The sequence below is a fragment of the Kitasatospora sp. NPDC088861 genome (assembly GCF_044750105.1).
Lineage (GTDB): Bacteria > Actinomycetota > Actinomycetes > Streptomycetales > Streptomycetaceae > Kitasatospora.
Genome location: NZ_JBIVJF010000004.1, coordinates 453665 through 509473 on the forward strand (window position 1 = coordinate 453665; position 55809 = coordinate 509473).

Here is a 55809-nt window from a genome sequence, read left to right on the forward strand (position 1 = left end):
CTCGGCCTGCTGCGGCGCGAGGCCGACCCGGACGACCAGCGCGGCCAGATCCTGCGCGCCACCGAGGCCGGGCTCGCCCTGCTGCAGGACGCCAACGAGCAGCGCCGGCTGGCCTTCACCGCCCGCTTCACCGACTGGTCCGACGAGGACGTCGCCCGCTTCGCCGCCTACCTGGCCCGCTACGGCGAAGAGGGCTGAGACCCCCTGTACGGGGTGCGCCCGGGGGCCTCCGGGGTGTACCCGAGGAGCGCCCGGGGTGCGCCCCACCGCCCCGACGGTGTACAGAGGAAAGGTGCCACTCCGGCAGCGTCCCCGTGACCCGCAGCCCCGCGACCGCCGCCGCCCCCGGCGGCCCGACCGCCGCGCGCTGACGGCGCTGTCGCTCGCGCTGATCGTCGTGATCACCGTCGTCGACATCCTCTCCCCCGCGCAGATCCACCTCGGCCCGCTGCTGATCGTCGCCCCCGCGCTCACCGCCTCCTACGCCGGCGCCCGGGCCACCGCCGGCGTCGCCCTGCTGGCCCTCGCCGCGCTCACCGTCATCGGCATCACCCGGGACGGCCTCACCAGCGCCAACATCGAGACCCAGCTGGGCGCGCAGCTCGTCGTCTCCGCCCTGATCATCGGACTGCGGGCGCTGCGCGAACGGTACGAGCGCGAGCTGGCCCAGGTCCGCTCGGTGTCCGAGGCCGCCCAGCGGGTCCTGCTGCGCCCGCTGCCGGACCGGATCGGGCCGCTGCACCTGGCCTCCGTCTACCTCGCCGCCGAGGCCGAGGCACAGGTCGGCGGCGACCTGTACGCGGCCGCCCGCACCGCCACCGGCACCCGGCTGCTGGTCGGCGACGTCCGCGGCAAGGGCCTGTCCTCGCTCGGCGACGCGGCCCTGCTGCTCGGCGCCTTCCGCGCCGCCGCCCACCTGCACGCCGACCTGCCCGGGCTCGCCGCCTACCTGGACGGCAGCGTCTGCTGGGACCTCGCCCAGCTCGGCGAACAGGCCCGCCGGCGCCGCCTGAGCGGCGAGGACCCGGACGAGGCGGCCCCGCCGGAGGACAGCGGCGAGTCCTTCATCACCGCCGTCCTGCTCGACATCCCCGACGACGGCACGGCGGTCCGGCTGATCGACTGCGGTCACCCGCCCCCGCTGCTGCTGCGCCCCGACGGCATCACCACGCTGGCCGCCCGCCACCCGGCGCCGCCGCTGGGCCTGGGCGAGCTCGCCCCGGTCCGGTACGAGGTGGAGACCTTCCCGTTCCACCCCGGCGACCGGCTGCTGATCTACACCGACGGCGTGATCGAGGCCCGAGACGCCGACCGGCGCTTCTACCCGCTCACCGACCGCGTCACCGCCTGGCAGGACGAACGCCCGACCGCCCTGCTCCACCACCTGCGCCGCGACCTGCTCGCCCACGTCGGCGGCCGGCTGGACGACGACGCGGCGATGGTCATCGTCGAGCGGCTCCCCCGGCTCCCCCGGCTCCCCTAGCTCCCCCGGCTCGCCCGGCTCCCCTGTCGGGAACACCGGGGGCTGACGACTACTGCGCGAGGTAGCCGCCGTCGACGGGCAGCACCGCGCCGGTGATGAAGGAGGCGTCGTCGGAGGCGAGGAACAGGACGGCCGCCGCGACCTCCGCCGGGGCCCCGAGGCGGCCCATGGGGTGGCGCTTCTCGATCGCGGCGAGGTACTCCGTCCCGCCGGGTTCGTCGTACAGGCGGGCGACGCGGTCGGTGGCGATGGTGCCGGGGGCGACGGCGTTGATCCGGATGCCGCGGTCGGCCCATTCGACGGCGAGGTGCCGGGTGAGGCCGGAGGCGACGAACTTGGCGGGCCCGTAGACCGCCTGGCCGCGCTGGCCGGCCTCGCCGGAGATGGAGGAGACGCAGACGATCGCCCCACCCGGCCGTTCCTGGGCGGCCATCGCCTGGATGCCGTACTTGCAGGTGAGGAACATGCCGCGGCCGTCGACGGCCATGACCTGGTCCCACTCCTCGGCGGTGGCCTCGGTGACCTCCATGAGCGGGATCACCCCGGCGTTGGCCACCAGGACGTCGAGGCGGCCGTGCCGTTCGACGGCGGCGTCGACCATCCGGCGGGCGTCCTCGTCGCTGGCCACGTCGCCGACCACCGTGCTGACGGCGTGCGGGAACCGGTCGGCCAGCCGGCGCAGGCCCTCGACGTCGATGTCGGTGCCGACCACCGACGCGCCCTCGCGCACGAAGCGTTCGGCGACGGCCCGGCCGATGCCGTTGGCCGCGCCCGTCACCACGCAGGACCGCCCGGCCAGGCGGCCCGCCGACACCCCTGATGCGTTCTCAGTCACCATGCCACCGGACTCTACCGATTCCACGTCAGGAAGCCCGGTGCATCGACCAGTTGACCAGTGCACCGGGCCGACTGCCGGTCGTCGACGACCCCGGCACCCATGGCTCAGACCGTGAGCACGATCTTGCCGCGCAGGTGCCCGTGCTCGCTGAGCCGGTGCGCCTCGGCCGCCTCCGCCAGCGGCAGCACCTGGTGCAGCGGCAGCCGCAGGGTGCCCGCCTCGTGCAGCGCCAGCACGGCGGCGTAGGCGCTCTGGTGGTAGGACTCGACGCCCTCCGCCCCGCCGCTGAAGCGGACGCCGTACTCGGCGGAGCCGGCGAAGTCGACGATCGTCACCACCCGGTCCGCGGAGCCGGTCAGCTCGATGGAGAGCGGCAGCACCCCGCCCTTGCCCGCCGCGTCCAGCGCCCGGTCCACCCCGCCCGGGGCGGCGGCCCGCACCCGGTCCGCCAGGCCGTCGCCGTAGGCCACCGGGATCGCGCCCAGCTCGCGCAGGTAGCCGTGGTTGGCCTCGCCGGCGGTGCCGACCACGGTGATCCCGCGTGCCCGGGCCAGTTGCAGCAGCAGGGTGCCGACCCCGCCGGCCGCGCCGTGCACCAGCAGCGTCTCGCCGGCCCGCACGCCCAGGACGCCGAGCACCCGCTCGGCGGTCTCGGCCGCCACCGGGATCGCCGCAGCCTCCTCCCAGCTCAGCGAGGCGGGCTTGCGGGCCAGCAGGTCGGCGTCCACGAGCGCCTGTTCGGCGTACGCGCCGCCCATGACGGCGCCGAACACCTCGTCGCCGGGCGCCCACGCGGTCACGTCCGGGCCGACGGCCTCCACCGCACCGGCCAGCTCGTAGCCGCCGACGTGCGGGAAGGAGACCGGGAAGGCCGCCACCATCGAGCCGCTGCGCACCTTGTGGTCCAGCGGGTTGACGCCCACCGTGCGGACCGCGACCCGCACCTGGCCGGGGCCCGGGGCGGGCAGCTCGACGTCGGTCGGGCGCAGCACGTCCACGCCGCCGTACTCGGAGAAGGCGATCGCCTTGGTCATGGAATGTCCTTGCGGGTTCGGTGAGTTGTTTCTTCCGACGGCTCCATCCTGGATCGTCCGGGGTGGTCGCCAGGCCCGCCTTTCGGATGGTTCCACCTGTCCGAACGGCCAGGCCCCCGCCCCGGCCCCCGGGCTAGGCTGGCCGGCATGGGCGACGGCATCGGCGTTGACAAGGACGTGCGCAACGAGACGGGCGAGGACGTGGACGGCAGGGACCTGGACCACGGGAACGGGGATGGGGACGGCGCGGACGAGCGGTGGCGGCAGCACTGGGGCCGCCCCGAGGAGGCGCTGGCGCGGGCCGTCGAGGTGCTGCGCACCCCCCGGCCGCACCTGATGGACCGGCTCTCCGAGGTGGTCGCCACCCTCGTCCCGCACGTGGCGATCGCCCAGCTCAGCGGCATCTGCACCTATTCCCCCACGCTCGCCTTCGGCCCACCCGAGCTGACCGCCGCCGTCAGCGGCCTGGAGCTCGCCAAGCTGGCCGAGACGACCACCTCGGCGACGGCCGACGGCCGGGCCTGGCAGGGCGAGGCGCAGCTGGCCGGGCGGGCAAGGTCCGTCGTGGTGGTCACGGCGTCGGCGTCGGACGCCACCACCGCGGTGCTGGTGCTGGTCCGGGACGGCGGCGCCGACCCGGTGGCGGCCGGGGCGCTCGCCGTCCTCCAGCAGCTGTGGGACTTGGTCACCACCCACTCGCACCACCGCGCCACCGACGCCGGCCCCACCCACGCGGTGGCCTCCCGGGCCTCCGCCAACGCCCGGGCCCGGGCGATCGCCGAGTTCACCGGCTCCCACGGCGCGGCGCTCACCGCGATCCTCGCGCCGCTGCGCTCCGCCGCGCTGGACGACGCCACCGCGCGCCGCGCCGCCACCGAACTGGCCGTGACGGCGCTGCTCGACCTTCGCCGGGGCGCCGACCTGGACCGGGCGCTCAGCGAGGAGCCCGCCGACGCCGCGTTCGCCCGGCTCGACCAGCAGTTGCGCCCGCTGCTGCGGCACACCCGGGTGCGGCTGGACGTCGCGCCGCCGGCGGAGGCAGGCCGGTCCGTGCCGGCGGACACCGCGCACGCCGCCCGGGACGCCGTCCGGGCGGCCGTCCTCGTGATGCTGGAGCAGGACGCCGTGACCAGGCTGCACGTGAGCTGGCGGTTCACCGGTGACACGCTGCGGGCGGTGGTCCGGGACGACGGCCCCGGCCTGCTGGCCACCGACGCGCTGGCCGTCCACCGCACCGCCGACCGGATCGCCGCCCTCGGCGGGCGCTGCGCCATCGAGGCCGTCCCCGGCTGGGGCACCACGGTGAGCGTCGACCTGCCGCTCGGCCTGCCCGAACAACCGCGCGCCACCGACCCGTTGGACGGCCTCCAGCCGCGCGAGCTGGAAGTGCTCGACCAACTGGCCCAGGGCCGGCGAAACCGGGACATCGCCGCGGCGCTGCACATCAGCGAGTCGACGGTGAAGTTCCACGTCGCCAACATCCTGGCCAAGCTCGGCGTCTCCTCGCGCGGCGAGGCGGCGGCCCTGGCCCACCGGGCCGGGATGCCGGGCACCCCGGCCCTGCACGTGGCGTCCTGAGGAGAACCGCGAGATGACCGAGACCACCGAGACCACCGGGCCGACCGGGCCGACCGCGCCCTGGGACCCGGCCGCCCCCGGCGTGCTGCGCCTGCCCTCCGGGCGGCTGCTGCGCGGGCGCGGCCTCAGCCGCCCGCTGCCGCCCGGCCCGCACCCCTCCTTCGGGCTCTACCTGCTGGGCCGCCCGCCCAAGCCGTTCCCGTGGGAGGGCCGTTGGGTGCACTGGCCCGACTTCCGGCTCCCCGCCGACCGGGCGGACGCGGCCGACGCCTTCCGCGAGGTCTGGCGGCGGTCGGCGACCGAACGCGTCGAACTCGCCTGCGCCGGCGGCCACGGCCGCACCGGCACCGCCCTCGCCTGCGTCGCGATCCTGGACGGCGTCCCGGCCGCCGAGGCCGTCGCGTACGTCCGGGAGCACTACGACCGGCACGCGGTGGAGACGCCCTGGCAGCGCCGCTTCGTGGAGCGGTGGGCCTGAACGGCCGTCCCGGCGGCCAGGAGCAGGAATCCCGACCCCGGCGACCCGACCGCGCCCGTGTGCGACGGGTTCGAACTGGCGTGTCCGGCGCGTCGGGGGGTGATCGCGCCACGGCAGTGACCCGTTCGGGCTCCGCGCGCCCTACCGGGGGTCACGGGCCGAAGGAATGATGAGCGGACCGCACGTGATCCAGACGACTCCGCGCACCTGCCCCCGGCCGGTGGACCCGCGGTGGAAGGAGCCCACGTTGTTGCTGCTCATCTCCCCGGACGGCGTCGAGGAGGCCCTCGACTGCGCGAAGGCGGCGGAGCACCTCGACATCGTCGACGTCAAGAAGCCGGACGAGGGCTCGCTCGGCGCGAACTTCCCGTGGGTGATCAGGGAGATCCGTGACGCCGTCCCGGCGGACAAGCCGTTGTCCGCCACCGTGGGGGACGTCCCGTACAAGCCCGGCACGGTGGCCCAGGCCGCGCTCGGTGCGGCCGTCTCCGGCGCCACATACATCAAGGTCGGCCTCTACGGGTGCACGACGCCCGAACAGGCCGTCGACGTCATGCGAGGGGTCGTCCGGGCCGTGAAGGACTACCGGCCGGACGCGTTCGTCGTCGCCTCGGGCTACGCCGACGCCCACCGGATCGGCTGCGTCAACCCGCTCGCGTTGCCCGACATCGCCCGTCGCTCCGGCTCCGACGCGGCCATGCTCGACACCGCGATCAAGGACGGGACCAGGCTGTTCGACCACGTTCCGCCTGAGGTCTGCGCGGAGTTCGTCCGGCTGGCCCACGAAGCCGATCTGCTCGCCGCGCTCGCGGGCAGCGTCAAGGCGGCGGACCTCGGCATGCTGACCCGTATCGGCACGGACATCGTGGGAGTGCGCGGGGCCGTCTGCGAGGGCGGCGACCGCACCGCCGGAAGGATCCGGCCGCAGTTGGTGGCCGACTTCCGGGCGGAGATGGACCGGCACGCCCGGGACCACGCGGCCGTCGTCACCGCCGCGAGTTGACCCCCGGCAGGCCGGCGAGCCGGCCCGGCCGCCCGCCCGGGCCCGACGGCGGTCGCTTCGCCGTCGTCGACCCGGCGACGGGCGAGGCCTTCGCCGAGGCCCCCGACCAGCAGCCGGACGCGCTGGACGCCGTCGTCGGCCGGGCCCACGAGGCCTGGCGCAGCTGGCGGGCCGACCCCGCCGCCCGCGCCGCCGCGTTGCGCGCGGCAGCCGACGCCGTGGAGGCGGCCGGAGCCGACCTCGCCCCGCTGCTCACCCGGGAACAGGGCAAACCCCTGGCCGAGTCGGCCGCCGAGGTCGCCCGGACGGCGGCCCGCCTGCGCTACTTCGCCGACCTGGCCCCCGGGCCCCAGCCGATCGCGGACGGCCGTCCGGTGCGCAGCGAGATCCGCTGGCGGCCGCTGGGGCCGGTCGCCGCGATCGTCCCGTGGAACTTCCCGCTCCAGCTCGCGGCGGCGAAGTTCGCGCCCGCGCTCGCCGCGGGCAACACGATGGTGCTCAAGCCCTCCCCGTTCACCCCCCTCGCCACCCGGCTGCTGGGGTCCGTCCTCGCCACCGCCCTCCCCGAGGGCGTCCTGACGATCGTCACCGGCCGCGAACCCCTCGGCGCCCTGCTCGCCTCCCACCCGGGGATCCGCCACGTGACCTTCACCGGCTCGGTCCCCACCGGACGGGCCGTCGCGGCGGGCGCGGCCGTCTCGCTCGCCCGGGTCACCCTGGAGCTGGGCGGCAACGACGCCGCCGTCCTGCTGGACGACGTGGACGTGGACCGGATCGCGGACCGGCTGTTCTGGGCGGCGTTCCGCAACTGCGGGCAGGTCTGCATGGCGGTCAAGCGCGTCTACGCCCCTGCCCGGCTCCACTCCCACGTGGTCGAGGCCCTCGCGGAACGGGCGAAGAGCGTCGTCGTCGGCGCCGGACTCGACCCGGGCACCCAGCTGGGGCCGGTCAACAACGCCCCCCAGCTGGCCAGGGTCGAGCGCTACACGGCCCGGGCCCTGGCGGACGGCGCCCGGGCCGCGGCCGGTGGCCACCGGCTGGACCGGCCGGGCTACTTCTTCGCCCCGACGGTGCTGGCCGACGTCCCCTCCGACAGTCCGGTGGTGACGGAGGAGCAGTTCGGCCCGGTCCTGCCGGTGCTGCCGTACCGGAGCGTCGACGAGGCCGTCGAGGCGGCCAACGACACCGGATTCGGGCTGGGCGGCTCGGTGTGGGGGACGGACCTCGACCGGGCCGAGGCGGTGGCCGACCGGCTGGAGTGCGGGACGGCGTGGATCAACCACCACGCCGAGCTGTCCCTCGCCCAGCCCTTCGCGGGCATCAAGGACAGCGGTGTCGGCGTCGCGGGCGGGCCGTGGGGGCTCTACGGGAACCTCAGGCCGTTCGTCGTGCACCGGCCTGAGGAGGCTTGACGATCCGGAGGAGGCGTGACGATGAGGTTCGACGCGGCGGTACTGCGCTCGTACGAGGGCGGGTTCGTCGTCGAGGAGGTGGTCCTGAACGGGGGGCCGGCCGACGGCGAGGTGCTGGTGCGGATCGCGGGTTGCGGGATGTGCCGCACCGATCTCGCGGTCCGGCGTTCGGCGGGCCGCTCGCCGTTGCCTGCGGTGCTCGGGCACGAGGGGGCCGGGGTCGTGGTGGAGACCGGCGGCCCGGGCACCGGGCTGAGCGTCGGCGACCACGTCGTGCTGAGCTTCGACTCGTGCGGACACTGCCGGAACTGCCTAGGTGCGGCCCCCGCCTACTGCGACTCCTTCGCCGCGCTCAACCTCTTCGGCGGGCGCGAGGAGGAGGCGGCGCGGTTCACCGACGCGGCCGGGGGCGAGCTGGCCCCCCGGTGGTTCGGCCAGTCCTCGTTCGGCGAGTACGCGATGGTTCCGGCGCGCAACGCCGTCCGGGTCGACCGCTCGCTGCCCGTCGACCTGCTCGGGCCCCTCGGCTGCGGCTTCCTGACCGGTGCCGGGGCGGTGTTCAACTCCTTCGGCGCCGGCCCCGGCGACACCGTCCTGGTCCTCGGCGCGGGGGCGGTTGGCCTCGCCGCGGTGATGGCGGCCACGGCCGCCGGGGCGGTGGCCGTGGCCGTCGACCGCTACACCGAACGGCTGAACCTCGCCGAGCGGTTCGGCGCGATCCCGCTGCGCGCCGGACCGGCCGACCACGCCTCCGGGCCCGACCTGGCCTCCCGGCCCGGCCTTGTCCCCCGGCCCGGCCTGGCCGAGCGGATCCAGCGGCTGACCGACGGTGGCGCCCAGTACGCGCTGGACACCACGGCCTCCGGCCCGCTGATCAACGAGGCGCTCCGGGCCCTGCGCCCGACCGGCCACCTCGGGCTGGTGGCCCGGCTCCGCACCGCGCTGTCGCTCGATCCGGGGACACTGGACCGGGGCCGGCGGATCTCGCACATCTGCGAGGGGGACGCGGTGCCGGCGCTGCTGATCCCCCGGCTGACCCGGCTGTGGCAGGCCGGGCGGTTCCCCTTCGACCAGCTGATCCGCCGGTACCCGCTCGCCGCCATCAACGAGGCCGAACGCGACTGCGACGCGGGCCGGGTGGTCAAACCCGTCCTGGTCCCGGAGCGGAGCGCCCGCTGAGCGAGGCGCTCCGCCCTCCTGCACCTACACCCGGGGCTTGTGCGCGAACACCCAGCGGTTGCCCTCCAGCGCGTCGTTCGGCTCGGGCAGGGGACCGCGACCGTGCTGGTGGGTGAAGTCGAAGGGGGTGTGGACCGAGGTGATCCAGCCCTTGCCGGCCAGGGCGCCCGCGGAGTCGGGCCGCGGCTCTCCGTCGAACAGATCGAGCAGGTCGATGCCGATCTGGTGTTTCGTCGAGGTGTAGAGCGGGCTCTCGCGGTACTCCAACAGGCTCTTCTCCAGCTTGACCTCGTACGCCATGGCACTGCCGCCCGCACTCAACCGGTCGACCGTGTCGATGAGTTGCGCCTCGACACCGTTGGGCAGGTAGAAGAGCAACCCCTCCGCCAGCCAGACGCTCGGTACGGCCGCGTCGAAGCCGGCCTCGGTCAGCGCTCCGGCCCAGTCGGCGCACAGGTCGGCGACGACCGGTACGCGCGCCGCCTTCGGGGAGGCCGACAGCCCTCCGAGCACCCCGTGCTTGAAGGCCAGTACGCCCTCCCGGTCGACCTCGAAGACCGTGCAGCCGGGAGGCCAGTCGAGCCGGAACGCCCGCGTGTCCAACCCGGCGCCGAGCAGGACCACTTGGCGGGCGCCCGCGTGCACCGACCGGAGCAGGAAGTCGTCGAGGACCCTCGTCCGCAGGCCGAAGTAGCGCGCGAACCGCCCCCACAGCGGGTTCGCGTCCCCGTCCGGCACCTGGTGCATCCGGACCGGCCAGCCCGCGGACGCCGGCGCGGCGAGCACGAAGTGCTCCGCGTAGACGTCCTGCGCCAGGGTGTCGTGCCGGTGGGTCTCGATCGCGCGCGCCGCGGCGACCAGGAGAGCCGTCAGACCGACACCGCCCTCCACCCCCTCCACACCGGTGCTCCGGTGCGCCGTACCGACCATGTGTCCTCCCCTTGAAGCGAGTTGAGAACGCGAACAGCGAGGAATGCGACTGCCTCCTCACTATCCAGCCGGCCCTCGCCCGTCCGGGAGCGGTCCCACCGGATCCACCCGACCGGGTGAATCCCGCCGCCGCGGCGCCCGGACGCCCCCCGGGTGTGCTGCTCACCGACCGCGCCGGGCCTGTTCGCGCACGTGCTCGGGGTACCAACGGGTGATCCGGAACGCCAGCACCAGCAGGATCACCGGGATGACCCAGGTCAGCCAGTCCTTCGCCGAGCCGACGTGCAGGGCCGCCAGCCCCAGGAGCGCGGTGATCAGGAAGACCGCGCCCCAGAGCGCGGTCAGCAACCGGTTGGTGCGCTGGAACCGCGGCGTACCCCAGACCTCCGGCGGCGTGGACTCCCGGGCGTACTGCTCGGTGAACGGTGTGAACGCCAGCGACCCCAGGGCCACCACCGCGAGCACGCCGCTGGACAGCACCTGCGCGTAGGTCTCCAGCCAGATCAGGCTGTGCCGGTCGAGCGCCAGGCCCAGCACGCAGAGCACGGCGAAGAAGGCCACGCCGACGATGCTGAGCACCTTGAGCGCATGGTGGCGCGCGTCCGGTACGGCGAGGACGAGCGCGGCGACCAGCGCCGTCAGGGCCGCCAGTTTCCAGGTGCTCGGCCCGGCGATGACGTCGAACACGATCCACGGCACGAACGAGAGGAAGACCGAGCCGGATCGCAGACCGCCCCGGCTCTGGCGTCCCGGCCCCGGACCGGGGGCGGGGACGGGGGCGGGATCGACTGCCGCGCCGGATGCCGGGCCGCCGGATGCGGGGTCGGGTGGGGAAGGTCCGAACGTGGGTCGGTGCATGAGAGCCTCCGGTTCCATGCTGCGACCAGGCCGGTCCGGCTGCATCCGGGGCCGCCCTCGCCCCCTCGCCCCCTCGCCCCCTCGCGCCCCCTCCCCGAGGCGCCGGGACGCTTCGGGGAGGTGCGGGGAGGTACGGGGAGGTGCGGAGCGGGGTCAGGTCTTGCGCAGGGCCGGAGCCGGGGCGCCGATGAGGAGCCGGCGGACGGCGTCCCAGGCGGTGCGCTGGGCGGCGGCGCAGGCGCGGGTGTCGGAGCCGAGCAGGCGGAGCCAGGCGCCGCTGTCGTGCGGGAGGACGCTGACGCCGTGGAGCAGGCCGCTGCCGGCCAGGGCCTCGTGCAGGGTGTCGGCGACCTGCGCGGCGGGGGCGAGCGGCGTGACGACGTAGAGGCTGGCCATGACGTCGTGGCCGGCCAGGACCGCCGGGCCGGTCACGCCAGCCTCCGGGGGCTCCAGCCGGACGGTGTCGAGGGCGATCAACTGGCCGTCGGGGCGCCGCACTTCGAGGTCGGAGGCGAACACCTGGTAGGCGTTGCGCTCGCCCCGGGCGAGGCGGCCGGCGAGGACGGTCTCGCCGGCCAGCACGGTGGCGGTGGGGTCGACGGTGAGGACGGTGCGCTGGTAGAGCCGGGAATCGACGAAGGGGATGACGGGCTCGGGCAGGTACTCGACGTAGGCGCGGGGGCCGGCGTCCAGGTTGACCAGCTGCGTCGCGTAGTCGAACTCCATCCGGTAGACCTTGGTGGCCGCCTGGGTGGTGAGGTGGGTCGCGGTGTCGGCGCCGCAGCGCAGGTCGGTGCGGAGCCGGTCGGCCTGGAGGATGCCGCCGCCGGTGGACATCAGGAAGGTGACGGCGAGGTCCGGGCGGGCCGGGTCGAAGTAGAGCGGGCGCATGATCTGCAGCGGCGACTTCTGGTAGTGGCCGGTGAGTTCGGTGCGTTCGCCGATCCGTTCGAAGGCCAGCTCCAGCAGGCCGACCTTGCCGGGGCGCCCGACACCCAGGGTGTCGGGCGTCCCGGCGTACCGGCGGACGGCGTACGGGACGCGGGCCGGCTCGTAGTGCCGCGGATCGAGCCGGGGCACGGCGGCCTCCCCCGCAGCCGCTTCCCCCGCGGCCACCGTGACGGTCATGCCGGGACCTTGCGGAAGGTCTCCAGGAAGGTGGCGATCTCGTCCAGCCCGTGCCCGGTGAGGCAGTTGGTGAGCACGACCGGCCCGCCCTCGCGGACGCGGTGGGCGTCGGACTCCATGATGCCGAGGTCCGCACGGACGTACTGGGCGATGTCGATCTTGTTGATGACCAGCAGGTCGGACTCGGTGATGCCCGGGCCGCGCTTGCGGGGCATCTTCTCGCCCTCGGCGGTGTCCAGGACGAAGAGGAAGAGGTCGACCAGGACGGGGCTGAAGGTCAGCGTGAGGTTGTCGCCACCGGACTCGAACAGCAGGGTGTCGACGTCGGGGAAGCGCTCCAGCATCTCGGCGCCGGCCGCGAGGTTCATCGTCGGGTCGTCCCGGACGGCGGTGTGCGGGCAGGCGCCGGTCTCGACGCCGACGACCCGCTCGGGGTCGAGGACGCCGGCCAGGGTGCGACGCACGTGCTGCGCGTCCTCCTGGGTGTAGATGTCGTTGGTGATGACCGCCGGGCGGTGGCCGTTGGCGATCAGCACCGGGACGAGGGCCTCGATGAGCGCCGTCTTGCCGGAGCCGACCGGCCCGCCGATGCCCACGCGGAGCACGTTCTCGGTCATTGCTGTCTCCTTCTGATGCGGTGTGACGTTGGTTCTGCGTCCGGGAGGAACGGGAGCTGCGACACTCCGGCGCCCGCCCGCACCTCCCGGACGCGGTTCAGCTGGCGAACAGCCGGGCCTCGGCCCGTTCGTGCCGCCCGGACATCGCGTCCGCGACCGGCACGCACCCGCCCAGGTCTTCCAACTCCCGGGCGAGGGCGGCCCGTACGGTCTCCTCGATCACCGGCGCCGCGGCCCGCAGCACCACCTGCGCCTTGCGGTGGTCGGTCAGCCGCAACCGCAGGGCGGCGCCGACGAAGCTGGTGCAGAAGGCGAACAGGTCGCTGGCGACGGCCTGGTCGACGGGCACGGCGGCAGAGGCGTAGGCGACTCCGGCGGCCACCGGCTGGGAGCCGGGGGCCTGCTTGGCGGCGACCAGTTCGGCGTACCGGTCCAGCGGTTCGCCGCCGATCGACTCCCGGGCGATGTCGAGGAGTTGGCGCCCGGTCCGGGTGGATGCCAGGCGCAGCTCGCGGTTGAGTTTGGTGGCGTGCAGTCGCTGGTCCACGTCGACCAGCAGGCCCCAGTCGCCGGCCCGGGCGGCGCCGTGGGCGAGGGCGAGCGCGGTGGCGTCGCCGGGGCCGACCGAGTGGCGCAGCAGGTCGGTGAGCAGGTCGGGCATGGTGTCCGGGGTGACGGCCTTGGCCTGCGCGTAGCCCTCCAGGCCGTGCGAGAGGGTGTAGAAGCCGCTGGGGAAGGCGGAGTCGGTCAGCTGGAGGCTGACCAGCAGGGTGTCCAGGCCTCCCCCGAGCCCGGGAGAGCCAGGCCCCGAAGAACCGGGCCCCGAAGTACCGGGCCCCGAAGTACCGAGCCCTGGAGAGCCGCTCACGCGAGGTAGAACAGGTGGTTGAGCGGGAGTTCGCGGGCGGGCTCGATGGTGGCCGGCTCGCCGTCCAGGGTGACCTTGTAGGTCTCCGGGTCGACGGCGATCTTCGGCAGCGCGTCGTTGCGGACCATGTGCTGCTTGCCGACCGAGCGGCAGCGCCGCACGGGCAGGACCCGGCTGTCCAGCCCGAGTCGGGCCGGGACGCCGAGGTCGATGGCGGCCTGCGACATGAAGGAGACCCGGGTGGCCTGCTTGGCCCGGCCGAGCGCGCCGTACATCGGGCGGTAGTAGACCGGCTGCGGGGTGGGCAGCGAGGCGTTCGGGTCGCCCATCAGCGCCCAGTTGATGACGCCGCCCTTGATGACCATCTTGGGCTTGGCGCCGAAGGAGTTGATCGGCCAGAGCACGATGTCGGCGAGCTTGCCGCTCTCCAGCGAGCCGATGTGGTCGGCGGTGCCGGAGGCGATGGCCGGGTTGATGGTGAGCTTGGCGAGGTAGCGCAGGACGCGGAAGTTGTCGTTGCGCTCGGTGTCGCCGTCGAGCTTGCCGCGCTGGTCCTTGCAGTGGTGGGCGGTCTGGAAGGCGCGGGTGAAGGACTCCCCGATCCGGCCCATCGCCTGCGAGTCCGAGGAGAAGATCGAGATGACGCCCTCGTCGTGCAGGACGGTCTCGGCGGCGATCGTCTCGGCGCGGACCCGGGAGTCGGCGAAGGAGACGTCCTCGGGGATGTCGTGGCTGAGGTGGTGGCAGACCATCACCATGTCCAGCAGCTCGTCGACCGAGTTGACGGTGTAGGGCAGCGTGGGGTTGGTGGAGGACGGCAGGACGTTGGGCTCGCCGGCGATCCGCATGATGTCGGGGGCGTGGCCGCCGCCCGCGCCCTCGGTGTGGAAGGTGTGGATGGTGCGGCCGTCGATGGCGGAGAGGGTGTCCTCGAAGAAGCCGCCCTCGTTGAGGGTGTCCGTGTGGATGGCCACCTGGACGTCGTACTCGTCGGCGACGCCGAGCGCGCTGTCGATGGCGGCGGGGGTGCTGCCCCAGTCCTCGTGCACCTTGAGGCCGCAGACGCCGGCCTCGACCTGCTCGCGCAGGGCGCCGGGCAGCGAGCCGTTGCCCTTGCCGAGGAGTCCGACGTTGACCGGGAGGTCCTCGACCGCCTGGTACATCCGGTGGATGTTCCACGGGCCGGGGGTGCAGGTGGTGCCGTTGGTGCCGTCGGAGGGGCCGGTGCCGCCGCCGATGAGGGTGGTGATGCCGTTGCTCAGCGCCTCCTGAACCTGCTGCGGGGCGATGAAGTGGATGTGGGTGTCGATGCCGCCGGCGGTGGCGATCAGGTGCTCGCCGGAGATCACCTCGGTGCCGGGGCCGATGACCAGCTGGGGGTGCACGCCGCTCTGGGTGTGCGGGTTGCCGGCCTTGCCGACGGCGGTGATGAAGCCGTCCTTGACGCCGATGTCGCCCTTGACCACGCCGAGGACGGCGTCCATCACGACGACGTTGGTGATCACCAGGTCCAGCGCGCCCTGGGCGGAGGTGGCGGCCGGGTCCTGGGCCATGCCGTCGCGGATGCCCTTGCCGCCGCCGTAGACGGCCTCGTCGCCGTAGTGGCCCTGGTTGAAGTCCTTCTCGATCTCGACGACGAGGTTGGTGTCGGCGAGGTGGAAGCGGTCACCGACCGTGGGCCCGAAGAGATCGGTGTACTGCTTGCGGGACAGCGTGGCCATCAGCGGTCGCCTTCCTTGTGGTCGAGGTTGGTGCCCTTGAACCCGAGGGCGATCGCCCGGTCGATCGCCCGGGCGCGGGTGTCGGCCGACCTGATGCCGCCGTCGACGAGGTTGCTGAAGCCGATCAGGCGGCCGTGGCCGCCGAACTCGGCGAGCGTGACGTCCTTGGTGTCGCCCGGCTCGAAGCGGACGGCGGTGCCGGCCGGGATGTCCAGGTGCTTGCCGTAGGCGGCGTTGCGGTCGAAGTCGAGGGCGCGGTTGACCTCGAAGAAGTGGTAGTGCGAGCCGACCTGGATCGCCCGGTCGCCGGTGTTGCTGACCGTGATGGTGACCTGGGCGCGACCGGCGTTGATCTCCACCGGGTCGTCGCCGTACAGGTACGTGGCGCCACCAGACATGGCGGGCCCTTCCTCTCTGTCGGTTCAGTGATGTGTGTGGCCGTGGGTGTGTCCGTCGGCGGCACCGGGGCCGTGGCCGTGGCCGTGCGAGTGGTCCCCGCCGGGGCCGTGGCTGTGGGCGTAGCCGTGCCCGTGCTCGGCGTCGAGGCCGGCCAGGATGCCGTCCTCGCCGTGGCCGAGCAGGTGCAGGGCCGCCGCGGTGCGGGCCGCGACGACGCCGGCGATCGCGGACGACCGCAGCAGCGGCCCGCCGTCCCGCACCCCGGGCAGTTCGGTGCGCAGCGCCGGTCCGAACGAGGCCGGTACGGCCGTCACTTCGCGGGCGCCGAGCAGCCGGCAGCGTTCGGCGCCCTCGGCGAGGTCGGGGTCGCCGCCCGCGAAGGCCACCTCGACCCAGCGGTGGTGGCCGTACTGGCGGACCAGCCGGGCGATCCGGAACAGGTCCGCGTCCTCGAACGGGCCGGCCGCCGGGGCGGTGACCAGCACGGCGCCGTCGGGCCCGGGGGCGGCGGAGGCCGCGGCCCGCAGCCAGCCGACGAGGTGGTCCTTGCCGCCGAACGCCCCGGTCAGGGCGAGTCGTCCGCGCCCCTCCCCTGCTGCCAGCCAGCGCAGCGCCCGGGCGGTGTCGGCCACCAGCTTCGGGTCGCGGCCCAGCGTCATCGGGACGACGCACACCGGGCCGTCGGTGGCGGCCAGCGCCGAGCGGACGGCCTCGCCGAGCGCCCGGCCGGCGGCGGCCGCGGCGTGGACGGCGGGCTCGCGCTCCACCAGGGCGGCCAGGTCCCGGCCGCCGTCGCTCTCGTGCCCGCCGGCCAGCACCACCGTGGCGGCGGGCGGCGGGGCCGAGGTCGGCGCCGGCGTCGGACCGGTCGCCGCTTCCGCCTGACGTACGGTCATGGCTCAGGCACCCACCGGGTCGTGGCAGGAGACCAGCTTGGTGCCGTCCAGGAACGCGGCCTCGACCTGGAGCAGCGGCAGCATCTCGCGGACGCCGGGCATGACGTCCTCGCCGCTGACGACCTGCTTGCCGATCTCCATGCACTCGGCGACGGTGCGCCCGTCCCGGGCGCCCTCCATGATCGCCTCGCTGATCAGCGCGCAGGCCTCGCTGTAGTTCAGTTTCACACCGCGGTCGCGGCGTTTGCGGGCCAGATCGGCCACAACGTAGATGTACAGCTTGTCCATCTCACGCGGGGCGAGATTCACGGGAATCACTCTTCCTTTCCGAGGGAACTCCGCAGGAACTCCGAATGAACACGCCTGTCACGAGCGGGAATTCGGACTACCGAAACCCGGTCAGACCCTGCGCAGCCGGGGAATGGCCGGCACCGCCGCCAGGAACAGCATGGTGGTCAGGACGAACGGCCAGGTGAAGGCGTGGCCGCCGAACGGCACGGTGGCGGCGGCCAGCGCCGGGGTCAGGACGGTGGCGGCGGCCGCGCCGAGGACGGCGTAGGCCGCGCTCCACCCGCCGGGGGCGACGAACACGCCGCACAGCGCCATCGCGACGAGCACCCCGCTGTACCCGAGCAGCCCCTGGCCGACGGCGTCGGCGGGCGCGCCGAGCGTCCAGGCGGTGAGCAGCCCGGTCGCACTGCCCGCGCAGGCCAGCAGGCCGGCCGGGCGGCTGGCCGCGAAGATGCCTGCCAGGAACAGCAGGCCGACGTACCACTGGGGCATGAAGAAGATCTGGCCGATGTTGGCGAAGAACCCGTGCCACATCTGGTCCCAGGTCAGCCCGGTCGGGCCGGCGGCCGGCCCGGCCAGGGCGGTCGGGGCGCCGGTGCCGTGCCACAGGTGGCGGAAGCCGGGCGCCGCGGCCGTCGTCGCGGTGGCGACCAGGCAGAACGGCGCGGTGAGCGCGGGCAGTTTCCAGGTGTCGAGCACCGCGCCGAGGCCCGCGGTGACCACCACGGCGACGACGGCGCCGAGGACGGCCGCCGCGACAGTGGCGGGGTGGTCGGGGCCGAGGAACACCGCGCACCCCAGCGCCACCAGGCAGCCGTTGTAACCGTGCAGCCCGGCCTCGACGGCGTCGCGCGCCAACCGCAGGCCGTACGCGACGGCGGTGCCGACGGCGCTGCCGAGCAGGCCGTAGACGCCGTAGCGCCAGCCGGCCGCGAAGAGTGCGGCCACGAAGAACAGGCCGCAGACGGCGGACGGCATGAAGTCCACCTGCGCGACGCCGCGCAGGACTTCGACGGCTAACTTGAGGGATATCGGGCGGGCGGCCTCCGAGGCCCCCGGCTCACCCTTTTTCTGACCCATACTTCGCACCAATTCCCGGTACGTCTTTCCACGGCATGGCGAATAGTCCCGCAAGGCTGCTCGACTTTACTCGCGAGCACGCCCGGCGATTCCTCCGGAACCGTACTCCTGCGGAATGCCGGTCGGCGCGGACACGACCGGTTACACCCGTATGGCGAAGGGTGATCATCAGGCCTCTGAGCTGCAACAATATGTTGATTGCGCAGGTCAGCGACCCCCCTGCGGAGAGCCATTCTTTGCGAAGTTTTACTTGCGGCAGACGAAAATGAGAAGGTGGTCATGTCAAGGAATTCGACACGAAGCCGCCCCGGTCAGGCAATTCGGACATCCGGCGCCACGAAAAGGCGGCGCAGCACTGCGGGAATGTGGCGGAAATGTGTATGCGCCGCGTCGGAAAGCAGGGGCCGCCGGACGTGAGCCTGTGCGTACGAGCCGGCCTCCGGGCCCCGGCCGCGCGGGAGCGGGCCGCCGGCCACCGGCCACCGGCCACCGACGGTCGGTGGCCGACGGTCGATGGCCGGTGGCGGCCCCGGGATGCCTGCGGGCTATCGGCAGCAGGATGGTCGGACTATCGTTAGTTAGCGAAAGCTATCGAAGTACTCTCCGACTGGCGGCCCCCCGGCCTGCCACTCACCTGGGGGCAGCGGTGGCGACGAAGATCCCGAACAACGGCAGAGGCAGGCGCGTCCGCACGGTCCGCGGGGCTGTGGCGGCGGACCATCCGCGCTACAAGTGGGTCGCACTCTCCAACACCACGCTCGGCACCCTGATCGCCACCATCAACGCCTCGATCGTCCTGATCTCCCTCCCCGCGATCTTCAACGGCATCGGCCTGGACCCGCTCCAACCCGGCAACGTCAGCTACCTGTTGTGGATGCTGATGGGCTACATGCTGGTCACCGCCGTCCTGGTGGTCACCCTCGGCAGGCTGGGCGACATCCACGGCCGGGTGCGGATCTACAACGCCGGCTTCCTGATCTTCACCCTCACCTCGGTGGCCCTCTCCCTCGACCCGCTGCACGGCGGGCCGGGCGCGCTGTGGCTGATCGGCTGGCGGGTGGTGCAGGCGATCGGCGGCTCGATGCTGATGGCCAACTCGGCCGCGATCATCACCGACGCGTTCCCCGCCCACCGGCGCGGCATGGCGCTAGGGGTGAACATCGTCGCGGGCATCGCCGGCTCCTTCATCGGCCTGGTGCTGGGCGGGCTGCTGGCCGAGTGGAACTGGCGGTCGATCTTCTGGGTCAACGTGCCGATCGGCATCCTCGGCACGGTCTGGGCCTACCGGTCGCTGCGCGAGACCGGCGTACGGCGGCCCGCCCGGATCGACTGGTGGGGCAACATCACCTTCGCCGTCGGCCTGACCGCCCTGCTCGCCGCGATCACCTACGGCATCCAGCCCTACGGCGGCCACACCATGGGCTGGACCAGCCCCTGGGTGCTGGGCGGGCTGTTCGGCGGTGTGGCGCTGCTGATCGCCTTCTGCCTGGTCGAGTCCAGGGTCGCCGAGCCGATGTTCCCGCTGGCGCTGTTCCGCGACCCGGTCTTCGCCGGCGGCAACGCGGCCACCCTGCTGGGCTCGATCGCCCGCGGCGGCCTCCAGTTCATGCTGATCATCTGGCTCCAGGGCATCTGGCTGCCGCTGCACGGCTACGACTACGCCGACACCCCGCTGTGGGCGGGCATCTACCTCGTCCCGCTGACCGTCGGCTTCCTGGCCGCCGGGCCGGTCTCGGGCTACCTCTCCGACCGGGCCGGGGCCCGGCTGTTCGCCTCCGGCGGGCTGGTGGTGATGGCCCTGTCCTTCGCCGGACTGCTGCTCCTGCCCACCGACTTCGGCTACCCGTGGTTCGCCGTCCTGGTGTTCCTCAACGGCCTGGGCGGCGGCCTGTTCGCGGCCCCCAACACCTCGCTGATCATGTCGAGCGTGCCGGCCGAGGCCCGCGGCGCCGCCTCCGGCATGAGGGCCACCTTCCAGAACGCCGGCATGGTGCTCTCGATCGGCGTCTTCTTCTCCCTGATGGTGGCCGGCCTGGCCGGCTCGCTGCCGCACACCCTCACCGCCGGGCTGACCGCGCAGGGCGTGCCCGCCGCCGACGCGCACACCATCGCCTCGCTGCCACCGGTCGGCACGCTCTTCGCCGCGTTCCTCGGCTACAACCCGATCCAGCAGCTGCTGGGCCCGCACGTGCTCGGCATGCTCCCGGCGGCCAACGCCCGGACGCTGACCGGCCGGGAGTTCTTCCCGCAACTGATCTCGGGCCCCTTCCACGACGGCCTGGTCGTGGTGTTCTGGCTGGCGATCGCCATGTCGCTGGTCGCCGCGGCGGCCTCGCTGGTGCGCGAGCGGACCGGGCCGCGGCGCCCCCGCCGCCCCCGGCCGGGCGCGGGCGAGGCCGCCGGACGGCCCGGCGCGAACCGGCCCGCACCGCACGGAAAGGCCCGCAGGCCATGACCGGGCGCGATGCCGCGACCGACGCCGACACCGACGCCGTGACTGACGCCGTGACTGACGCCGACACCGTGACCGACCCCGATGCCGATGCCGGGGCCGACACCGGGACCGGGAGCCACAGCGGAGCCGGGGCCGGTCTCTCCGCCGAGGCCCTCGTCCGGCTGCGGCTGGCGATCGGCCGGCTCAACCGGCAGATGGCCCGCGCCTCCGGCGGCCAGGACCTCACCGTCGCCCAACTCTCCGCCCTGGCCCGGGTGGAGGTGCACGGCCCGCTGCGGCTCGGCGAACTCGCCGCGCGGGAGGGAGTGGCCGTGCCGTCCGTGCTCCGTACGATCGCCCCGCTGACCGCCGACGGCCTGATCGCCAAGACCCCCGACCCGCTGGACGGCCGCTCCCAGTTGCTCGAACTCACCCCGGCCGGCCTGGCGGCGATCACCCGGATCCGCCGGGAGCGCTCCGCTCTGCTGGCCCGCCGCAGCACGCGGCTCACCCCGCAGCAGTGCCGCCGACTGGAGGCGGCCGTACCGCTGTTGGAGCTGCTGCTGGACGATCCCGACGCAGCCTGCCCCAGCCAAGCCTGTCCCGATCCGTCCTCCCCCGACCCGGCCTGCCCAGACCCGCCCCGCCCCGGCCGGCGCGGCTCCGCCGGCTGAGGCAGCGCTGCTCGGGGCGCCTACGCCGTCTCGCGGAGGAATCCGGTGAGCAGCTCGAAGGTCTCCTCGGGCCGCTCCAGACCGGGGAAGTGGCCGGCCCAGGGCAGTTCGAGCCGGCGGGCACCGGGGATCCGGGTCGCCAAGGAGTCGGCGATCTGCCGGAAGTCGTCCAGGTCGTGGCCGCCGGTCACGACCAGGCAGGGCGCCGTGATCCGGGAGAGGTCCGCTTCGTCGTCGGTGGGGCCGACCTCGGCGTCCGCCTGCACCTCGAAGGCGCGCCGCTGCATCCGGCGGACGAGTTCGCGGGCCTCGTCGCCCGCCTCCGGGCCCAGCCAGCTCTCGACGTTGAGCTCGACGGCGCCCTCCACGTCCCCGGTCGCGAGGAGTTCCCGCTCCCGCGCGGCGAAGGCCATCAGGGCGTCACCGGCGACGTGCCCGGACGCCCCGGAGCAGAGCAGGGCCAGCGCGGTGACGGCCCCGGGGCGCAGCGCCGCCACGTCCATGGCGACCTTCCCCCCGTACGAGGCGCCGATCAGCGCGGTGCTCTCGACGCCCAGGTGGTCGAGGAGCGCCAGCACGTCCTGCGCGTCGCTGTACGGGGCGTCGGCCGGCGGCGTGTCGCCGAAGGCCCGGAAGTCGCCCCGGATCACCCGGTAGCCCGCGTCGACCAGCCCCTGCCACTGCGGGTCCCACATCCTCCGGTCGCACACGGACGAGTGCAGCAGCACCACGGTGGGGCGGTTGCCCGGCAGGTCATGAGATACGTCATGGGAGAGGATCATCCGCGGATCGTATCGACGCCCCGGGGGACGCCAACCGGTTTGGTGATCGGCGGGAGTAAGCGCTTTGGGCCGCTTCCGGGCTCTAGGTGGGTGAGGAGGTGCTCATGGGAGGCACGAAGACCGACCGGGACGAGGAGTTCCAGGCGTTCATCGTCGGGGCCTGGCCACGGCTGCTGCGGACGGCGTACCTGTTGGCCGGGGAGCAGTACGCGGCCGAGGACCTGGTGCAGTCCGCGGCGGAGAAGGCCTGCGCGGCCTGGGCAAAGGTGCGACGGGCCGGCGATCCGCACAGCTACGTGCGGCGGATCCTGGTGAACGAACACGCCCGCCGCTGGCGCCGCCGCGCGCCGGAGCTGCTGGTGTACGCGGTGCCGGACGAGGCCGGAGCGGAGGACTGCTACGCCCGCTCCGACCAGCGCGGCGCGCTGATGACGGCGCTGGCCGCCCTGCCGGCCCGCCAGCGCGAGGCCGTGGTGCTGCGGTACTGGGAGGACCTGAGCGACAGTCAGGCCGCCGAGGCGATGGGCTGCTCGGCCGGAGCCGTGCGCAGCCACGCGGCCAAGGGGATCGCGAGACTGCGGGGGGCCGCAGCGCTGAAGGAAATCAAGGGCATGACGAGCATCGGAGGTGCGGTATGAGCGCGGGTGGCAACGGCGGGACGGTCGGCATGGGCGCGGCGGGCGACGACGGCGACGTGTGGGTCGGGCTCGGCCTGGCGGAGGTGGCGGCCGGGGCCAAGGTCGGCCCGGCGCCGATGGCGGACATCATGGCGGGCGGCCGCCGGATCCGGCGCCGTCGCCGGTCGGTGGTCGGCGCGCTCGCGCTGGCCTCCGTGGTGGTGCTGGGCGGCGGGACGATGGCGGGTCTGCACAGTTCCCCCGCGAGCAGCGGCACCCAGTCGCTCGTCCCGGCCAACGGCGGTCCCGGCGGCGGCACCGGGGGCGGTCCGGCCGCCCAGCCGTCCGGCACGGCGACGGCCGAGCGGGATCCGTTCACCCCGGTCCGGGTGACGCTGGCCCAGGGCAGCACCCCCGACGGCAAGACGTGGAAGCTCTGGACGGCACTCTGGCCGGTCGCCCCGAAGGAGCGGGCGTACGAGCAGGCGGTGGCCGTCTGGGAGGAGCGCCACGCCGTCGACTCCTCACTCGACAAGCCGACGGAGGCGTTCATCCAGCAGTACTGGCAGCCCACCGAGGACGTCGTGAACGACTACGTCACCCTGGACGACGTGCGCCAGCCGTACGACAACGCGGGCAGCTACCCGGCGCCGGGCCACGTCGACCCGCGGATGGCCGACACGTTCAGCGGCGGCCTGATGGGCGCCCGGGACAAGGCTGGCACGCCCGGTCCGCTCCCGATCAAGCTCGCCGTGATGGCCCTCGGCCCGGACGTCGGCAAGGTCCTGGTGACCTGGTCGGACGGCTCGGTCATGGAACCGTGGCTGAAGGCCGTCGGGGACTCCCCGTACCAGCGGCTGGTGGTCCCCGAGCAGCCGGGCAAGAAGGTGACGTCGTGGCAGTTCTTCGACAAGAACGGCGCCAAGCTGCCGGACGCCGGCGAGAAGATGCTGACCGAGTAGCGGTCGGCGCGACCGGCTGAACACGACCGGCCGATCACGACCGGGCCGATCACGACCGGGCCGATCACGACCGCCCGACCAGGCCCGCGGGGCCGGCCCGCACCCCCGTCGGGCCGGCCCCGCGTCGGCGTGCGGGCGGTCGGCGTGCGGGACGGTCGGCGCGGTCGGTGCGCATCGCGGAAACGTGGGAGAAAGTGCTCCCCCGGTCGGGGGAGGTCATCGACGAGCCGCCCGAGCAGACTGGCGATCACACCCGGGGAGGACCTCCCGGCCTCCCCTTGATTGCACCGGAGTTGACTCGTGCGTGAGCAGATGTGGCAGCCGCTTTCCTCCCGGCCTTCTTCCCGGCGTTCGTCCCGGCTCTCCTCCCGGCGCCCGCAGGCCGGTCGGCGCGGGGTCGTCGTGGCGGCGGCGGCCGCGGTGGCCGTCGGCCTCATGACCGCGGGCACCGCCCTGGCACCGTCCACGGCAGCCGCCGCCCCCCGCCCGGACGCCGTCCAGCAGGGGCTGAACGCGCTGGTCCGTGACGACGGCCTGCCCGCCGCGCTGGCCGGCGTCCAGGGCCGTGACGGCCGCACCCGCACCTACACCGCGGGGGTCGGCGACGTCACCACCCGCGCGAAGGTGCCGGTCGACGGCCAGGTGCGGATCGGCAGCAACACCAAGACGTTCACCGCGGTGGTCGTGCTGCAGCTGGTCGGCGAGGGGAAGATCGGGCTCGACGAGCCCGTCGAGTCCTACCTCCCCGGCCTGGTCCGCGGCGACGGCATCGACGGGCGCCACATCACGGTCCGCCAGCTCCTCCAGCACACCAGCGGGCTCCCGGACTACGAGGGCTACATCGACGAACCCTCCATCCAGCACCGGTACTTCGAGCCGCGCGACCTGCTGGACATCGCCTTCCAGCACAAGGCCGACTTCGCCCCGGGGGCGAGCTTCAAGTACAGCAGCACCAACTACGTGCTCGCCGGCCTGGTCGTCCAGAAGGTCACCGGCCGCCCCATCGCCGAACAGATCGACCAGCGCATCATCAAGCCCCTCGGCCTGCGGCACACCTACTACCCCGCCCAGGGCGACCGGACCATCCGCGAGGCCCACCCCCAGGGCTACCTCAAGGACGCGACCGACGGGCACCTGATCGACTTCACCGAGCTGGACCCCTCCGCGGGCGGGGCGGCGGGCCAGATGATCTCCACCAACTCCGACGTCAACCAGTTCTTCACCGCCCTCCTCGGCGGCCGCCTCCTGCAACCGGCCCAGCTCGCCCAGATGCGCACCACCGTCCCCATCGGCGACAGCGGCGCCGCCTACGGCCTGGGGCTCATCAGCCGACCGCTGTCCTGCGGCGGCGTCTACTGGGGCCACGGCGGCGACATCCCCGGCTACGAGACCCGGGGCGGGGCGACGGACGACGGCCGCGCCGTCAACATCGCGGTGACCACCGTCCCGCCGGACGCCGCCGGCTCGGAGCACGTCGAGAACGTCGTGGACACGGCCCTGTGCCGCTGACCGAAGTCCGGTGAGGGAGTGGGAAGTCGGCTGGGCCGACTTCCCACTCCGCCTTTCCACCCCGCTCAGGTTCCGTGCCGAGACGGAACAGCCCTAGAGCTGCGTGAGGCCGCCGTCGACGAGCAGTTCCGCGCCGGTGGTGAAGGAGCTCTGGTCCCCGGCCAGGTAGAGGGCGGTGGCGGCGACCTCCTCGGGTCGGCCGACGCGACCGAGCGGGGTCGTGGCGACGGCCTGATCGACCTGGGGGGACGCGGCCCGCAGCTCGTCGGCGCCGGGGGTCGTGACCGGGCCCGGGGTGAGGGCGTTGACCCGGATGCCGCGACCGGCGAGTTCGGTGGCCCAGGTGCGGGCGAGGCTGCGGATCGCAGCCTTGGTCGCGGCGTAGACGCCCAGACCCGGGACGCCGCGCAGGGCCGCACTGGACGAGAGCAGGATCACCGAGGCGCCGGCCGACAGCAGCGGGAGCGCCTTCTGCACGGTGAACACCGTGCCCTTGAGGTTCACGGAGGTGGTGTGGTCGTACTCCTCCTCGGTGATCTCGCCGAGCGGGCCGAAGTCCCCGAGGCCCGCGTTGGCCACGACGATGTCGAGCCGGCCGCTGCGTTCGGTGATCTCGGCGAAGAGCCGGTCGAGGTCGTCGAGCTTCGACACGTCGCCCCGGACGCCGATGCCCCGGCTGCCGACCTGCTCGACGGCGGCCGCCAGCTCGGCTTCACGGCGGCCGGTGAGGTAGACGGTCGCCCCCTCGGCGGCGAAGCGGCGGGCGATGGCCAGGCCGATGCCGGTGGAGGCGCCGGTGACGAGGGCGGTCTTGTTGTCCAGCTGTCCCATGAGATTCTCCGAATCTTGACGTAACTATTCTTGTTACATTTTTGGGCGCAAAAACCGGCGCAGGAAGCACTGCCACGGCCGAGGCTAGGCGGCCTTCAGCACATCGCGCAGCACATCCTCCAGCGTGGTTCCCGACAGCTCCCGGCGGAGGGTGGCCTCGATCCCGTCGTAGACGGCGGCCATCACCGGAGCGATGCCGTGGCCCACGACGCACTCGGGGTCGGGCGTGGCGGGGTGCAGGGCGAAGATCGGCCCTGGCTCCACCGCCTCGTAGACGTCGAGCAGGGTGATCGCCGACAGGTCCCGCGACAGCGTCCAGCCGGCCCCGGCACCCCTTCGCGAGTCGACCAGGCCCGCCGTGCGCAGCTGGGCCAGCAGGCGGCGGATCACCACGGGGTTGGTGTTGACGCTCGTCGCGATCTGCTCGGAGGTGGCGACCTCGTGGCCACGGCGCTGGTACAGCCCGATCCAGGTCAGGGCGTGTGCGGCGACGGTCAACCTACTGTTCGCGCTCATGCCGCCCATCACCCCTCTCCATGTCGTAACTGTAATAGTTACATCGACTGGCGGCAAGCGCGGCACGGCCACATCGGCGGGGCCGACTTCCCACTCCTCACCGCCTAAAGAGCGGTGGGCCGCCTGCGTGCCCGGGTGAGCCGGCGGTACGCGAGATGGACCGCGAGGCCCAGCAGGGTCATGACGACAGACGCCACCAGTGCGACCACATCGAGCGCGTTCCGGCCCAGTGAGTTCCAGAAACCGATGCTCGAAGCAAGGGCGGCGACGTCCGTGTGCCGGGGGTCGTACACCACCGCCACGGTGTCGCGGGCCTTGACGGTGTCGGTCACGTAGGCGAGTCGGGTCTCGACGGACGCCCCCTCGGAGGTCGTGAACCGCACCCGGCAGTTGGCGTTGCCCGCCGGGTTGTCCTGCGGCGCGCTCACCTCAGTGCACTCGGTGACGACCGCCGGCATGTGGACGCCGCGACTGCGGAGAGCCGACGTCACCCCCATGTCGTGCGGTATCAGGTAGACCAGGCTGAGGACGAACAGCAGGACCCCCAGGCCGATCATGGCGAGCGAACCGTTCCGCACGGTCCGGCCGTGGTCCGGCGCGTTCTCCATCGGTCCCCCCGGGTGTCGGCCCAACTGCCCACGTGCGCTCACGCTACCCGCACCCACCGACACCGGCGGTGCGCCGGAACACTGGCCGCCGGCAGCAGGGCGCTCGAAGCCGCGCGACCTCTCCGAGGCTCAACAGCACCGCTTCATCGACCTCATCGACGTGCTTGCACTCCACTGTCGACTCTCCCACGACGGGAGGGTCAAGACGGGCACGGGCACCGGGCTCGTCAGGAGCCGTCCAGGATAAGGGGATCCGGTCACCCCGGTGGCAGTTCCGTCAAACAGCGCACACCCGCTGTGAGCGGACTGGTACGTTCCGCGCATGGACTTCAACGCCGTTGCCAACTCGTTCGTGCCGCACTACTACAACACCTTCGACTCCGGCATCTCGGGTCGCCCGAACCTCAACAGCCTCTACCGACCCGAGTCGATGCTCACCTGGGAGAACGCCCAGGTCCAGGGACAGCAGAACATCCTCGCGAAGCTGACGACGCCCCAACTGGCCACCGTCAAGCACAAGGTGAACACCACCGACGCACAGCCCGCCCCGGGCAACGGCGTACTGGTCACCGTCACGGGCAACCTCCTCATCGACAACGCCTTCGACAAGCCCCTGCAGTTCGCCGAGACGTTCAACCTGCAGCCGATCCCCGGCCAGCCCGGCGGCTTCTTCGTCCACAACCAGATCTTCCGCCTCATCTTCGCCTGAGCCGTCCAGGCCCGGGGCCTCCCGTCGGCTTCCCGCGCGGCGCGCGGAAGCCCCGGACCGACGCCACGACTTGGAGGAAGGGTGCACCTGCGCGAGCTCCGGCCGGGCGACGCCCACGCCGTCCGCCGCATCTACAGCGGCAGGTCGGTCGCCGACCTGTGGTTCGGCCAGATGACCGCCGCCCAGGCCCACGACTACATACGCGAAGCCCGGGAGGCCGACGCCCGCCGGCCGCGCACCGCACGCGTCCTCGGCATCGACGTCCACGACGACCTGATCGGCATCGTCCGGCTCCGCATCACCGGCCACACGGGCAGCCTCAGCTACATCCTGCGCGAGGACGCCTGGGGTCACGGCTACGCCACCACAGCGGTGCGCCGGTTCCTCGCCCACCACCGCACCCCACGGGTCACCGCCGAGCACCGCGTGGGCAACCCCGCTTCGGGAAGGGTCCTGGTGAAGACCGGGTTCGTCGTGACCACCGCGACCGACGAGATCGTCCGCTACGAACTGGGCTAGCGGCTGCCCCGCCACCTCCGACTCCCCGGGGCCCGCGCCGGGCGTGACGCGGACCTTTGCCGTGTGTTTATATTGAACAATGGTTCAACCAAACACCGGACGCCCCCATGCCCCGCACGCCTGAGGCCTCGGCGGCCGTCCGCGAAGCGACCCGCGCCAAGATCCGGCGCGCCGCCGTCCTGCTCATGGCCGAACAGGGCTACCGCGCCACCACCCTGCGCCAGGTCGCCACCCGGGCCGGCGTCGCCGACGGACTGCCCTCCCGCTACTTCGGCAGCAAGGACGGCCTGCTGATCGACATCGCCGACGGCTGGCGCGAACGGACCCGCGCGGCGCTCGCCGCCCAACCGGCCGACAGCCCCGCCGCCACCCTGCAACTCCTGGTCCGCTCCGCCCTGCTCGGCCTGGACTCCGCCCCCGAGGAGGTCGAGGAGAGCCGGGCCGTCTCCGCCCTGCTCGCCGACCCCGAAGCCCGCGCCGTCCTGGTCGCCGCAGGCGCCGACCTCGCCTCCGCCGACCTCCTACAGGCCTTGGACGAAGCCCTGGCGGCCTGCCGCGTCCCCGACCCCGCCGCCGCCCGCCTGCTCCTCCTCGCCGGCATCCGCGGCGGCCTCACCCTCGCCGCCGAGGACCCGGCCTTCCCGCTGCGCGACCTGGAAGCGGCCCTGCTCGCCCACATCCTGCCGACGACCTGACCCCACCCCATGCTTCGAAAGGCCCCGCCATGACCGCCGAAACCGACATCCGCCCCTACCGCATCGCCATCGAACAGCACCAGCTCGACGACCTGCGCGACCGCCTCGCCCGCACCCGCTGGCCCGACTCGTTGCCCGGCGCCGACTGGGACTACGGCGTCCCGCTCCACTACCTCCAGGACCTGGCCGAGTACTGGCGGACCGGCTACGACTGGCGCGAACACGAAACCAGGCTCAACACCTTCCCGCAGTACACCACCACCCTCGACGGCGCCAACGTGCACTTCCTGCACGTCCGTTCACCCGAACCCGACGCCACCCCGCTGATCATCACGCACGGCTGGCCCGGCTCGGTGGCCGAATTCCTGGACATCCTGGGCCCGCTCACCGACCCCCGCGCCCACGGCGGCGACCCGCGCGACGCCTTCCACGTGGTCGCGCCCTCCATCCCGGGCTACGGCTTCTCCAGACCGACCAGCCAACTCGACTGGGACTACCGGCGCGTGGCACGTGCCTGGGCCGAACTGATGGACCGCCTCGGCTACCCGCGCTACGGCGCCCAGGGCGGCGACTGGGGCTCCGGCATCTCCCGCGAACTCGGCCTCGCCGCCCCCACCCGGGTCATCGGCGTGCACGTCAACACCTCCCCCACCTTCCCCACCGGCGACCCGTCCACCCTCGACGCCCTCGACCGCGAACGGCTCGGCACCTGGGCCCGCCACCAGGCCGAAACCTCCGGCTACACCGCCGTCCAGGCGACCCGCCCGCACACCGTCGGCTACGCGCTCACCGACTCACCGGTCGGCCAACTCGCCTGGATCGTCGAGAAGTTCCGCGAATGGACGGACTGCGACGGCGGCGTTCCCGAAGGTGCCGTGCCCCGGGACCACCTCCTCACCAACGTGATGCTGTACTGGCTGACCGCCACCGCCGGCTCCTCCGCGCGGCTGTACAAGGAGTCGGCCCGCAACGGCTGGACCGAGGCCACCCCCTCCACCGTCCCCACCGGCATGGCCGTCTTCCCCCACGACATCACCCTGCCGGTCCGCGCCTTCGCCGAACGCATCGACAACATCGTGCACTGGACGGAGTTCGACCACGGCGGCCACTTCGCCGCCCTGGAACAGCCCGACCTGCTGGTGGCCGACATCCGGACCTTCTTCCGCACCCTGGCGTGACGCCACCCGTGACTGGTCGGATGTTCTCAGCTCATCAACTCGCCAGCTCAGGCCCGAAGTAGTCACGCAGTCGAGCGATCTTCCCGTCCCGGATGCGGAAGATCTGCTGCGGCGTTCGGGACACGGCGGCCTCCCTGGGCTCAGGCTCGGAAGGCCGCACAATCCCAGCGCCGCCCCGGCTCCATGCCGGTCACAATGAGTGCCCGGATCACCCGAGTGCGCAGATCAACCGCTTGTAACCTCTTGACTACAGTCTGGCTGCGGGTGGATGGTCTTGCACATCCATGCAACCGCGAGGCACGGAGGGAACGATGGCACTAACCTTCATCGCCAAGGACCCGAACACGGATGGGGCCAACTGCCCGACGGTGTGGGTCGACAAGGACGCGGGGGAATTCGTCATTCAGGGCTGGAAGGTCGACCAGGCAACCGAAGAGGAGTGCTTGGCCGCAGGGCCGATCCCCGACAGTGAGACCGTGCTGCGGCTGCCCGTCCGCATGGCTGCCGCTCTCAGGGAGGCTACTGATGTCGCCGAAGGCGCCCACGTTCGTTGAGCTTCTGGACGCCGCCCAGCGCTCGGCGGTTCACCTTGAGATGCGGGACTCGTACGACGACCCGGACGAGGCCCCGCGCGTCGCCGCATGGCGGGCGGGGCATCGCCACAACCTGGCCGACCGCGCCTCCTGGTGGCGCCCTTGGCTCGATCTCGTATCGGGCGCGGTGGCGCGGGGTGTCGAGATCCGCCGCGCGCGAATCGTCTCCGAGCCGATCAGCGAGTACACGCAGTACCTCCACGAAGGTACGTTCGCCAATGTGTCCGCGGGCGAGCAGATCCGGTGGCTGCCGCGTCGCCGGGCATCTGACCTCGCCCTTCCCGGTAACGACTTCTGGGTGTTCGACGACACGGTTGTGAGGTTCGGCCACTTCTCGGGGGCGGGTGCCTATCTGGGCGACGAGGTGACGGGGGATCCTGCCGTGGCGAAGCTCTGCGCCTCGGCGTTCGAAGCGGTCTGGTCGCGGGCCGTTCCTCACGAGAACTATCGGATCTGACCTACGAAGCACCGGACTGCCAGCTCATGCCCACATCTCCGTCATCCAGCGTCCAATCAGCACGCAAAGCGCTCGCCGCCCGCCTGCGAGACCTCTGCAAGGACGCTGGACTCAACGGGCGTGAGCTGGCTCGCCAAGCCGGCTGGCATCCCTCGAAATCGTCTCGGATCATCAACGCGGTAACTCCGCCGTCCGATGAGGACATTCGGATCTGGTGTCGGCTGTGCAGAGCCGACGATCAGACCGCCGATCTCATCGCCGCATCACGCTCAGCGGATGAGATGTACGTGGAGTGGAAGCGCCTCCAGCGTACCGGGCTCAGGAGGTTGCAGGATTCCTATGTGCCCCTGTTCGAGCGCACCCGCGTGTTCCGGGTCTACTGTTCGACAGTGGTTCCCGGGCTGTTTCAGAACCACGGTTACGCAACGGCGTTGCTCTCTTCCATCACCCGCTTTCGCGGCACGCCCGATGACGTGGCAGACGCCGTTTCCGCCCGGCTCGCACGGTCGCACATCCTGCGGGAGGGCGACCACCGGTTCGCCGTGGTGGTGGAGGAGTCCGTCCTGCGATACCGGGTCGGCGACGCGGACGCGATGTCTGGGCAACTCGGTTACCTGCTGGCGATCATGTCCCTGCCCGCCGTGTCGCTCGGGGTCATCCCCCTCAACGCCGACCGGGACATCTGGCCACTGGAGACGTTCAGCGTCTACGACAGCGAACAGGCGCAGGTCGAAACCCTCACCGCTGCCGTGACCATGACCGCGCCGGGCGAGATCGCCCAGTACCTCGCCGCGTTTCAGAAGCTGTCCGACATAGCGGTGTACGGCGCCCCGGCCCGCGCGCTGATCACGGCGGCGATTGATGCACTCGGGTGATGGGCGTGCAATCTTGTAGAACCTCGTAGAGACCAACCGCCTACCCTCCGTAGCGTCTTCCTCGTCAACGAAGCGCCCCAGGAAGGGAGCCGGCCAGATGTCTCTACGTGAGATCGCCCAGCGTGAACCCGAGCCGGCCGCACCGGACTCCGGACTGTGCCCCACCTGTTGCTGGCACGACGCCATGGCGCGGGAGGCGTTCAAGGGCCCGGAGGGCTTGGACCGTTCGAAGCTCACGGACGTGACGGTCCTCCGGCGGAAGCATCGCGAGGTCGGGGAGTGCCTGAACCCGGACACCGCCGCGTGAGGCAAAACCAACAGACTCCCGCATCCGGCCATTTGGGGAATCCGACCGCGTGCGGGTGCACCACCGCGTGGGAACGGATTCCCCTTTCACCGAACAGGAAGGCAGTGCAGTGAGCGACCTGTACGAGATCGAGATCCCGGCCGGACTCGCCGCCTACAAGGCGTGTGGCGGGAACCAGGGTGGGGGTGACGACGGGGAGTCGTGCGTGACCCTGCAGGAGGTGCCGGGGGTGGCCGGCGGTTTGTGGGTGATGGGCGACACCAAGGCGCCGGGGCGGGAACTGCGCTTCACCACCGTGGAGTTGAGCTCCGCCGGCATCGACCCGGACCGCTTCACCGCCTCCGCCTGACGCACCACCTCGCACCAGCGGGCCCCGCTCCCAACGCAACTGGGAGCGGGGCCCGCCTCACACCCAGGGTAGGGCGCTCATGGATCACTGGAACAGGCCCGGCCTCCACTGGCACTGCTACGCGTGGGCGGGCAGCAAGCGACCCGACGACGCCGAGCGGCGGCCGCCGGAACCGCAGAACGGCTCGCGGCCCGAATGGGGCAGCCCCATACCGCCGTTGGAGGTCATGCACTGGCTCGCCAAGTCGGCGGCGCAGATCAGGCTCACCACCAACGACCCCGCCGAGGCGCTCGACTGGCTGGGCAAGCAGCTCGCCGACTCCCCCGCTTCGGAGGCCGACCTCCCCGCGTTCACCCGGCTGGATCACGCCCTGGCGTTCCTCGACACGTTCCCGCACGACGTGGTGTGGACGTACTGGACACCCGGCCAGCAGCTCCGGTCGGTCGCCGCCGTGGCGTGCCCCCGGACGTTCGGCCCCACCTCCGAAACGCCCCCGCTCTGCCCGCTTCGACGGCGGTGACCGGCGCTGACCGGTGCTGACCGGCGCTGACCGGCTCGTCACCGGCCGACCGGCGGGTCGTGACAGCGTGTCGAGTGGCGGCGCACGGTCCGCGACGAGAGGGTGACCGACGCAGGACCTCACCTGAAGGAGCGAGAATGCCCGAAGTCACCACTCCGTACCCGACCGGCACCCCGTGCTGGGTCGATCTGATGGCGCAGGACCAGCAGGCGGCACTGGATTTCTACCGCGACCTGTTGGGCTGGCAGGGGCAGGTCGGCCCGGCCGAGTTCGGCGGGTACGCGGTCTGCGAGCTGAACGGCAAGCCGTCGGCCGGGATCGGACCGGCGATGGCGCCGGAGGGGATGCCCACCCCGCCGACCGTGTGGACCAGCTACCTGTCCACCACCGACGCCCAGGCCACCCAGGACGCGATCGTCGGCGCGGGCGGCACCCTGCTCGTCCCGGCGATGGACGTCGGCGAGCTCGGCCGGATGCTGATCGCCGCCGACCCGCAGGGCGCGGTGTTCGGCGTCTGGCAGCCGGGCGAGTTCTTCGGCGCCCGGGTCGTCAACGAGAGTGGCGCGCTGATCTGGAACGAGCTGCACACCAGCGACCTGCCCGGCGCCACCGCCTTCTACGGCGAGGCGTTCGGCATCGAGATCGAGCCGGCGCAGGGCGCCGAGCAGTACTGGGAGCTGCGGGTCGGCGGCCGGGCCGTCGGCGGGGCCTCGCTGCTCGCCGACGACCCGCCCGGCACGCCCGCGCACTGGCTGACGTACTTCGCGGTGGACGACGTCGACTCCACCGTGGACGCCCTGGTCAAGCACGGCGGCACCGTCCTCGCCCCGCCGTTCGACATGGTGGCGGGCCGGATGTCGGTGGTGACCGACCCGCAGGGCGCGCCGTTCGCGGTGATCGCACCGAAACCGATGTAGGCGGCGCGGCCCACCGCGCATGGTGTCGCGGTGGGCCGTCTCCGTACAACTCCCGTCCGTACGGGTCACTCCGGCGCGACGGCCGACGGCACCCCGTCCGTCACCCCCGCTGCGCGCGGCCGACGGCGCTGAGCACCGCCCGTACGCCCGCCGTGAGCACCGAGCCGTCCCGCCCGGCGCCCCACACCACCTGTCCCCCGACCCGGGCCTCGACGTAGGCGACGGCGTCGGTACCGGAGCCGGCACCAGCGCCCGCACCCGCACCCGCACCCGCACCGACGGCGTGCTCGCTGAAGTGCAGGATGTCGACCCGCAGCGCGTCGGCCACCGCGTCGAGCGGCCCGGCGCCCTCGCCGCGCCGGCCGTCCACCTCCGCCCAGTCGTCGCCGGCCTGCCACGGCCAGTCCGGCGCCGCGTCCAGGTACTCCGCGCGGAAGAGCCCGTACAGTCCCTCCGCCGTCACCTCCCGCCCGCTGTCGTCGGTGGCCTCCTGCACGACCCGGGAGAACTCGATCTGGAGCCGCCTCGGCAGTTCCAGCCCGTGCCCGGTCTGGAGCAGGTAGGCGATGCCGCCCTTGCCGGACTGGCTGTTCACCCGGATGACCGCCTCGTAGTCGCGGCCGAGGTCGGCCGGGTCGATCGGCAGGTACGGCACCGACCAGGGCGCCTCGCGCGCCGGGACGCCGGACTCGGCCGCCACCTTGGCGTGGTGGGCGAAGCCCTTCTTGATGGCGTCCTGGTGGGTGCCGGAGAAGGCGGTGTGCACCAGGTCCCCCGCGTAGGGGTGGCGCTCGTGCACGGGCAGCCGGTTGCAGTGCTCGACGGTGCGGCGGATCTCGTCGAGGTCGGAGAAGTCGAGCATGGGGTCGACGCCCTGGGTGTGCAGGTTGAGCGCCAGCGTCACCAGGTCGACGTTGCCCGTCCGCTCGCCGTTGCCGAACAGGCACCCCTCCACCCGCTGCGCGCCGGCCAGCACGGCCAGTTCGGCGCAGGCGACGCCCGTCCCCCGGTCGTTGTGCGGGTGGACGGAGAGGATCACCGACTCGCGGCGCTCCAGGTGCCGGTGCAGGTACTCGATCTGGTCGGCGTAGACGTTGGGGGTGGCGATCTCGACGGTGGCGGGCAGGTTGTGGACGACGGGCCGGTCGGGGCCGGCGTCCCACAGTTCGGTGAGTCCGTTGCAGACCTCCAGGACGTAGTCCGGTTCGGTCAGGTTGAACACCTCGGGCGAGAACTGGAAGCGCACCCCGGGCCGGCCGTCGGCCCGCCGTGCCAGGTGGGTGGCGGCCTCGGTGATCAGGGCCCGCAGTTCGTGCCGGTCGCGCCCGAGGACGACCTCGCGCCAGAGCGGGGCGGTGGCGGTGTAGAGGTGGACGACGACGCGGGGCAGGCCTTCGACGGCCTCGAAGGTGCGGTCGATCAGGTCGGCGCGCGCCGCCGTGAAGACGACGACGGTGACGTCCTCGGGCACCGCGCCGGGCACGGTGGCCAGTTGCCGGACGAAGTCGAAGTCGGTGCGGCTGGCGGAGGGGTAGCCGACCTCGATCTCCTTGAAGCCCATGGCCAGGAGCAGGTCGAACATCCGCTGTTTGCGTGCCGGGTCCATGGGTTCGGCCAGTGCCTGGTTGCCGTCGCGCAGGTCGACGGGGACCCACAGCGGGGCGTGGTCGATCCGTCGGCCGGGCCAGCGCCGCATCAGCGCGGGGACGTGCACGCGCTCGTGGGCGGGCCGGTAGCGGTGGGAGGGCATGGCACCCGGGCGCTGCGGGTTCCAGGCGGGGGCGGTGACCGGGACGGGGCCGGCGGGGGTACGCAGGGTCGGGAATCGCATGATGAGTCCTTACGGAGGTACCGGTGGACCGGCAGGACGGCGCCCCGCAGCGGGGTGCCGGTCCGGTCACGCCCCGCTGCGGCCACCAAGAAGAAGGCCACCCAGAGGGAGACTCCACGGCTGCATGCCGGGTAGACTAACCACGAACCAAGTCCTCAGACAAGCTGACAGGTGAACGCGAATGCCCCCGCTCGGCCCCCTCCACCGCTCCCCCCTGGTCGACCAGGCCACCCGACGCCTGGAGGAGCAGATCACCGCCGGACACTGGCCGGTGGGCGGGAAGCTGCCGGGCGAGGTGACCCTGGCGAAGGAGCTGGGCGTCGGCCGCTCGACCGTCCGGGAGGCGCTGCGCGCGCTGGCCGGCGCCGGGATGGTGCAGAGCCGACAGGGGTCGGGCGTGTTCGTGACGGCGGACCGGCCCGCCCTGGACTGGCCGACCCGGCTGCGCCGGGCGGAGCTGGCGCACGTCTACGAGGTGCGCACCATGGTCGAGGTGCAGGCGGCCCGACTGGCGGCCGCGCGCCGCACGGAGACGGACCTCACCGCCGTGGACACGGCGCTGGCCACCCGGCTGGCGGCGGGCGGCGCGGACGACGCGGCCTTCGTGGACGCCGACATCGCGCTGCACACCGCCGTGGTGGCGGCCGCGCACAACCCGGTGCTGGACGACCTGTTCGCCCAGTTCGCGCCGGTCCTGAGGGAGCACCTGGTGGACCTGGTGGGGGTGCTGGGGCTGCGCAGCGGGGACCCGAACCACGGCTACGCGTCGCACGCGGACCTCGTCGGGGCGCTGCACCGGGGCGATCCCGAGGAGGCCGGGCGGGTGCTGGCGGCCGAGCTGGAGGCCACCCGGTCGCGCCTGCTGGCCGACTGAGCGGAGCGGGCGGAGCGGGCACCGGGGCCACCGACCGACCGGTCGGGCGAATATCCGGAGCGCGGACACACAGTTTTCACACGGCGGCCACCCGGCCGCCCGCTCCGATGGCCGACGCCTCGTCAACCCGCTCCGAACTGGGATGCTTCGAGCACGCACGATCAACCGTCAGATGACATTGTGTCCGGAGCGTGTGTGACCACGGCCCAGGCGGCGAACGCACTTTCACTCCAATCACACGGTATGACTAGTATCGCCTCGTCAAGCCCGTGCCCCGGACGGCCGCCCCGCTCAGGCCGGCCGCCATCCCCAAGGAGACTGCTCTGCGCGCGCGTGCGAATCGGCGGCCCCCGACGCCGAAGGCCCCCCGCAGGCGTCCGCGCCTGTCACTGCGGACGGCGCTGCTCGTCCTCGCCGTCGTCCCCAGCATCGCCCTGGCCGCCCTGTGGGCGGTCACCAGCGGCGAGACCGTCTTCGACTTCCAGCGCCAGGCCGCCCAGGGCCTGCTCGCCCAGAAGGCCGGCCAGCCGTCCAACATCGTCTACTACAGCCTCCAGGAAGAACGCCGGCTCAGCGCCGAGGCGCTCGCCCGGCCCGGCGGCAACACCGACCAGCTGCGCCGCCAGCGCCAGCAGACCGACGACGCGGTCCGCCAGTTCCAGGTCCTCTCCGGCGAGACCGCCGACAGCGCCCCCGAAGAGGTCCGAACCGCCGTCACCGAAGCCCGCCAGGCGATGGGCAAGCTCGCCGAGCAGCGCACCGCCGTCGACCACGGCTCGATCGACCAGCAGGCCCTCTACGCGTACTACACCGACCTGATCGCCGTCGACCTGCGGCTGTTCACCGCACTCAGCCGCGTCGACGCCGGCGAGGTCACCTGGGTCTCCAAGACCCTGGTGAACACCTTCTGGGCCAAGGAGATGCTCGCCCGCGAGGACGCCATCCTGGCCCGCGGCTGGCCCACCGGGCGACTCTCCGCCGCCGACTACCAGCAGGTGCAGCAGGCCGTCGGGGCGCAGGAGCACCTCTTCACCGTCCAGGTCCTCCCGTACATCCCGGACGGCGAGGCCGCCGCCTGGCACGACCTGATGAACAGCCCCGCCTGGCAGGCCAAGGCCGCCGTCGAGCAGTCGCTCACCAAGCCCACCGCCGCCGAGGCCAACGGCACCGTCAAGCTCCCCGCCGCCCAGGACCAGTGGCGCCAGGCCCTCGACCAGCTCAACCCGCAGCTGGTCAAGGCCATCGAGAACCGCACCAGCGCCATCGTCGACGTCGGCAAGGGCACCATCCTCTCCCTCCTCACCAAGGTCGTCCTGACCACCGTCGTCGGCCTGATCACCGTCGTCGCGGTGATCATCGCCTCCTGGCGGCTCAGCCGCTCGCTGCGCCGGCGCATCAAGGAACTCCAGACCCAGGCCGAGGAGATGGAGCGCACCCTCCCCGAGGTCGTCGAACGCCTCGGCCGCGGCGAGCAGGTCGACGTCGAGACCGACAGCCGCACCATCACCGCCGGCCCGCACGGCAACGGCACCGACGAGCTCGCCCGCCTCGGCCAGGCCCTCAACCTGGCCCGCGCCTCCGCCGTCGAGGCCGCCGTCAAGCAGGCCGAGCAGCACCGAGGCTTCGAGCGGCTGCTCCAGCGCATCGCCCGCCGCACCCAGCTGCTGATCGGCCGCCAGCTGCGCAAGCTCGACGAGCTGGAGCGCAAGCACGAGGACCCTGAGGTCCTGGAAGGCCTGTTCGACCTCGACCACCTCACCGCCCGCCTGCGCCGCTACGAGGAGAACCTCGTCATCATGGCCGGCGGCCAGCCGCAGCGGCGCTGGCGCAAGCCCGTCCCGCTGCTGGACGTGCTGCGCGCCGCGCAGGGCGAGGTGCAGGACTACCGCCGGATCATGATCGACGTCGAGGGCCACCCGTGGCTGTCCGAGCGGGCCGTCGGCCCGGTCGCGCACGTGCTCGCCGAGCTGATGGAGAACGCCACCACCTTCTCCAAGCCGCCCACCCCGGTCGAGGTCCGGGCCGCCATGGTCGGCCGCGGACTCGCCGTCGAGATCGAGGACCGCGGCCTCGGCATGGACCCCGAGCAGTACGACGCCGCCAACGAACTGATGAGCCGCCCGCCCCGCACCGACGTGCTCGCCCGGGCGGACGACGTCCGCCTCGGCTTCTACGTCATCGCCCGGCTGGCCGCGCACAACGGACTCAAGATCGAGTTCCGGCCGTCCGCCTTCGGCGGCACCCGGGTCGTCGTGCTCGTCCCCGACGAGCTCGTCATCGACGGCGACGCCGGACTCCCCGACGCCGCCCCCGTCGAACCGATCCCGCTCGTGCGGCGCTCCCGCAAGGCGCTGCTCACCGCCTCCAACGAGGCCCCGGAGCCGGAGCCGGCGGGGCCGCCGGTCGCGCCCGTGGACTCCTTCCCGCCGGGAGAGTCCTTCGCGCCGGCGGAGCCCCTCCCACCGGTGGAGGCCTTCGCCGCGGCCGAATCCTTCCCCCCGGTGGAGGCGTTCGGGCAGGTCCAGCACGTGGAGCAGCCCGGGTACGTCGCACCGCTCGGGTACGCGGAATCGCTCGGGTACGCGGAACCGCTCGGGCAGACCCAGCAGCTCCCGCACGACCCGCTGACCGCCCCCCTCCAGGCCTTCGGGCACGTCGAGTACGTCCAGCCCGAGGCCGCGCCCGCCGCCGAGCCCGCGCCGTTCCCCGCCCCGTACGCCGAGCAGCCGATCGAGCACAGCTCGCCGGCCCCCGACGCCCCGGTCGACCAGCTGCCCTCGCACGACGTGCCCGCCTACCCGGACATCGCCTACGCCCGGGTCACCGACGCCGAGGCCCCGTACGCCGACGAGCAGTACCGCCCGGCCGACCACTACCGGCTGGCCGAACGGCGCCGGCGCCGCGAGTACGCCTCCGCGGTGCCGCTCAGCCCCAGCGAGACCGAGCAGCCCCCGCTGCCCCAGCGCGTCCGGCAGGCCAGCCTGGCCGCCGAACTGCGCGTCCCGCCGGCGCCCCGCCCGCAGTGGGCCGAGCCCGCCGCCGAACCCGCCGCCCCGGCCACCGAGCCCGCCGGCGGCCCCTTCCAGCGCCCGGCGAAGCGTTCCGGTGCGACGATCGGCGCCTTCCAGCGCCAGTCCCGTGCCGCCCGCGCCCAGGACAGCGGCGAGCACCCGCTGCCCGGGGCCGTGACCCCACCGGCTCCCCCCACCGCCCCCGCCGGCTCCCCGACGCCCGCGCCCGGCCCCTCCCCCTGGGCCCTGCCGGCCGCGGACCCCCGAACCACACGAACGGATGACCAGTCATGAACCGAACGATCGCCACCCACCAGGACCTGGACTGGCTGCTGGACGGACTCGTCGACTCGGTGCCCGGGACCAGGAACGCCGTCCTGCTCTCCGACGACGGCCTGGTCGTCAGCCACTCCCGCACCATCGAACGGGCCGACGCCGAACGCCTCGCCGCCGTCGCCACCGGCCAGCAGAGCCTGGCCCGCGGCGTCGGCCAGCTCTTCGACGGCGGGGCCGTCCACCAGGTGATCGTCGAACTCGCCGAGTGCTGGCTGTTCATCATCGCCGCCGCCCGGGGCACCCACCTGGCCGTCGTCGCCTCCCAGGAGGTCGACGCCGAGGTCATGTCGGTCGCCATGCACACCCTGGTGCAGCAGGTCGGCCAGAAGATGACCACCCCGGTGCGTGCCGAGGCCGGCGCCGCCTCCCCCGCCGGCTTCGACGCCTTCGCCGCCCGGAACCGGAGCTGACACCGGTGGGCCCGTACGGGAGCGGAAACGGGAGCGGGCAGCGCGGCGGGGTCCCGCACTGGAGCGAACTGCCGGACGAGGACGCCGAGGACGAGTCGGGCGCCATGGTGCGCCCGTACACCATCACCCGCGGCCGCACCGCGCCCGAGCGCGACGACCTCACCCTGATCACCGTGCTCACCACCGTCGAGGACGAGGCCACCCGGGCCCTGGCGCGGGGCAGCCGCGCCGGTGCCCGCGGCCTCCAGCCCGAGCACCGGATGATCCTCGACCACTGCCGGCGGCCCGCCGCCGTCGCCGAGGTGTCGGCCGGCCTGGACCTCCCGGTCTCGGTCACCAAGATCCTGTTGGGCGACCTGGTCGCCCAGGGCCTGCTGCGGGCCCGGGCACCGCTCTCGGTGGCCCGGGCCGCCGGAGGCGTGGACCTCGGCCTGCTCACGGCCGTTCGCGAAGGACTCCGGAGACTCTGAACCATGGCAACACCCCACCCCAGCAGTGCCGCTGACGCCGGCGTCGCCACCGCGCCGGCCGCCGTCAAGATCCTCATCGCGGGCGGCTTCGGCGTCGGCAAGACCACCCTCGTCGGCTCCGTCAGCGAGGTCGCCCCGCTGCGCACCGAGGAGTACCTGACCCGGGCCAGCGTCGGCGTGGACGACCTGTCCGGCGTCGACCAGAAGGACACCACCACCGTCGCCCTCGACTTCGGCCGGATCACCGTCAACCCGGACCTCGTCGTCTACCTGTTCGGCACCCCCGGGCAGGAACGCTTCTGGTTCATGTGGAACGACCTCGTCAACGGCGCCCTCGGCGGCATCGTCATCGCCGACACCCGCCGGCTCGACACCAGCTTCGCCTCCATCGACTTCTTCGAGAGTCGGGGCATCCCCTTCGTCGTCGCCATCAACTGCTTCCACAGCCACAACACCCGCACCCCCGACGAGATCCGCGCCGCCCTCGACCTGGACCCGCAGGTACCGATGCTCCTCGGCGACGTCCGCGAACGCGCCTTCGGACGCGACCTGCTGCTCGCCCTGGTCGACCACCTGATGGACCTCTCCGCCGCCCCCGTCGGCTGAACGTCGGCTGAACCACCTCCCTTCCCCAGGAGCTACCCCATGACCTCACCCCTGCGCGTCCTCGTCCACGGCGGCGGCATCGGCGGGCTCACCCTCGCCACCGCCCTCGCCAAGCGCGGCCACCACGTCGACGTCGCCGAACTCCGCGACCAGCTGGAAGCCCTCGGCGTCGGCATCATCCAGCCCTCCAACGCCCTCCACGTGATGCGCGAGATAGGCGTCCTCGACGACTGCCTCGCCGCCGGCTTCGAGTGGGAGGTGCTCACCATCTGCGACCCGACCGGTGCCACCCTCGCCAAGATCCCGCAGCCCCGGATGGGCGACGCCCCCTCCAACAACGGCATCCCCCGCCCCGCCCTCGCCCAGGTACTCGCCACCGCCGCCACCCGGGCCGGCGCCACCCTGCGCTTCGGCACCACCATCGCCGACCTCGCCGAGGACGCCGACGGCGTCGACGCCACCCTCACCGACGGGCACCGCGACCGCTACGACCTCGTCGTCGGCTTCGACGGCATCGGCTCCCCGCTGCGCAAGCGCCTCTACGGGGAGAAGTACGCGCCCGAGTACACCGGCTTCGCCAACTGGCGCGTCACCCTGCCGCGTTCACCCGAGGTCCAGGGCGTGGTGATGTCCACCGGCAACCTCAAGGCCAAGGCACTGCTCACCCCGATCACCGACGACCTCATGTACCTGGGCTCGGTGTTCGCCGAGGCCGAGGACTTCCGGCCCGACCCCGGGCACGCCCACGAGCAGCTCGCCGAGCGCCTGGCCGGCTTCGGCGGCCCGATCTCCGAGGCCCTCGCCCAGGTCACCGACCCGTCCGCCGTGGTCTACTCGCGGATCTCCCAGGTCAGCGTCGAGGAGCCCTGGCACGTCGGCCGGATCGCGCTCGCCGGCGACGCCGCCCACGCCTCCACCCCGCACCTCGCCCAGGGCGCCGCGATGGCCGTCGAGGACGCCCTCGTCCTCGCCCAGAGCCTGGACGCCGCCGAGGCCGTCCCCGCCGCGCTCGCCGCCTGGGAGGAGCGCCGCCGGCCCCGCGCCATGTGGGTCCAGGCGCTCTCCCGGGCCGTCCTCAAGCAGGAGACCGGCACGCCCACCACCCCGGAGGAGGACGAACTCCTCAAGGTCGGCATCCCCGGCGCCGCCCACGTCCTCGTCCAGCCGTACTGACCGCTGTCCCGCCTGCTGCGCGAAGCCTCGCAGCAGGCGGGCGGGCGGCCGGCCAGCTCTCGCGTCGGCTCGCGCGGCAGCTCACGCGTCGGCTCACGCGTCGGCGAGCTCGTGCCGCCGCTGCCACACCGCCGCCGAGACCCGGGCCAGCAGCCGGGCCGCCGGGTCCGTGCGGTCCTCGCCCGAGGCCAGCGGGCCGGTGTAGCAGACCGCGATCAGGTAGGGCGGGCAGTCCTGCGGGTGGACCAGGCCCACGCTGTGCCGGGCGCCGGGCACCCAGCCGTTCTTGAAGGCGATCCGGGTGCCCGGCGGCAGGCCCGCCGCCAGGTCCACCCGGAACGCGTTGCGCTCCAGCAGCGCCAGCAACTCCGGCTCCCCGCCCAGGGAGTGCAGCAGCCGCACCAGGTCCCGCGCGCTCACCAGGTTGTGCACCCCGGCGTCGCGCGCCGCGTAGTCCTCGATCCCGCGCGGGCTCGCGCTACGCGTCGCCCCGGCCCGCCGCCACGCCTCGGCCACCGCCGCCCGGTCGACCCGGGCCAGGCACAGGTTGGTGGCCAGGTTGGAGGAGTGCGTGATCATCCGTTCGGCGAGCAGCCGCAGCGGCACGTGCGTGCCCAGCAGCTCCCACGGCAGCGGATCGCTGTCCCAGTCGGGATCGTTGCCGAACTCCCCGCCCACCACGGACTCGAACCGGTTCACCACCGGCACCTCGGCATCGAGATCCGCCCCGCCACGGGCGAGCGCCGCCAACACCGCGACCTTCATCGTGCTCGCGGCATCGTGCAGTTCGTCCGGCGCCCGCACGAACACCGGCTCCGCCTCGCCCGCCCAGGGGGCCACCACCACAGAGAGCATGGCCGCAGCCTAGGGCAGCCTTCGGCTGGTCAGGAAGGGCTGCCCACGGCTGCTCGGCACTGTTGAGGGCTGCTCAGGACTGCTTGGCGCAGGTGCGGTCCTTACCCGGCAGCCGGCCGGTGGCCAGGTAGGTGTTCACCGAGTCGTCGACGCAGGCGTTGCCGTAGACGCCGAAGCTGGTGTGCTGGAAGGCGCCTTCGAGGGTGACCAGCCGGGAGCTGGGCAGCATGCCGTGCAGGGCCACACTGCCCCGGTACGGGGTGCGCGGGTCGTTGCTGGCGGCCACGATCAGCGCCGCGGTATCGCGCCGGACCCGGGTCGGCTCCTCGCGCGGCGCGTCCCAGAACGCGCACGGGGTGATGTTCTCGGTCATCGGGCTGAACAGCGGGTGGGCGGCCCGGCCGCGCTCGATGTCGCGCCAGTACTGCTCCGGGTCGCGCGGGGCGGCCACGTCCCCGCACAGGATGGCGGTCTGCACGCTGCCGGTGGCCGAACCCGCGCTGGTGAACGTCCCCCGCAGGAAGGCGGCGAAGCCGGGCGACACCCGGGTGGGCCGCCCGTCCGCGGCCCCGGCGAGGACGGACAGCTGCTCGGCGAGGCCCGCCCGCGCCGGGGCGAGGTCGCTCGCGATCCCGGCGAACACCAGGGAGGGGACCTGGCTGCCGTCGAGCCGGAAGACGTCGGGGGCGGTACCGACGGTGAGCGGCTCCCGCTCGGCCGCCGCGACGACGCGGTCGATCGTGGCGCGCACCTGCGCGCGGGTGTCGCCGAGGCCGTAGTCGGCGTGGTGCGCGGCCGCCCAGTCGGCCCAGCCGTCGAGCGCCCGCTCGTGCTCGTTCTCGGTGCCCCGCATCAGCCGGGGGTTGTAGCTGCGCGGGTCGATCCCGCCGTCGAGGACCACCCGGTCGTAGCGGCCGGGGAACAGCTGGGTGTAGGCCGTGCCCAGGTAGGTGCCGTACGAGTAGCCCAGGTAGGAGATCTTCCGTTCGCCGAGCGCGGCCCGGACGACGTCCAGGTCGCGGGCCGTGTTCCGGGTCGTGACGTGCGGCAGCACCGAGCCGTTGGTGGCGCGGCACCGGTCGGCCACGCTCCTGGCCCACGCCGTCTGGCGGTCGAAGACCGCCCGGTCGGCGCCGGCCGAGGGCAGGACGGGTCCGTTGGACAGGCCGCAGTCCAGCGGGGTGCTGCGGCCGACGAAGCGCGGGTCCATGCCGATCACGTCGTAGCGGGCGCCGGTCTCCTTCATCGCCCCGCGCACCAGTACGGAGTTGGCGAGGCCCGGCCCGCCGGGGCCGCCGAAGTTGAGCAGGAGGGAGCCGATCCGGTGCCGGGTGTCGGTGGCCTTGAGCCGGGAGATCGCGACGGTGATCGTCCGCCCCCGGGGGTCGCTGTAGTCGAGCGGCACGGTCACGTCCGCGCAGCGCGCGCCCGCGCTCTCCAGGCCGCGGCCCACCTCGTCGTCGGGGCCCAGGACGCAGCTGCGCCAGTCGAGGCGCTGGTGGTGGTAGCGGTCGAGTCCGGCTCCGGCGCTCCCGGGGCCGCCGTCACGCTCGGCGGCGGCCGTGGCGGCGGGCGCCGTGGCGAGGCAGGCGGTGAGGGCGAGGCCCGCGGCCGCGACGCGGCGCAGGGCCTTGGGGGTGGTCATGCGGTCTCCTGACGATGACGGGTGCGGGTGCGGATGCGCAGGAAGTCGGTCAGGCCGACTTCCTGCGCGCCAGCCTTCCAGCGCACCCGGCGCCGGATCATCGCCCTGGGACACGAACTGTCGGTACGTCAGGAGCAGTAGCCCCGCTGCCCGGCGTACCACCCGGGCAGTAACCGGACCCCGGGGCCGGAGCGTGCCCGGGTCAGCCGCTCGGGCGCGGGGACGGCAGGGCCGCGGAGCCCGCCACGAGGGGCCATTCGCGGTGGAACGGCGGCAGCGGGTACGTGCCCTCGATGACCGGGGTGCCGAAGACCTTGAGGTGGGCGAGCAGCGAGCCGGTCAGGTCGACGCCGCCGACCAGCGACCAACTCCCTTGGGCCTGCGGCGGGTTGCCGGAGGAGTCGGCGGTCAGCGAGCCCTCGGCCCGAGCCCGCAGGTAGGGGGCGACGGTGGTCTGGACGCCGACGGTGTCGTAGAGGCCGACGGAGACCTCGGCGCCGAGCGCGGCCCGCACCCCGGCCTTGCCGGTGAGGCGCACCCGGACCGGGGAGACCTTGGTGTCGGCGTCGGTGGTCGGGGTCCAGCCATTGCCGCCGGTGTAGTCGGCGCGGACGGCCCAGGTGCCGGTGGCCTCCTGTTCGGCCTCCAGGTGGACCTGGCCGTCGGCGCCGACCTCCAGGTAGCAGGTGAGCTTCAGGTTGACCACGACGGGCAGTCCGGCGACGGTGAGCACCGGGCTGGCCTGCAACGTGGCGAAGGGCAGCCGGACGGGCGCGGCGCCGGTGCTGCGCGCGACGTCGCCGGTGACCTTCCACTGGGCGTGGGCGCCGAGGTCGAAGCCGATCGAGGCCGTGCGCGGGCTGCCGGCGGCGGCGCCGTGGTAGGCGAAGTGGACGGCGGGGTGCAGTTGGAGGGAGCCGGAGGCGTCCACGCTCGCGCCGTCGGGCAGCGGGACGGGGGCCTTGACGTCGACCTCCAGGGTGCCGGAGGCGTCGGCCTTCACACCGCCGCCGTCCGCACCGACGACGGCCTTGAGGTCCTTGACCAGCGGGGTGACGGTGATGCCGTGCGGGTCGACGGGCACCTGGCCGTCGGCCTCGGTGCCGCCGAGGAGTTCGGCGAGGGTGGCGGGGCGAGTGGTCAGGTTGAGGCTGGCGCCCGCGCCGGGGCGGACGCCGGTGACGGCGACCAGCGCGCCCTGGGGCGCGGCGGCGGTGGGCGGGCTGGCGATGAGCTGCCCGGGTTGAACGGCGGGGGCGGGCGCGGGGGGCGGCGTCGCGCCGGCGGTCGCGGTGGGCCCGGCGGCCGGCGGCGCCGAGAGGACGGCCGTGCCGCCCGCCGGGTCGTACGCGGTGAGCTGGAGGTTCTGCCCGGCGGGGGTGGCCGCGCCGCCGTCCTTGGCGGGGGCGGCCACGGCGGCCTGCCGGTCGCCGGCCGGGGCGGCGGTGACCGGCGTACCGGCGGCACCTGCCGTACCGGTCGGCCGTGCGGTGGCAGCGGCGGTGGTCGGGGCGGCGGCGGCCCGGGCGCGGGGGGTGCCGGCGGCCTGGGCTGTCGGGGCCTGACTGCCGGCGGCGGACGCGGTCGTGGTCGTGCCGGTGGTGACGGCCGCTTCGGTGGTGCCGGCGGCGGCCTGCGGAGTGCCGGAGGTGGTCGGCCCGCAGGCGGCGACCCCGGCGAGGGCGAGGGTGAGGAGGGCGGGGCCGACGGCCCTGCCTATGGAGCTTTTGAACACGCGGCGTCATGTTACTGACGGGGAATAAGTTTGTCGAAGACAGGCCAGGCAGGGTAAAAGGCGCAGGTCAGACCAGTCGGGCCACGGGCAGCGGAGCTCCCGGCAGCGGGCCCACCGCGGCGTCCGCCGCCAACGCGGCCAGGTACCGGGAGCGGGGCACCGGCTCGGCGCCGAGACTGCGGATGTGCGGACTGTCCCACTGGGCGTCGAGCAGCCGACCGCCGGCCGCGCCGAAGCGCACCCCGAGGTCGGCGACGGCGACGCGGGCGGCGTCGGGGCGGCGGTGGAACATCGAGTCGAGGCTGAGGACGGGCCCGGCGGCGACACCGAACACCCCGCCGATCAGCTCCTCGCCCTCCCACACCTCGCCGCTGTGGGCGGCCCCGAGCGCATGCAGCCGCTCCAGTGCGGACCGCAACTCTCCGGTCAGCCAGGCCGGTTGGCGGCCCTCGGCACAGCGGGCCACCACCTCGCCGAAGGCCCGGTCGGCGCTGGTCCACCACTGCGGCCGGTGGCGCAGCCGCCGGGCGAGGCGGCTGCCGAGCCGGACGCCGCCGGGCGGCAGGACGGGCCGGGGGTCGGGCGACCACCAGGCCAGCGCGTACGGGTCGTTCCCGCCGGGCAGCAGCGCCACCTCGCCCGCCTCGACGGCTTGTTCGTAGCGCGCCTCGTTGTAGGCGCCTGCGTACTCGTCCGCCGCGGGCATCGGGAACAGGCCGCGACGGTACGCCGCCAGCAGGTCCGACGCGCCCAGGCCGGCGCCGAACGCCACCGGCCCGTCCCCGGGCCCGCGTTGGACGTCCAGCCCGTCGAAGGGGCTCACGCCGGCGGCCCGAGGAAGCCCTCCGCCGCCAGCCGCCCCAGGTAGTGGTCGAGCAGGCCGGCGTCCACGGCGGGCAGGTCGATGCCGCTGCCGGCGAGCGCGGCGTCGGTGTTGGCGCGGTCGAACAGCGGGAAGACGGGCCGGAAGTACAGCTCGCTGATCGACAGCGCCGACCCGGGAGCGCGGTCGACGAACAGCGGGACGAACGGCGTGATGGGGTGGGCGGGGTGCCTGGCGGCGAACCGGACAAGGCCCTGCACCCAGTCACGGTAAGGGAGTTCGGCGATCGGGTGGCCCCGGACCCGGAGCCGTTCGGCGAGATCGGCGAGATCGGCCGGGCGCGGCGAGGTGAGGTGGTAGACCTCGCCGTCGGCGGGGGCGTGGGCGGCGATGTGGGCGACGGCGCGCGCGAAGCGGTCGGCCGGGACGAAGTCGAGCGGCAGCAGCACGTCCGGGCAGGTGCCGCTGTCCGCCAGGTACGCGATGAGCGCGCAGATCTCGGTGCCGGTGTTCATCACACCGGTGGCGAGGTCCCCGGTGACGTCGTTGGTGCGCAGCACGGTGACCGGGAGACCGGCGGCGGCTGCCTCGTGCAGCAGCTGTTCGGCGACCCACTTGCTCTCGACGTAGCCGACGCCGAGCCGGTCGGGGTGGGCGAGCGGGGTCCGTTCGGTGACCTCGCGGACGCCGGCCGCGCCGAAGCCGGCCAGCACGGCGAGGGTGGACAGGTAGTGCACGGGCACGCCCCGGCTGTGCCCGGCGAGGCGGATGATCTCGCGGGTGCCGCCGACGTTGGGCGCGCGCAGCTGGTGGTACGGGTAGAGGAAGTTGACCTGTCCGCCGAGGTGGTGGACGGCGTCCAGACTCCCGGCCAAACCGTCGAACTGACGCTGCGTCAGTCCTAGTCGGGGTGCGGCGAGGTCGCCGACCAGGGGCACCACCCGGCTGTCGGTCAGGTCGTGGCGCAGGAAGCGCTGCTGGGCGGCGCGCAGGCGTTCCAGCGCGTGTTCCTCGTCGGGGGCGCGGACCAGGCAGTGGATCCGGGCCCCGGTGGTGGCGAGCAGCGCGTGCAGCAGGTGGGCGCCGCAGAAGCCGGTGGCGCCGGTGAGCAGGATCTCGGCGGGTTCGGCCCGGCTGGGCGCCGGGCTCCAGGACTGCTGGACGGGGTGGGCGAGCCGGGCTTCGGCGGCCCAGTCGACGGCGGCCTCGCCGGAGCCGGAGCCGGAGCCAGGGTCGGTTCCGTCGACGCGGGCGGTGCGCGCGGCTCCGTCGGCGCGGGCGGCCTGGACGGCGGTCGCGAAGGCGCGCAGGGTGGCGTCGCGCAGCAGGGCGCGGGTGAGGGCGCGGACGCGGGTGACGTCGAGGCCGAGCATGATCCGGGCGCGGGCGAGCATCTCCATGGCCAGCAGGGAGTTGCCGCCGAGGGCGAAGAAGTCGTCGGCGGGCCCGACCTCCTCGACGCCGAGCAGTTCGGCCCACAGCCGGCCGATGGCGTCCTCGACGGCTCCCCCACCGCCCGCCGCCCCGGTGCCGCCCGGGCCGGGCCGGCCCGGGGTGCGGGGCTCGGCGTGCGGCAGCCGGCGGCGGTCGACCTTTCCGGCCGGGGTGAGCGGCATGCGTTCCAGCGCCACGAAGGCGGCCGGGAGCATGTACTCCGGCAGCCGTTCGGCCAGGTAGGCGCGGAGCCGGTCGCGGCGGACCCCGGCTTCTGCACCGGCGTCGGCGTGGTCGGCGAGCGTGTAGTAGGCGGTGAGCGCGCGGCCCCCGTCGGGGTCGCCGCCGTCGGCGGCGACGCGGGCCTGCCGGACGTCGGGGTGGGCGGCGAGGGCGGCCTCGATCTCGGCGGGGTCGACGCGGTGGCCGAGCACCTTCACCTGGTCGTCGAAGCGGCCGAGGATCTCCAGCTGCCCGTCGGCCCGCCAGCGCCCGGCGTCGCCGGTGCGGTACATCCGCTCGCCGGGCACCGGCGCGTACGGGTCGGGGACGAAGGCCTCGGCGGTCGCCACGGGGGCGCGCCAGTAGCCCCGGGCGAGGCCGGGCCCGCCGAGGTGGATCTCGCCCTTCTCGCCGGGCCGTACGGGGGACAGTCGGGCGTCCAGGACGTGCACCCGCACGCCGGGCAGTGGGCGGCCGATCGGCACCGGCGCGGCCGGGCCGCCCGGGCCGGCGCCGTCCAGCAGGGCGGGGGTGACCTCGCAGAGCGTGGAGGTGACGGCGGCCTCGGTGACCCCGTAGGCGTTGACCAGCCGGACGCCGGGCAGCCGGTCCAGGCAACTGCGGCAGTCGTCGGCGTGCACGACGTCCCCGCCGACGACGACCAGCCGCAGCCCCTCCGGGCCGGGCCCGCCGGGCGGGAGCAGCGTGAGCACGTGGTGCCAGTAGGCGGGGGTGAGGTCGGCGACGGCGAGGCCGAGTCCGCGCATCCGGTGGACGAGTTCGGTGGGCGCCCAGGTGCGGCCGCCGCCGAGGACGAGGGTGGCCCCGGCGAGCAGGGTCGCGAAGACCTGCTCCAGTGCGGTGTCGAAGCCGAGCGCGGCGAGTTGCAGGACGCGTTCGCCGGGGGCGAGGCCGTAGGCGTGGACGACCCGGTCGAGGGTGAACACCAGGGCGCGGTGGGTGACGGGGACGCCCTTGGGGGTGCCGGTGGTGCCGGAGGTGTAGATCAGGTAGGCGAGGTCGTCGGGCGCGGCACCGTCGGGCTCACCGGCGCCGTCGGGCCCGGCGCCGTCGGGCTCACCCGCGCCGTCGGGCCCGCCCGCGCCGCATAACCCGGCGAGGACCGGCTCACCGCCGCCGTCCGGCCCGTCCTCGGCGTCCACCGGCACCGGCTCGACGCCCGGCAGCGCCCCGCCCTCGGTGACCGCCACCCGCGCCCCGCTGTCCTCGACCAGCCGGGCCAGCCGCCGCGCCGGGTACGCCGGATCCAGCGGCAGCAGCGCCGCGCCCGCCTTCAGCACGCCGAGCCAGGCGACGACCAGGCCCGCACCGCGTTCGAGGCAGACCGGCACCACCTGCTCGGGGCCGGCCCCGCGCGCCCGCAGTGCCCTGGCCAGGCGGTCGCTGCGCCGGTCCAGCTCGCGGTAGCTCAGCGTGGCGTCGTCGGCGACGACGGCGACCGCGTCCGGGTGCTGCGCGGCGCGGGAGCGCAGCAGTCCGGGCACGGTGCCGCCGTCGCCCTCGGCCCGCCCGCGGCCGCGCTCCCCGGGGGAGCCGAGCCCGGGGAAGCCGAGCCCGGGCGGGCGCCATTCGCGGGCCACGTGGGCCCGGCAGTCGTCGCGGCCGGCCGGCCCGTACACCAGGTGCCAGCCACCCGGCACGGTCAAGTCGCCGGGCCAGATCGCGTACTGACCGCTGTCGTTGCGAACCACGGCGTGACGCCCGGAGTTCACATCCGTTCGTACGCCCTGTGCGCTGTCTGCTGCGTCGTCCACCGGCTTGACCTCGTGCTGTGGCGGCAGTTTCCTGGGAGGTGCGACATTTCCGACTATACGCACTCAGGGCACAGGACGAACGTCCGATCGCAACCCGACCGGACGCGACGCTGCCGTGTGCCCGTCAGCCCGGGGCGAGACGACCCTGCGACCGCCAAGACCCGTCCTCGCCCGAACTCCCCCGTCCCACCGGCCGGGTGGCGTCGCGGAGGAGGTAGCCCCGTTGACACGTCGGCGACAACGCCTGATGGTCTGTTACCTGCTGTGGATGGTGCTGTTCACCGGCGTCTACTATGTCAACCCCTCGCAGCGGATCATCTGGTGGACGGGCATCGGACTCGGCAGCAGCGCGGCCATCGTGGCCGGCGTCCGCCTCAACCGCCCCGCGCACGCGCTGTTCTGGTACGTGCTGGCGCTCGCCAACCTGAGCTTCACCGCGGGCGAGGTCGTCCAGGTCGTCCAGACCCAGTTCCTGCACCTGCACAACCCGTTCCCGTCCGTCGCCGACGGCTTCTACCTGGCCGAGTTCGTGCTGTACGCGGCCGGTGTGCTCGGATTCATCCGCTGGCGCACGGCCCGTCAGGACCGCGCCGGCCTGCTCGACGCGCTGATCCTCACCATGGGCCTGGCGCTGCTCGCCTGGATCTACCTGATCCTCCCGTACGCCCGCAACCCCGACCTCTCCTGGTTCCGGAAGGCCGTCTCGATCGGCTACCCGCTCGGCGACGTGGTCGTCCTCGCCCTGCTGCTGCGGCTGCTGACCCCGCGCGGCGGCAACAGCCGGGCGCTGCAACTGCTCACCGTCGGCACCGTCGGCATGCTGGTCGCGGACACCCTCTACGGGCTGATCCAGTTGCACGGCAACTGGCACATCGGCACCCCCGTCGACTTCGGCTGGGCCGCCTTCTACACCGCCTGGGGCGCGGCAGCGCTGCACCCGTCCATGGTCGAGCTGACCAGACCCGTCCCCACCCAGCAGCCCGACCTGAGCGCCGGCCGCCTCGCCCTGCTCACCCTGGCCTCGCTGATCGCCCCGGCGATCCTGATCATCGAGTCGCTGAACGGCAACACCAGCAACGCGGGCGTGATCGGCGCCTTCTCCGCCCTCCTGTACCTGCTGGTGCTGGCCCGGCTGGCGGTCGTCGTGGTCGCCCGCCGACAGGCGATCGCCCGCGAGCGGGCCCTGCGCGAGGCCGGCGCCAGACTCACCGCGGCCGTCACCGTCGAGGAGGTCGCGGACGCCGTCCAGGCCACCGCCTCCACCCTGATGCCCACCGAGCCCGGGCACGTCGCCCTGCTCGCCGTCACCGAGGCCGGCGTCCTGCACGTGCGGCACGCCGAACGCGGCGCCGCCCAGCACCACCTCGGCCCCGTCACCGACTCCGACGAGGCGCTCGCCCTCGCCGCCTACCGGGAGACCCGGCTGCTGCCCGTCGAGGACATCGGCAGCGACCTCGCCGCCCGCCTCGACGGCATGCCCTCCGCCCTGCTGTGCCCGCTCACCCTCGACGAGCGCCCCTCCGGCGACCCGCTGATCGGCGCGCTCATCGTCACCGGCACCGCGCAGGAGCTCACCAGCCTGTGGGGCTCGCTGGAGATCCTGGCCGCGCAGGCCGCGCTGGCCGTCGAACGGGTCATGCTGAGCCAGGAGGTCAACCGCCGCAACAGCGAGCTGTACTTCCGCACCCTGGTGCAGAACGCCAGCGACGTCATCCTGATCCTGGACGCCGACGACGGCGTCCGCTACGCTTCCTCCTCCGCCGAACGGGTCCTCGGCTACCCCAGCCTGGACGGCACCCTGCTCACCGAGCTCGTCCCGCCCGAGGACAGCCGGGCCGTCGGCAGGGCGCTGGCCCGGATGCGCGGCCCGGTGGACGCCGCCCCGGCCCACGCGCCGGAGCACTCGCCGCCGCGCGAACCGCCGCACTCGCCTCCGCACTCGCCTCCGCACTCGCCGACACGCGAACCGCTGCGCGAGCAGCCCCGTGAGCACTGGCGGCTGCTGCGGCAGGACCGGACCCCGATCGAGGCCGAGGTCCGCTTCAACGACCTGCGCGCCGACCCGACGGTCGGCGGCCTGGTGCTCACCCTGCGCGACGTGACCGAGCAGCGCCAGATGGAGCGCGAACTCACCCACCGGGCCTTCCACGACTCCCTCACCGGCCTCGCCAACCGGGTGCTGTTCCTGGACCGGGTCGGCCACGCGCTGTCCCGCGGCGAGCGCAGCGGCGCCGTCACCGGGGTGCTCTTCCTCGACCTCGACGACTTCAAGGTGGTCAACGACACCCAGGGGCACGCGGTCGGCGACGAACTGCTGATCGCCGTCTCGCTGCGGGTCTCCACCGCGCTGCGCAGCTCGGACACCGCCGCCCGGCTCGGCGGCGACGAGTTCGCCGTCCTGGTCGAGGACGCGCTGCGCCCGGCCGACGTGGACGCCATCGCGGACACCGTACTGGCGGTGTTCGCAGAACCGTTCAAGCTGAGCGCAGGGGCCGTCCGGGTGACGGCCAGCATCGGCGTCGCCACCACCGAGGACAGCGTCGACGCGGCCGAACTGCTCACCCATGCCGACCTCGCGCTCTACTCCGCCAAGGCGGCCGGCCGCCGCCAGTGGCGCCACTACCAGCCCGCCCTCCAGACCGGGCTGGTGGAGCGGCACGAGCTGAACGAGAACCTGGACGCGGCGATCGCCGAATCCTCCTTCCAGCTGTACTACCAGCCGATCGTCGACCTGCGCACCGGCGGCCTGGTCGCCTTCGAGGCGCTCGTCCGCTGGCCGCACCAGCGGCGCGGCATGGTGCTGCCCGACGAGTTCATCGCCCTCGCCGAGGAGAGTGGCCAGATCGTCCCCCTCGGCGCCTGGGTCCTGGAACGCGCCGCCCAGGAGGCCGCCGCCTGGCACGCCGCCAGCTCCGCCGACCGCGCCGCCGCCGGCCTCCCCCCGCTGCGGGTCAACGTCAACGTCTCCGCCCGCCAGTTCCGCGACGCCGGCTTCGTCGACGTCGTCCGCGGCGCCCTGCGCAGCTCCGGCATCGACCCCCACACCCTCGTCCTCGAACTCACCGAATCCGTCCTGATGCGCCGCGACGACCGCGTCCACGCCGACATGGCCACCCTCGGCGACCTCGGCGTCGGCATCGCCATCGACGACTTCGGCACCGGCTACTCCTCGCTCTCCTACCTGCGCGAGTTCCCGATCTCCATCCTCAAGATCGACAAGTCCTTCATCGACGGCCTCGGCCTCTCCCCGCAGCAGTACGCCCTCGTCGAAGGCATCACCCGCATCGCCGACACCCTCGGCGTCCGGGTCATCGCCGAAGGCATCGAACACCCCGAACAGCGCGACCTCCTCGCCGCCATGGGCTGCCCGCTCGGCCAGGGCTACCTCTTCGCCCACCCCATGACCGCCCCGCAGGCCCGCGCCCTCGTCGGCGGCACCGCGCACGAACCGGCCTGACCCCCGATCTCAGGTCCACACCTCAGGGCCGCGCCTCAGGGCCGCCTCAGGTCCACGCCCAGCGGATGCCCGCGACCCCGGGCCCCAGCGCGGTCGCCACCACGTGCGCCAGGTGGTGGCTGTCCAGGGTGAGGTCGGCCAGGCTGTCGTCCGGACCCTCCGAGTCACTCGCCGTGAACCACTGGCACTGCACCGGGAGTTCACCCGGATCGAAGCGCACCCGCAGGACGTAGTGGTCCGCCGGGAAGCGGAAGGCCGCACGGTAGCGGCAGCACTCGGCCGCGCTGTGCGGGCGCACCTCGAAGGAGAACACCTGGGTCTCGGAGCAGTGCAGCGAGCGGTCGAACAGCAGCTCCGCGAGCACCACCCGGGCCACCGGATCCCGGCGCACCCGGCCCAGCCGGCAGCTGTCCCCCGCCACGATCTCGACGGCCCCCTCGTCCACCCCCTCGTCGCAGTCGTAGATCAGCAGCGCCCGGTCGACCCCGTCCTGACGGGCCCGGACCGCCACCATCGAACTGAGCGCCGCCAGTTCACGATGCGGCCCGACCGTCACCGTCGCGCACTCGGTGACCACCTGGAGCTTCCCGGCCGCCGGGCTGTCCAGATCCGCGAGCAGCCCGCCCAGATCACCGGGGGTGCGCACCATCTGCGGGTACGGACGCGGCCCGCCGCCGTCGCGGTCCGCCCCGCCGCGCGGCCGCGGCGCACCCAGCAGGGCGGTGAGCGCGTGCGTCGGCAGCCCGAGGATCTCCTCCAGCGCGGCCACCACCCGTAACGACTCCGGGCGCTCAGGTCGGCGCAGCCCGCGCTGCCAGTAGCTCAGGGTCGTGACGGCGATCCGCAGTCCGCGCTCGGCCAGCCGGCTGCGCAGCCGCTCCAGCGGCAGCCCGCGGGCCTCGATCGCGGTGCGCAGCGCGAGACCGAAGGGCCCGCTCCGCAGCGCGGCCAGCACGGCGGCGCTCTCCGGGGCAACACCGGGCGGCGGTTCCTGACGACTGACCATCGGGACTCCCGGGGCTACTGGCCCGGCCGGCACGCGGCGGCGGGGCCGAGGGGACACGGCGGCGGTGCGGGGGCGGGGGGGCGGGGGACGGCGGCGCGGGGGCGGGGGGACGCGGTACGGGGGGACGCGGCGCGCTGTGAAATTACCGGCTTACCCCGGCCGCGTCCATATCCGGGAGCCCCGCTCCCGGCCGCCCGTCTGCGGCTCAGCACCTCCGCCGCAGCACCCCTCTTCACAGCCCCGTTCACAGCACCGCCCGCGCCCCTCCGGGGGGTCTGGGAGAGGCCCGGCGGGCTGCCTA

53 protein-coding genes (1 of these 53 running past the window's edge) are annotated in these 55809 nt (G+C 73.6%); 30 read left to right on the forward strand and 23 right to left on the reverse strand.

What is annotated here, in order from left to right; translation table 11 throughout:
• Positions 1–198 carry the final stretch of a MarR family winged helix-turn-helix transcriptional regulator gene (locus ACIP37_RS11170; protein WP_063349838.1) on the forward strand. 225 nt of this gene lie to the left of the window's left edge, so only the last 198 of its 423 coding nucleotides appear in the window; the start codon falls outside the window, past its left edge; it ends in the stop codon at positions 196–198.
• Positions 199–292: 94 nt separating this feature from the next.
• Positions 293–1483, forward strand: a complete 1191-nt coding sequence (locus tag ACIP37_RS11175; RefSeq protein ID WP_400804673.1) for a PP2C family protein-serine/threonine phosphatase — start codon at positions 293–295, stop codon at positions 1481–1483.
• Between the two features lie 49 nt (positions 1484–1532).
• Here the strand turns inward: ACIP37_RS11175 and ACIP37_RS11180 are convergent, their stop codons facing one another.
• Positions 1533–2321, reverse strand: a complete 789-nt coding sequence (locus ACIP37_RS11180; protein WP_363579585.1) for an SDR family NAD(P)-dependent oxidoreductase — start codon at positions 2319–2321, stop codon at positions 1533–1535.
• Between the two features lie 104 nt (positions 2322–2425).
• Positions 2426–3355 carry an NADP-dependent oxidoreductase gene (locus ACIP37_RS11185; protein ID WP_400804669.1) on the reverse strand — a complete coding sequence of 310 codons (930 nt, stop codon included), beginning with the start codon at positions 3353–3355 and terminating at the stop codon, positions 2426–2428.
• A 147-nt stretch (positions 3356–3502) separates the two neighbouring features.
• Between ACIP37_RS11185 and ACIP37_RS11190 the strand changes: the two genes are divergently transcribed.
• The 5 genes from ACIP37_RS11190 (at position 3503) to ACIP37_RS11210 (ending at position 9005) form a co-directional block, all read left to right on the forward strand.
• Entirely contained in the window at positions 3503–4933 is a 1431-nt protein-coding gene (locus tag ACIP37_RS11190) for a LuxR C-terminal-related transcriptional regulator (RefSeq protein ID WP_363579587.1), read from the forward strand.
• Between the two features lie 13 nt (positions 4934–4946).
• Positions 4947–5411 carry a protein-tyrosine phosphatase family protein gene (locus tag ACIP37_RS11195; RefSeq protein WP_363579588.1) on the forward strand — a complete coding sequence of 155 codons (465 nt, stop codon included), beginning with the start codon at positions 4947–4949 and terminating at the stop codon, positions 5409–5411.
• Between the two features lie 247 nt (positions 5412–5658).
• Positions 5659–6414 carry a (5-formylfuran-3-yl)methyl phosphate synthase gene (locus ACIP37_RS11200; protein ID WP_400805268.1) on the forward strand — a complete coding sequence of 252 codons (756 nt, stop codon included), beginning with the start codon at positions 5659–5661 and terminating at the stop codon, positions 6412–6414.
• Entirely contained in the window at positions 6411–7826 is a 1416-nt protein-coding gene (locus ACIP37_RS11205; protein ID WP_400843651.1) for an aldehyde dehydrogenase family protein, read from the forward strand. The genes ACIP37_RS11200 and ACIP37_RS11205 overlap by 4 nt, the downstream gene beginning before the upstream one ends.
• A gap of 21 nt (positions 7827–7847) precedes the next feature.
• Positions 7848–9005: an NAD(P)-dependent alcohol dehydrogenase gene (locus tag ACIP37_RS11210; RefSeq protein ID WP_363627607.1), complete on the forward strand. Its 1158-nt coding sequence runs from the start codon at positions 7848–7850 to the stop codon at positions 9003–9005.
• A 24-nt stretch (positions 9006–9029) separates the two neighbouring features.
• Here ACIP37_RS11210 and ACIP37_RS11215 read toward each other — a convergent pair whose 3' ends face one another.
• The 10 genes from ACIP37_RS11215 to ACIP37_RS11260 all read right to left on the reverse strand — a co-directional run bounded on the left by ACIP37_RS11215 (position 9030) and on the right by ACIP37_RS11260 (position 17793).
• Positions 9030–9935 carry a class I SAM-dependent methyltransferase gene (locus tag ACIP37_RS11215; RefSeq protein ID WP_363627608.1) on the reverse strand — a complete coding sequence of 302 codons (906 nt, stop codon included), beginning with the start codon at positions 9933–9935 and terminating at the stop codon, positions 9030–9032.
• Between the two features lie 162 nt (positions 9936–10097).
• On the reverse strand, positions 10098–10634 hold the full coding sequence (locus tag ACIP37_RS11220) for a hypothetical protein (protein ID WP_363579592.1): 537 nt from the start codon (positions 10632–10634) through the stop codon (positions 10098–10100).
• A 312-nt stretch (positions 10635–10946) separates the two neighbouring features.
• The gene (locus ACIP37_RS11225; RefSeq protein WP_363616436.1) at positions 10947–11921 is read right to left on the reverse strand and encodes an urease accessory protein UreD; all 975 of its coding nucleotides are present in this window, start codon (positions 11919–11921) and stop codon (positions 10947–10949) included.
• Positions 11918–12538, reverse strand: coding sequence for an urease accessory protein UreG (ureG, locus tag ACIP37_RS11230; RefSeq protein WP_063349828.1), 621 nt, complete (start codon positions 12536–12538; stop codon positions 11918–11920). The genes ACIP37_RS11225 and ureG overlap by 4 nt, the downstream gene beginning before the upstream one ends.
• Before the next feature lie 97 nt (positions 12539–12635).
• Positions 12636–13406: an urease accessory protein UreF gene (locus ACIP37_RS11235; protein WP_400804661.1), complete on the reverse strand. Its 771-nt coding sequence runs from the start codon at positions 13404–13406 to the stop codon at positions 12636–12638.
• Positions 13403–15127, reverse strand: coding sequence for an urease subunit alpha (ureC, locus tag ACIP37_RS11240; protein ID WP_350886999.1), 1725 nt, complete (start codon positions 15125–15127; stop codon positions 13403–13405). Before ureC ends, ACIP37_RS11235 begins: the two co-directional genes overlap by 4 nt.
• On the reverse strand, positions 15127–15525 hold the full coding sequence (locus tag ACIP37_RS11245) for an urease subunit beta (protein ID WP_350887002.1): 399 nt from the start codon (positions 15523–15525) through the stop codon (positions 15127–15129). Before ACIP37_RS11245 ends, ureC begins: the two co-directional genes overlap by 1 nt.
• Positions 15526–15549: 24 nt before the next feature.
• On the reverse strand, positions 15550–16422 hold the full coding sequence (locus tag ACIP37_RS11250) for a sirohydrochlorin chelatase (protein WP_400804657.1): 873 nt from the start codon (positions 16420–16422) through the stop codon (positions 15550–15552).
• A gap of 3 nt (positions 16423–16425) precedes the next feature.
• Complete coding sequence (locus tag ACIP37_RS11255; RefSeq protein ID WP_063349823.1) at positions 16426–16731, reverse strand: urease subunit gamma; 306 nt, start codon at positions 16729–16731, stop codon at positions 16426–16428.
• A gap of 90 nt (positions 16732–16821) precedes the next feature.
• Positions 16822–17793: an urea transporter gene (locus ACIP37_RS11260; protein WP_400804654.1), complete on the reverse strand. Its 972-nt coding sequence runs from the start codon at positions 17791–17793 to the stop codon at positions 16822–16824.
• A 706-nt stretch (positions 17794–18499) separates the two neighbouring features.
• Between ACIP37_RS11260 and ACIP37_RS11265 the strand changes: the two genes are divergently transcribed.
• Together ACIP37_RS11265 and ACIP37_RS11270 are read left to right on the forward strand one after the other, a co-directional pair.
• The gene (locus tag ACIP37_RS11265; RefSeq protein WP_400804652.1) at positions 18500–20248 is read left to right on the forward strand and encodes an MFS transporter; all 1749 of its coding nucleotides are present in this window, start codon (positions 18500–18502) and stop codon (positions 20246–20248) included.
• A complete protein-coding gene (locus ACIP37_RS11270; protein WP_363627611.1) occupies positions 20245–20901 on the forward strand; it encodes a MarR family transcriptional regulator in 657 nt (218 codons plus the stop codon). Before ACIP37_RS11265 ends, ACIP37_RS11270 begins: the two co-directional genes overlap by 4 nt.
• Before the next feature lie 20 nt (positions 20902–20921).
• Here the strand turns inward: ACIP37_RS11270 and ACIP37_RS11275 are convergent, their stop codons facing one another.
• Positions 20922–21683, reverse strand: coding sequence for an alpha/beta fold hydrolase (locus tag ACIP37_RS11275; RefSeq protein WP_363579598.1), 762 nt, complete (start codon positions 21681–21683; stop codon positions 20922–20924).
• Between the two features lie 104 nt (positions 21684–21787).
• Here ACIP37_RS11275 and ACIP37_RS11280 point away from each other — a divergent pair, with 104 nt between their 5' ends.
• The 3 genes from ACIP37_RS11280 to ACIP37_RS11290 all read left to right on the forward strand — a co-directional run bounded on the left by ACIP37_RS11280 (position 21788) and on the right by ACIP37_RS11290 (position 24771).
• Positions 21788–22321: a SigE family RNA polymerase sigma factor gene (locus ACIP37_RS11280; RefSeq protein ID WP_363579599.1), complete on the forward strand. Its 534-nt coding sequence runs from the start codon at positions 21788–21790 to the stop codon at positions 22319–22321.
• A complete protein-coding gene (locus ACIP37_RS11285) occupies positions 22318–23262 on the forward strand; it encodes a hypothetical protein (RefSeq protein WP_363579600.1) in 945 nt (314 codons plus the stop codon). The genes ACIP37_RS11280 and ACIP37_RS11285 overlap by 4 nt, the downstream gene beginning before the upstream one ends.
• A 402-nt stretch (positions 23263–23664) precedes the next feature.
• Positions 23665–24771 carry a serine hydrolase domain-containing protein gene (locus tag ACIP37_RS11290; RefSeq protein ID WP_400805266.1) on the forward strand — a complete coding sequence of 369 codons (1107 nt, stop codon included), beginning with the start codon at positions 23665–23667 and terminating at the stop codon, positions 24769–24771.
• Between the two features lie 93 nt (positions 24772–24864).
• On the opposite strand, the gene ACIP37_RS11295 is transcribed toward ACIP37_RS11290, so the two are convergent.
• From ACIP37_RS11295 to ACIP37_RS11305, 3 genes are all read right to left on the reverse strand, one after another.
• Positions 24865–25602 (reverse strand): SDR family oxidoreductase, encoded by a 738-nt coding sequence (locus tag ACIP37_RS11295; RefSeq protein WP_363579601.1) that lies wholly within the window; start codon positions 25600–25602, stop codon positions 24865–24867.
• A gap of 84 nt (positions 25603–25686) precedes the next feature.
• Positions 25687–26118: an Rrf2 family transcriptional regulator gene (locus tag ACIP37_RS11300; RefSeq protein ID WP_363627612.1), complete on the reverse strand. Its 432-nt coding sequence runs from the start codon at positions 26116–26118 to the stop codon at positions 25687–25689.
• Between the two features lie 104 nt (positions 26119–26222).
• The gene (locus ACIP37_RS11305; protein WP_363627613.1) at positions 26223–26726 is read right to left on the reverse strand and encodes a DUF3592 domain-containing protein; all 504 of its coding nucleotides are present in this window, start codon (positions 26724–26726) and stop codon (positions 26223–26225) included.
• A 322-nt stretch (positions 26727–27048) separates the two neighbouring features.
• On the opposite strand from ACIP37_RS11305, the gene ACIP37_RS11310 reads away from it, so the two are divergent.
• The 11 genes from ACIP37_RS11310 to ACIP37_RS11360 all read left to right on the forward strand — a co-directional run bounded on the left by ACIP37_RS11310 (position 27049) and on the right by ACIP37_RS11360 (position 33845).
• On the forward strand, positions 27049–27435 hold the full coding sequence (locus tag ACIP37_RS11310; RefSeq protein WP_363579604.1) for a nuclear transport factor 2 family protein: 387 nt from the start codon (positions 27049–27051) through the stop codon (positions 27433–27435).
• Between the two features lie 81 nt (positions 27436–27516).
• Positions 27517–27954: a GNAT family N-acetyltransferase gene (locus tag ACIP37_RS11315; RefSeq protein WP_400804643.1), complete on the forward strand. Its 438-nt coding sequence runs from the start codon at positions 27517–27519 to the stop codon at positions 27952–27954.
• Positions 27955–28061: 107 nt separating this feature from the next.
• Positions 28062–28649 (forward strand): helix-turn-helix domain-containing protein, encoded by a 588-nt coding sequence (locus tag ACIP37_RS11320; protein ID WP_363627615.1) that lies wholly within the window; start codon positions 28062–28064, stop codon positions 28647–28649.
• Positions 28650–28678: 29 nt separating this feature from the next.
• Entirely contained in the window at positions 28679–29827 is a 1149-nt protein-coding gene (locus tag ACIP37_RS11325; RefSeq protein WP_400804639.1) for an epoxide hydrolase family protein, read from the forward strand.
• A gap of 311 nt (positions 29828–30138) precedes the next feature.
• The gene (locus ACIP37_RS11330) at positions 30139–30381 is read left to right on the forward strand and encodes a hypothetical protein (RefSeq protein ID WP_400843655.1); all 243 of its coding nucleotides are present in this window, start codon (positions 30139–30141) and stop codon (positions 30379–30381) included.
• Positions 30353–30877 carry a DUF6879 family protein gene (locus tag ACIP37_RS11335; protein ID WP_400843658.1) on the forward strand — a complete coding sequence of 175 codons (525 nt, stop codon included), beginning with the start codon at positions 30353–30355 and terminating at the stop codon, positions 30875–30877. The genes ACIP37_RS11330 and ACIP37_RS11335 overlap by 29 nt, the downstream gene beginning before the upstream one ends.
• Before the next feature lie 26 nt (positions 30878–30903).
• Complete coding sequence (locus ACIP37_RS11340; protein ID WP_400843661.1) at positions 30904–31752, forward strand: helix-turn-helix domain-containing protein; 849 nt, start codon at positions 30904–30906, stop codon at positions 31750–31752.
• Positions 31753–31849: 97 nt separating this feature from the next.
• Positions 31850–32059 carry a hypothetical protein gene (locus tag ACIP37_RS11345; RefSeq protein WP_400843663.1) on the forward strand — a complete coding sequence of 70 codons (210 nt, stop codon included), beginning with the start codon at positions 31850–31852 and terminating at the stop codon, positions 32057–32059.
• 109 nt (positions 32060–32168) lie between these two features.
• Positions 32169–32408, forward strand: a complete 240-nt coding sequence (locus ACIP37_RS11350; RefSeq protein ID WP_400843666.1) for a DUF397 domain-containing protein — start codon at positions 32169–32171, stop codon at positions 32406–32408.
• A gap of 79 nt (positions 32409–32487) precedes the next feature.
• Positions 32488–32928: a hypothetical protein gene (locus ACIP37_RS11355; RefSeq protein ID WP_400843669.1), complete on the forward strand. Its 441-nt coding sequence runs from the start codon at positions 32488–32490 to the stop codon at positions 32926–32928.
• Between the two features lie 137 nt (positions 32929–33065).
• A complete protein-coding gene (locus ACIP37_RS11360; protein WP_400843672.1) occupies positions 33066–33845 on the forward strand; it encodes a VOC family protein in 780 nt (259 codons plus the stop codon).
• A 100-nt stretch (positions 33846–33945) separates the two neighbouring features.
• Here ACIP37_RS11360 and ACIP37_RS11365 read toward each other — a convergent pair whose 3' ends face one another.
• Positions 33946–35676, reverse strand: a complete 1731-nt coding sequence (locus ACIP37_RS11365) for a 2-isopropylmalate synthase (RefSeq protein WP_363627617.1) — start codon at positions 35674–35676, stop codon at positions 33946–33948.
• Positions 35677–35857: 181 nt separating this feature from the next.
• On the opposite strand from ACIP37_RS11365, the gene ACIP37_RS11370 reads away from it, so the two are divergent.
• The 6 genes from ACIP37_RS11370 to ACIP37_RS11395 all read left to right on the forward strand — a co-directional run bounded on the left by ACIP37_RS11370 (position 35858) and on the right by ACIP37_RS11395 (position 42556).
• Positions 35858–36550: a FadR/GntR family transcriptional regulator gene (locus ACIP37_RS11370; protein ID WP_400843676.1), complete on the forward strand. Its 693-nt coding sequence runs from the start codon at positions 35858–35860 to the stop codon at positions 36548–36550.
• Positions 36551–36819: 269 nt separating this feature from the next.
• Positions 36820–39855, forward strand: a complete 3036-nt coding sequence (locus ACIP37_RS11375; RefSeq protein WP_363579617.1) for a nitrate- and nitrite sensing domain-containing protein — start codon at positions 36820–36822, stop codon at positions 39853–39855.
• Positions 39852–40307 carry a roadblock/LC7 domain-containing protein gene (locus ACIP37_RS11380; RefSeq protein ID WP_363579618.1) on the forward strand — a complete coding sequence of 152 codons (456 nt, stop codon included), beginning with the start codon at positions 39852–39854 and terminating at the stop codon, positions 40305–40307. Before ACIP37_RS11375 ends, ACIP37_RS11380 begins: the two co-directional genes overlap by 4 nt.
• A 5-nt stretch (positions 40308–40312) precedes the next feature.
• The gene (locus ACIP37_RS11385; protein WP_400804632.1) at positions 40313–40777 is read left to right on the forward strand and encodes a DUF742 domain-containing protein; all 465 of its coding nucleotides are present in this window, start codon (positions 40313–40315) and stop codon (positions 40775–40777) included.
• 3 nt (positions 40778–40780) lie between these two features.
• Positions 40781–41383 carry an ATP/GTP-binding protein gene (locus ACIP37_RS11390; protein WP_363579619.1) on the forward strand — a complete coding sequence of 201 codons (603 nt, stop codon included), beginning with the start codon at positions 40781–40783 and terminating at the stop codon, positions 41381–41383.
• 39 nt (positions 41384–41422) lie between these two features.
• Positions 41423–42556 (forward strand): FAD-dependent monooxygenase, encoded by a 1134-nt coding sequence (locus tag ACIP37_RS11395; RefSeq protein WP_363627619.1) that lies wholly within the window; start codon positions 41423–41425, stop codon positions 42554–42556.
• Positions 42557–42649: 93 nt separating this feature from the next.
• On the opposite strand, the gene ACIP37_RS11400 is transcribed toward ACIP37_RS11395, so the two are convergent.
• The 5 genes from ACIP37_RS11400 to ACIP37_RS11420 form a co-directional block, all read right to left on the reverse strand.
• Complete coding sequence (locus tag ACIP37_RS11400) at positions 42650–43411, reverse strand: serine hydrolase (protein ID WP_363627620.1); 762 nt, start codon at positions 43409–43411, stop codon at positions 42650–42652.
• 73 nt (positions 43412–43484) lie between these two features.
• Positions 43485–45056, reverse strand: a complete 1572-nt coding sequence (locus ACIP37_RS11405; protein WP_400843679.1) for an alpha/beta hydrolase — start codon at positions 45054–45056, stop codon at positions 43485–43487.
• 202 nt (positions 45057–45258) lie between these two features.
• Positions 45259–46791: a hypothetical protein gene (locus ACIP37_RS11410; RefSeq protein WP_400843682.1), complete on the reverse strand. Its 1533-nt coding sequence runs from the start codon at positions 46789–46791 to the stop codon at positions 45259–45261.
• Between the two features lie 67 nt (positions 46792–46858).
• A complete protein-coding gene (locus ACIP37_RS11415; protein ID WP_400843685.1) occupies positions 46859–47614 on the reverse strand; it encodes a leucyl/phenylalanyl-tRNA--protein transferase in 756 nt (251 codons plus the stop codon).
• Positions 47611–51108 carry an amino acid adenylation domain-containing protein gene (locus ACIP37_RS11420; protein WP_400843688.1) on the reverse strand — a complete coding sequence of 1166 codons (3498 nt, stop codon included), beginning with the start codon at positions 51106–51108 and terminating at the stop codon, positions 47611–47613. The genes ACIP37_RS11415 and ACIP37_RS11420 overlap by 4 nt, the downstream gene beginning before the upstream one ends.
• 160 nt (positions 51109–51268) lie before the next feature.
• Here ACIP37_RS11420 and ACIP37_RS11425 point away from each other — a divergent pair, with 160 nt between their 5' ends.
• Positions 51269–54502: an EAL domain-containing protein gene (locus ACIP37_RS11425; protein WP_400804623.1), complete on the forward strand. Its 3234-nt coding sequence runs from the start codon at positions 51269–51271 to the stop codon at positions 54500–54502.
• Positions 54503–54548: 46 nt separating this feature from the next.
• Here the strand turns inward: ACIP37_RS11425 and ACIP37_RS11430 are convergent, their stop codons facing one another.
• A complete protein-coding gene (locus ACIP37_RS11430; protein ID WP_363579627.1) occupies positions 54549–55508 on the reverse strand; it encodes a helix-turn-helix transcriptional regulator in 960 nt (319 codons plus the stop codon).
• Between the last annotated feature and the right edge of the window lie 301 nt (positions 55509–55809).

Bases quoted from the DNA above. Each gene is read 5' to 3' on its own strand.
- ACIP37_RS11180 (WP_363579585.1), bottom strand. From the start codon at position 2,321: ATGGTGACTGAGAACGCATCAGGGGTGTCGGCGGGCCGCCTGGCCGGG.
- ACIP37_RS11185 (WP_400804669.1), bottom strand. From the start codon at position 3,355: ATGACCAAGGCGATCGCCTTCTCCGAGTACGGCGGCGTGGACGTGCTG.
- ACIP37_RS11190 (WP_363579587.1), top strand. From the start codon at position 3,503: ATGGGCGACGGCATCGGCGTTGACAAGGACGTGCGCAACGAGACGGGC.
- ACIP37_RS11195 (WP_363579588.1), top strand. From the start codon at position 4,947: ATGACCGAGACCACCGAGACCACCGGGCCGACCGGGCCGACCGCGCCC.
- ACIP37_RS11210 (WP_363627607.1), top strand. From the start codon at position 7,848: ATGAGGTTCGACGCGGCGGTACTGCGCTCGTACGAGGGCGGGTTCGTC.
- ACIP37_RS11215 (WP_363627608.1), bottom strand. From the start codon at position 9,935: ATGGTCGGTACGGCGCACCGGAGCACCGGTGTGGAGGGGGTGGAGGGC.
- ACIP37_RS11225 (WP_363616436.1), bottom strand. From the start codon at position 11,921: ATGACCGTCACGGTGGCCGCGGGGGAAGCGGCTGCGGGGGAGGCCGCC.
- ureG (WP_063349828.1), bottom strand. From the start codon at position 12,538: ATGACCGAGAACGTGCTCCGCGTGGGCATCGGCGGGCCGGTCGGCTCC.
- ureC (WP_350886999.1), bottom strand. From the start codon at position 15,127: ATGGCCACGCTGTCCCGCAAGCAGTACACCGATCTCTTCGGGCCCACG.
- ACIP37_RS11245 (WP_350887002.1), bottom strand. From the start codon at position 15,525: ATGTCTGGTGGCGCCACGTACCTGTACGGCGACGACCCGGTGGAGATC.
- ACIP37_RS11250 (WP_400804657.1), bottom strand. From the start codon at position 16,422: ATGACCGTACGTCAGGCGGAAGCGGCGACCGGTCCGACGCCGGCGCCG.
- ACIP37_RS11260 (WP_400804654.1), bottom strand. From the start codon at position 17,793: ATGGGTCAGAAAAAGGGTGAGCCGGGGGCCTCGGAGGCCGCCCGCCCG.
- ACIP37_RS11270 (WP_363627611.1), top strand. From the start codon at position 20,245: ATGACCGGGCGCGATGCCGCGACCGACGCCGACACCGACGCCGTGACT.
- ACIP37_RS11275 (WP_363579598.1), bottom strand. From the start codon at position 21,683: ATGATCCTCTCCCATGACGTATCTCATGACCTGCCGGGCAACCGCCCC.
- ACIP37_RS11280 (WP_363579599.1), top strand. From the start codon at position 21,788: ATGGGAGGCACGAAGACCGACCGGGACGAGGAGTTCCAGGCGTTCATC.
- ACIP37_RS11285 (WP_363579600.1), top strand. From the start codon at position 22,318: ATGAGCGCGGGTGGCAACGGCGGGACGGTCGGCATGGGCGCGGCGGGC.
- ACIP37_RS11295 (WP_363579601.1), bottom strand. From the start codon at position 25,602: ATGGGACAGCTGGACAACAAGACCGCCCTCGTCACCGGCGCCTCCACC.
- ACIP37_RS11300 (WP_363627612.1), bottom strand. From the start codon at position 26,118: ATGAGCGCGAACAGTAGGTTGACCGTCGCCGCACACGCCCTGACCTGG.
- ACIP37_RS11305 (WP_363627613.1), bottom strand. From the start codon at position 26,726: ATGGAGAACGCGCCGGACCACGGCCGGACCGTGCGGAACGGTTCGCTC.
- ACIP37_RS11310 (WP_363579604.1), top strand. From the start codon at position 27,049: ATGGACTTCAACGCCGTTGCCAACTCGTTCGTGCCGCACTACTACAAC.
- ACIP37_RS11320 (WP_363627615.1), top strand. From the start codon at position 28,062: ATGCCCCGCACGCCTGAGGCCTCGGCGGCCGTCCGCGAAGCGACCCGC.
- ACIP37_RS11325 (WP_400804639.1), top strand. From the start codon at position 28,679: ATGACCGCCGAAACCGACATCCGCCCCTACCGCATCGCCATCGAACAG.
- ACIP37_RS11330 (WP_400843655.1), top strand. From the start codon at position 30,139: ATGGCACTAACCTTCATCGCCAAGGACCCGAACACGGATGGGGCCAAC.
- ACIP37_RS11335 (WP_400843658.1), top strand. From the start codon at position 30,353: ATGTCGCCGAAGGCGCCCACGTTCGTTGAGCTTCTGGACGCCGCCCAG.
- ACIP37_RS11340 (WP_400843661.1), top strand. From the start codon at position 30,904: ATGCCCACATCTCCGTCATCCAGCGTCCAATCAGCACGCAAAGCGCTC.
- ACIP37_RS11345 (WP_400843663.1), top strand. From the start codon at position 31,850: ATGTCTCTACGTGAGATCGCCCAGCGTGAACCCGAGCCGGCCGCACCG.
- ACIP37_RS11355 (WP_400843669.1), top strand. From the start codon at position 32,488: ATGGATCACTGGAACAGGCCCGGCCTCCACTGGCACTGCTACGCGTGG.
- ACIP37_RS11360 (WP_400843672.1), top strand. From the start codon at position 33,066: ATGCCCGAAGTCACCACTCCGTACCCGACCGGCACCCCGTGCTGGGTC.
- ACIP37_RS11365 (WP_363627617.1), bottom strand. From the start codon at position 35,676: ATGCGATTCCCGACCCTGCGTACCCCCGCCGGCCCCGTCCCGGTCACC.
- ACIP37_RS11370 (WP_400843676.1), top strand. From the start codon at position 35,858: ATGCCCCCGCTCGGCCCCCTCCACCGCTCCCCCCTGGTCGACCAGGCC.
- ACIP37_RS11380 (WP_363579618.1), top strand. From the start codon at position 39,852: ATGAACCGAACGATCGCCACCCACCAGGACCTGGACTGGCTGCTGGAC.
- ACIP37_RS11390 (WP_363579619.1), top strand. From the start codon at position 40,781: ATGGCAACACCCCACCCCAGCAGTGCCGCTGACGCCGGCGTCGCCACC.
- ACIP37_RS11395 (WP_363627619.1), top strand. From the start codon at position 41,423: ATGACCTCACCCCTGCGCGTCCTCGTCCACGGCGGCGGCATCGGCGGG.
- ACIP37_RS11400 (WP_363627620.1), bottom strand. From the start codon at position 43,411: ATGCTCTCTGTGGTGGTGGCCCCCTGGGCGGGCGAGGCGGAGCCGGTG.
- ACIP37_RS11405 (WP_400843679.1), bottom strand. From the start codon at position 45,056: ATGACCACCCCCAAGGCCCTGCGCCGCGTCGCGGCCGCGGGCCTCGCC.
- ACIP37_RS11430 (WP_363579627.1), bottom strand. From the start codon at position 55,508: ATGGTCAGTCGTCAGGAACCGCCGCCCGGTGTTGCCCCGGAGAGCGCC.